This window comes from Streptomyces sp. NPDC031418 (assembly GCF_055581605.1).
Window position 1 is genome coordinate 55,218 of sequence record NZ_JBVIJC010000006.1, and the last position, 57,460, is coordinate 112,677.

Below are 57,460 nucleotides of genomic sequence, written 5' to 3' on the forward strand. Positions count from 1 at the left end.
TGGGGGTTCGAGTCCCCGTCAGCGGGCCCTCGGCCGCTGGGCGGGTGCGGCCGGCTCGTCGTCGTTGGGCCGCTCATCGGCGGGACTGGAGTAGCGGGCCGGTCCTGGGCGGGTGCGGGCTGGGGGGGCACTGGGCAGGCCGCTTGGGCGAACGTCGCACCGCACCGCCCTCGGCGCCCGCGCATCACAGGTGCGGCCCTGCCGCAGCGGCCTCGGGGTCGCACTGCACCGCCGGCACGGCTCGTGGGCGTCCGAGTTCCCGTACGTGGGCCGATTTCCGACGGTGTCGGCTCGTCACCTTCCGGGGTAGGGGCGGCCGGGATTCCGTCAGCGGGGCCCTGGGCCCTGGCGAGTGCCCTCGGCTCGCCACCTTCGGGGCCCGGGCCTCCGAGACCCCGTCAGCGGGGATGGCGCCCGGGGTGTGGCGGTGGGGGCGGCATCGTGGACAGGTCGGGGGCGGGTTCCGGCCAGACCAGGAGGACCGGGCAGGGTGCGTGGTCGACGGCGAAGCGGGCTGCCGGGCCCAGGCTGTGCGGGCCGAGCCGGGAGCGGTCCCCGTCCCGGGCCAGGACCAGCAGATCGGCGCCCTCGGCGGCGGCCACCACCTCCCGCTCCACCCGGCCCGAGTGTTCCTCGCGGACACAGGGCCGGCCCAGCCGCTCGGCCGCCGCTCGGAGCAGTTCGCCCGCCGAGGTGTCGCTCAGCGCCTCCAGCCGGGTGCCCGGGTCGCGTTCCGGATGTCCCCGGCCGAGCAGCCCGGCGAACGCGCCGTGCGCCACCCCGGGCACATCGGGCCCGCTGACATGCAGCAGCACCACCTCGGCGTCGTCCGGCGTGTGCCGCCGCACGGCGTCCACGCAGGCGGGCCAGGTGCCCTCGACCAGCCAGGCGATCACACGCATCGGATCGGCCTCCCAGATTCCGGACCGTCTCTCAGAAAACCTGCAACGAACCCCACAGTGCCACCACCGCCACGGCCAGCGAGGACGGCACGGCGAGCAGCCCCAGCCGGGTGAACTCCCCGAGATCCACATCGTGCTCGTGCTGCTGCACGATCCGCCGCCACAGCAGTGTGGCCAGCGAGCCCGCGTAGGTCAGGTTCGGGCCGATGTTGACCCCGAGCAGTACCGCCAGCACCGCCCCCGGCCCGGCCGGCGCGGCCAGCGGCAGCAGCACCAGCACCGCGGGCAGGTTGTTGATCACGTTCGCGAGGACGGCGGCCAGCGCGGCGATGCCCAGCAGCGCCGGCAGCCCGGTATCGCCCGGCAGCACCTTCCCGAGCACGTCCGCGAGCCCGTTGTCCACGACCGCGCGCACCACGATGCCCAGCGCCAGGACGAACGCCAGGAAGGACGGCGCCGCCGCCCGGACGACGGTCATCGGGGTCGCCTTCCGCCGTACCAGCGAGCGCCCGGCCAGCACCAGCGCGCCCGCCGCCGCGACCCACGCCGGTTCCACCCCGAACGCCGACGCCACCACGAAACCGGCCAGCGTGCAGCCGACGGTCACCAGCGCGAACAGCGGCAGGGACGGCGCCTCGCCGGTGTCCCGGCCCGCGGGGGCCGCCGCCCCGAGGTCACGGCCGAAGAACCCCCGGAACACCACGTACTCGGCGCCGATCGCCACCAGCCAGGGCAGCGCCATCAGCGCCGCGAACCGGGTGAAGCTCAGCCCGCTGGCCGCGAACGCGAGCAGGTTGGTCAGATTCGACACCGGCAGCAGCAGCGACGCCGTGTTCGACAGATGGGTGCAGGCGTAGACATGCGGCTTGGGCCGTACGCCGGTCCGCGCGGCCGTGGCGAAGACCACCGGGGTGAGCAGCACGACCGTCGCGTCCAGGCTGAGGACGGCGGTGATGACGGAGGCCAGCACGAAGACGGCCGTCAGCAGCCGCACCGGACGCCCGGCCGCCCACCGCGCCATCCACGCCCCGCAGGCCTGGAACAGCCCTTCGACATCGCAGAAATGGGCGAGCACCAGCACCGCCGCGAGAAAGCCGACGACCGGCCCGAGCCGTTCTGCCTCGGCCCGGGCGTGGTCCAGCGAGATCGCGCCGGTGGCGACCGCGATCCCGGCGGCGGGGACGGCCATGACCGCCTCCGGCCACCCGAAGGGCCGTACCACGGCCCAGACGAGTACGGCCACGAGCAGGATCGCGGACAGGGCCTCGGCGAGGGGGGTGTTCAGGGCGGGTCCTTCCACAAACGATCAGTCGGTGCCCGCCCATGAAAACAGATGAAGGTGAAAGAACTACGAACTGCGGCTGCCCGCCGCGCCCAGGAACTCCGCCCAGCCACCCACCGGGACCTGCCCCGGCGCCAGGGTGCGCAGCGTGCGCAGCACCGCCGGGTCCTGCGCCTCCAGCCACGCCACCAACTGCTTGAAGGACACGAACCGCACGTCGTCGTGGGCGGCCATCTTCCCGATCGCCTCCTCGACGGCGTCCATGTAGATGCCGCCGTTCCAGCGCTCGAAGTGGTTGCCGATGAAGAAGGGGGCGCGGTTGGTGTCGTAGGCGCGCTGGAATCCGGCGACATAGGCGTCGCGGGCCTGGGTGCGCCAGGCGTCGTACTGGCCGCGGTCGCCGTTCGGATTGCCGCCGGACTGGTTGAACATCATGTTGTAGTCCATCGACAGCACCTGGAAGGAGTGCCCGGGGAAGGGTATGGATTGCAGCGGGAAGTCCCAGATCCGGCCGCCCTGCACCTTCTGGGGCCAGATCTGGAGTCCGCCGGGGGAACTGGCGTCGTACTTCCAGCCGAGCGCCGCGGCCGTGGGCAGCAGACGTGCCTGGCCCTCCAGGCACGGAGTGCGGCCGCCGATCAGCTCCTTGCGGTAGTCGAAGGGGAGCGGTTCGAGGTCGGTGAAGCCGGTGTTGGTCTTCCACTTCGTCACGAAGTCCACCGCCTGGTCGATCTCGCTGCGCCACTCGGCCGGGGACCAGTTGCGCACGCCGTTCGCGCCGCAGAAGTGCCCGTTGAAGTGGGTGCCGATCTCGTGGCCCTCCAGCCAGGCGGCCCGCACCTGCTGGAGCGTGGCGTGGATGTGCCGGTCGGCGAGGTAGCCGATCGCGGAGGCGCCGACCGGGTGCTGCGGCGGGCGGTACAGGTCCTTCTTGGCCTCGGGCAGCGTGTAGATGCCGCTGAGGAAGAAGGTCATCGTGGCGCCGTGGTCGGCGGCCACCTTCCGGAACCTGGAGAAGAGCTTGTTGCTCAGCTCGCCCGCGCCGTCCCAGGAGAACACCACGAACTGCGGCGGCTTCTGGCCCGGCTTCAGCCGCTCGGGCTTCGGCTGGTGCGGCTGGGGTCCGGTGTCGGCGGTGGAGCCGTCGCCGATCGGTTTCGCCGGGCGGGCCTGTGCCGTGCCCTTGCCGCTGCCCGAGTCCGGTCCGTCGACCGACAGACCGGTGCCGGACGAGCAGGCGGCCAGGGCGCCCAGGGCGCCCGCCGCAGCGCCCGCCGTCAGCATCCGCCTGCGTGAGATCCCGCTCATGTTCTCCCCGAATTTCCTCGTCAAGGCCCCCGTGGGGCCTCTTCGTCGTGCGGTCGACGGGTTCGATGACGGGGTCCGGCGGAAAGATCGCGGCCGATCGGCCCTGTTGCCGTTCTGTGACAGTTGTGGCGCGCTCATGACGAACCCCGCTGCCACGGGGTGACAGCGGGGCCGGCGGAGCGGGGTCGGTCAGGGGCCGGTGCCGGGGCTGAGGACGGACAGGAAGACCGACGAGGCGTTCCCGGACACCGGCACCGCACCGCCCGTCCAGGTCACCCGCAGATGGTCCCGCTCGTCCGGCGGGGTGATCAGCAGCGCGGCCGGGGTGGCCGTCTTCGCGCCGCTCACCCCGGGGTTGGAGAAGGTCAGGCCCGCCCAGGCACTCTGCCCCGGCTTGAGCGTGACCGTGACCGGCGAGCCCGACTGGCGCTTGGGGTCCGGGCCCAGCTGCGTGCCGCTGGAGGCCACGAACGCGGCACCGGGATAGCCGCGCACGGTGCAGGTCCGGGTGGAGCCGTTGGTGAGCACCACGGGGAAGTTCTCCTGGCCGGCCCCCGGGTCGTTGCGGCCGACGGAGGCGCGCAGTTCGGAGGTGTGGCAACGGCTGCTCGTCGCGGCCGTGGCCGTACCGCCGACCGGGGCCGTGCTCGCCCGGGGAGCGGTCGTGGCCGGGGCGGGCTTCGTCGCCGGGTGCCCGGCGGGTGCGGAGACGGCCGCGGAGGCGGGTTCCTGTTCCTGTGGGGTGCCGGTCGCGGGCGCGGCCGTACCGGAGGCGGTGACCGCCTTGCTGGGCTGGACCTGGTGGTCGTTGCCGCAGGCGGTCAGCAGGCCCAGCGCGACGACCGTGCCGACGAGCAGGGCCCCGTGCCGCGCGGTCCGGGGTGTGTAGACCATGTCGCTCAACACTCCTGGAGGGTCGGGGCACGCGATGCACCGCGTGCCTGCGGCGCCGGGTGCGCCGTCACCACACTCCGATGCACGCGCCGCCGGAAAAGTTCGGGACACACCAGGTTCTTTTCCCCGCTTTGACCTTCGGCCGACGTCTCAGCCCACCCGCAGCGAGCGAAGTACGCCGTCGGTGGCGTTCGCGTCACCCCGCTGGCGTATCTGCACATACACCTGCGGCTGCGCGGAGCCGTCCGCCGGGGTCAGCGCGGACTCGGTGACCGAGCCGCCGTCCGGGCAGCCGCTCCAGGCCCGCACCAGTCCGTGCCACTGGGCGCTGGTGAAGTCGTGGCTGCCGGTGTAGCGGCAGCCGCCGTGGGCGAGCGCCTTCACCCGGGCGGTGACATCACCGTGCTCGCTGACGCCGACGAACGCGCCGTCCACGGCGGCCCGCAGATCCGTCCAGCGGGTCAGGTCGTCGGCGATCACCAGCGCCGGCTCGTGCCCTGGTGCCAGCCCGAGGACCCGCGGGTCCCAGCCGGCGTCGCGCAGCTGACGGCTCCAGCCGGCCGGGACCTGGACGACGATCCGTCCGGTGGAGTCCGTGACCCGCGCCGCCTCCGCCGTGCCACCGCGGCCGTTCAGCACCGTCACGGTGACCGCGGCCGCCGCCGCGGTGAGCACCGCGGCGAGGGCCAGCGTCACCGTGTTGAGCCGGCCGCGCACCCCGTCCAGCCGCCGCCCGCCGGCCGGCCGCCCGTCGCCCGCCGCCAGCCGGTCCAGCTCGTCCGCGAACGCCTGCGCGCCCGGCCAGCGCCGCGCCCGGTCCGGCTCCAGCGCCCGCAGCAGCGCCCGCTCCACGCCCTCGCCGAGGTCCGGCCGCAGCCGCCGGGGCGGTACGACCCTGCCCGGCGGACCCGGCACCGTCCCGGTCACCAGCTCATAGCCGACCGCGCCCAGGCTGTAGACGTCGGCCCGCTCGTCGATGCCCTCGCCGGGCTCCGCCTGCTCCGGCGGCCGGTAACCGGCCGAGCCCGCCGCCAGGGTCAGCACCGAGGCCTGCGCGAGACTCTTCGCCAGCCCCAAGTCGGCCAGCAGCACCCGCCGGGAGCCGTCCGGGGCGGTGTGCAGCAGCACGTTGGTCGGCTTGATGTCCCGGTGCACGATCCCGGCCTCGTGCAGCGCGGCCGCCGCCCGCGCGGCCTCCGCGGTCAGCACCAGCGCGTCGGGCACCGGCAGCGGGCCGGCCGTGAGCAGATCGGCGAGGGTGCCGCCGGCGGCGTACTCCATCACGAAGTACGGCCGTCCGTCGGGTAGTTCACCGATGTCGTAGACCTGCACCACCCGGCTGGAGCCGGCCCGGCGCAGCAGCCGGGCCTCGGACAGGAAGCGGTCCCGGATGTCGAGCCGGTGCGCCCAGTTCTCCGCGAGGACCTTCACCGCGACCGGGGCTTGCAGCTCCTCGTCGTGGGCGAGCCAGACCGTGGCGAAGGCGCCGCTGCCCAGCGGCCGTTCGAGGCGGTGGCGGCCGATCCGCTCCAGGGGGTGCATACGACTATCATGCCTGCCCTGAGATCGACTGAGAGGTGGACCCTTCCGTGCAGGACCAGGCGCCGATCGAGGACCTCGCCCGGCGTGCCGCCGCGGGCGACAGCACGGCCCTGGACCGGCTGCTGGGCGAGATCCGGCCCGAGGTCGTCCGCCGCTGCGGGCGCTTCCTGCCCTGCCGGGAGGACGCCGAGGAGGCCGCCCAGGACGTGCTGGTCCAGGTGGCCCGGCACATCGCCGCCTTCGAGGGCCGCAGCCGGTTCGGCACCTGGCTGTACACGGTGGTCGCCAACTGCTGCCGGCAGAAGTACCGCGAGCTGAAGCGGCGGGCCGCCGAGCAGCCCGCCGCCATCGAGCCGTCGTACGCCGTCGACCCGCGCACCACCAGCGTCATCGCCGGGTCCCGGGTGGACCTGCTGGAGGCGCTGGACCGGCTGGAGCGGGAGCATCCGCACCTGGTGGCGCCGCTGGTCTACCGGGACATCTGCCAGCTGGAGTACGCCGAGGTCGCCGAGCGCGTCGGCATCCCGCTCGGCACCCTGAAGTCCCGGCTGCACGAGGCCCGCAAGCAGGTACGGGCCTGGCTCGCGGCCGGCTGAGTCACTCCTCCTCGAACAGCGCCAGCTCCGCCCAGATCGTCTTGCCCTCCGCGGTGTGCCGGCTGCCCCACCGCTGCGTCAGCTGGGCGACCAGCAGCAGACCCCGGCCGCCCTCGTCGAAGGTCTTTGCCCGCCGCAGATGCGGCGCGGTGTGGCTGCTGTCGGACACCTCGCAGATCAGGGTGGCCACGTCATGGATCAGCCGCAGCCGGATCGGATGGGAGCCGTACCGGATCGCGTTGGTCACCAGCTCGCTGACCACCAGCTCCGTGGTGAACGAGGCCTCGGTCAGCTGCCAGCTGTCCAGCTGCTCCGCGACCTGTTTGCGGATCGGCGCGACCAGTGCCGGATCCGCGGGGATGTCCCAGGTCGCCACCCGTGAGGCCGGCAGCCCCTGGGTGCGGGCGAGCAGCAGCGCCACGTCGTCGGCGGCACTGCCCGACGGCAGCAGGGCGTGCAGGATCCGGTCGCAGATCTCGTCCAGCGAGTCCGCGTAGCGGGCCAGGGCCGCGGTCAGCAGCTCCCGGCTGGTGTCGCCGTCCCGCTCCCGGGACACCACCAGACCGTCCGTGTACAGGGCGAGCACCGTGCCCTCGGGCAGCTCCAGCTCGGCCGACTCGAACGGCAGACCGCCCAGGCCCAGCGGGGGACCGGCGGGCAGGTCCAGCGGCTCGGGGCGGCCGCCGGGCCGCAGCAGCAGGGGCGGCGGATGCCCGGCGCGGGCCAGCGTGCAGCGCCGGGACACCGGGTCGTACACCGCGTACAGGCAGGTGGCGCCGACCTCGCCGGGGCTGCCGTCGCCGCCGGCCTCGTCCGACAGCCGCAGCACCAGGTCGTCCAGGTGGGTGAGCAGCTCGTCCGGGGCCAGGTCGATGTCGGCGAGGGTGCGTACGGCGGTGCGCAGCCGGCCCATGGTGGCGGAGGCCTGGACGCCGTGCCCGACGACGTCTCCGACGACCATGGCGACCCGCATGCCGGACAGCGGGATCACGTCGAACCAGTCGCCGCCGACCCCGGCCCGGGCGGCCGGCAGATACCGGGAGGCGGCCTGCAAGGCGGCCGTGTGCGGCAGCGAGCGGGGCAGCAGACTGCGCTGGAGCGCGAGCGCGGTCTCCCGCTCGCGCGAGTAGCGCCGGGCGTTGTCGATGCAGACGGCGGCGCGAGTGGTGATCTCCTCGGCCAGCAGCATGTCGTCCGCGGTGAAGCCGTCCGGCCGCCGGTGGCGGGTGAAGACCGCCACGCCGAGGGTGAGCCCGCGGGCCTGGACGGGCACCGACATCGAGGAATGGATGCCGAAGGTGCGCACCCGCTCACCGCGCGCGCTGTTCCAGGTCAGCCACGAGGCCATCTCGCCCGCGGCCACCGAGGCGATGATCGTGTGGCCCGCGGTCAGCGAGTCGGCCTGCGGGGAGCCGGCCGGGTACTCCTCGGTCTGCCCGGGCTTCAGCACCGCCTCCGGCGCCCCCTCCAGGACCGATCTGTGGGCGGCGCGGCGCAGCACCACCGGCGCCGTCACACGGGCCGGCGGCTCACCGCCGTACTCCTCGGGGTCCAGCAGGTCGATGGTGACGAAGTCGGCGAGCGCCGGCACGCAGACCTCGGCCAGTTCCTGGGCCGTGCGCCCCACGTCCAGGGTGGTGCCGATGCGTACGCTCGCCTCGTTCACCAGCTGGAGCCGCTGCCGCGCCCGGTAGTTGTCGGTGACGTCGTGGGCGGCCAGGCACACCCCGCGCACCCGCCCCCCGCTGTCGCGCACCGGTGCCATCCGGGCGAGCCAGGCGTGCGCCCGGTCCTCGCCGCCGGTGCGCATGAAGGTCTGGAGATCGAGCGGCAGGCCCGTGGTCAGCACCTGGAGCAGGCCCGCCTCCAGCTCGGCGCTCTGCGGCCTGCCGCCGATCTCCGCGAGCCGCAGCCCGCGCACCCGCTCCTCGGGCAGGCCGATGACCTCGGCCATCGCGTCGTTCATCCGGCACAGTCGCAAGCGCTCGTCGTAGACCGCGATGGCGCACGGCGACTGGACCAGGCCGGCCTCGGCGAGCGGGTCGTCGGCGCCGGACGGGCGCCGGCCGGTCAGCGGGGTGACCACCAGCCAGTCGCCCGGGCGGCCGTCGCTCGGCGGCCGGCGGTGGGCGAGCAGCCAGACGGAGACGGTACGGCCGTCGCGGTGGCGCAGAGCGACCTCGCCGTGCCAGCGGGGGCCGCTGGGCGGGGCCGGGCGGCCGTCCCCGGCCAGCAGCCCGGCGGCGGGCCGGCCCAGGACGGCTTCCGGGGAGTGGCCGAGCAGGCGTCGCGCGCCTTCGTTCCACTCCACCAGCGTTCCGTCGTCATCGATGACAGCCCGGGCCGTCGCCGCGTCGTCGAACGGATAGACCCGGCTCATCGTCGCCGCTCCCAAGCGCACACTCACAGTGAACAGGTGGCACCACTTGAGTTCCAGCGTAGTGCTTCGCGCACGTCCGTGAACCGCAACCCCCGGCCGGCCGGCCCGTGGGTCGAACAAGGTCACGCGGGAAATCCGGCCGATCCCGGCCGCGGGGACCGACACAGGGCTCCGGACCCTTGACGATCGTGTGTGGGCGACCGTCAGAATCTGTTTGTTCTCGATCAGTTGTGAGTACTTCTGGGCCCTATGAGGGAGAGCCGCCCATGACGGTCACGCGCAGATCGGTTCTGGTCGCCGCCACGGCAGCACCGGCGGCCGGAGCACTCCTGAGCAGTCCGGCGGCCGCGGCCGCCCCCGAGGCGCATCCGGCCGCCGCGGCCGCGCGCCACACCGTGCCGCTGCGCGACGGCTGGCGCTTCGCGCTGGTCAGCCCGGACGGCATCACCGACCCGACCGGCGCCTACGCGCAGGCCGCCGATCCCGGATACGACGACTCCGGCTGGCGGGAGGTCGCCGTCCCGCACGACTGGAGCATCGAGCAGACCCCCACCACCGACCACGGCACCACCAGCGGCACCGGCTTCCTCCCGGGCGGCCTCGGCTGGTACCGGCTGGCCTTCACCCTGCCGCCCGGCTGCGCCGGCAAGCGGATCTCGGTGGAGTTCGACGGCGTCTACATGGACTCGTACGTCTACTGCAACGGCACCGAGCTGGGCCGCCACCCCTACGGCTACACCGGCTTCGCCTTCGACATCACCGACCTGGTGCACACCGACGGCAGCACCCCCGACGTCCTCGCGGTCAAGGTCCAGAACCGGCTGCCGAGCAGCCGCTGGTACTCCGGCAGCGGCATCTACCGCGAGGCCCGGCTGGTGATCACCGAACCGGTGCACGTCGGCCGGTGGGGCACCTGGGTCACCACCCCGGAGATCTCCGCCGAGCGGGCGCTGGTACGGGTGCGCACCGAGGTGCGCAACGAGTCCGGCACCGGCGCCGACGTCGAGGTCGTCTCCCGGATCACCGACCCCGACGGTCGCCCGGTCGCCCGCACCGCCACCACGGTCACCGTCTCCGGCCAGGCCGTCGAGTCCCATGAACTGACCGTCGAACAGCCCCGGCTCTGGGACTTCGCCACCCCCGGGCACCGCTACACCCTGCACACCGAACTGCGCGTCGCGGGCCGCACCACCGACACCTTCCGCACCCCGTTCGGCATCCGCAGCTACCGCTTCGACCCCGACGAAGGCTTCTCCCTCAACGGACACCACACCAAGATCAAGGGCGTCGACCTCCACCACGACCAGGGCGCCCTCGGCGCGGCGATCAGCCTCGACGCGGTGCGCCGGCAGATGACGATCATGAAATCGATGGGGGTCAACGCCCTCCGCACCTCGCACAACCCGCCCTCGCCGCAGATGATCCAGGTCTGCGAGGAACTGGGCATCGTGATGATGGTGGAGGCCTTCGACTGCTGGCGCACCGGCAAGACCCGGTACGACTACGGCCGGTTCTTCGACGAGTGGTGCGAGAAGGACGCCACCGAGATGGTCCTCGCCGCCCGCAACTCGCCCGCCGTCGTCCTGTGGTCCATCGGCAACGAGATCCCCGACTCCACCTCCACCGCCGGACTCGCCATGGCCGACCGGATCATCGGCGCCATCAAGGCCGCCGACGACACCCGCCCGGTGGTCATCGGCTCGAACAAGTACCACGGCGTGCCCACCCCCGGTTCCGCCGCCGACCGCATGCTCGCCAAGCTCGACGGCCTCGGCCTGAACTACAACACGGCCAAGTCGGTCGACGCCCTGCACGCCGCGTACCCCCACCTGTTCCTCTTCGAGTCCGAGTCCTCCTCGGAGACCTCGACCCGGGGCGCCTACCAGGAGCCGGAACACCTCAACACCGGCGAGAACCACACCCCGGGCCGGCGCGCCACCTCCTCCTACGACAACAACCTCGCCTCCTGGACGATGAGCGGCGAGTACGGCCACAAGAAGGACCGGGACCGCAGGTGGTTCGCGGGCCAGTTCCTGTGGTCCGGCATCGACTACATCGGCGAGCCGACCCCGTACGACGTCTTCCCGGTCAAGGCGTCCTTCTTCGGCGCGGTGGACACGGCAGGCTTCCCGAAGGACATGTACCACCTGTTCCGGAGCCAGTGGACGAGCGAGCCCATGGTCCATCTGCTGCCGATGACCTGGAACCACGAGGACGGCGACACCGTCGAGGTCTGGGCGTACGCCAACGTGCCGTCCGTCGAGCTGTTCCTCAACGGGCGGTCCCTGGGCGTCCGGGAGTTCGACGTCAAGAGGACCACCGACGGGCGTGCGTACCTGGAGACCACCGAGCCCACCGGCGACGACAAGACCTTCACCGACGGCCCCTACCCGGGCAGCTACACCAGCCCCAACGGCAGCGCGGGCAAGCTGCATCTCAGCTGGAAGGTGCCCTACCAGCCGGGGGAGCTGAAGGCGGTGGCCCGCAGGGACGGCGCCGTCGTCGCCACCGATGTGCTGCGCACGGCCGGCGCCCCGCACGCCGTACGGCTGACCGCCGACCGCCCCTCCGTCCCCGCCGACGGCCGTTCGCTGGTCTTCGTCACCGCCGACATCGTCGACGCGCACGGCGTGGTCGTGCCCGACGCCGAGCACCTGATCACCTTCGACGTGAGCGGCGGAGCACTGGCCGGCGTCGACAACGGCCGCGAGGAGAGCGCCGAGCGCTACCAGGCCAGCACCCGCACCGCCTTCCACGGCAAGGCCCTCGCCATCGTCCGGGCCGGCACCGCGCCGGGCCTGCTGAAGGTCACCGCCCGGGTGGAGGGCCTGCGCACCGGCACCGTCCGGGTGCCCGCCACCCCGGCCCGCGCGACCGCCCGTACCGCCGCGCCGGTCTTCCTGCCCGACCCCCCGAAGCCGCCGGACCACCCCTGCGCGGACGCCAGTTACTCGGGCCGGCCGGACACCCTGCCCGCCGCCATGCTGGACGGCGACCCGGCCACCGGCTGGTCCAACGCCTTCGCCAAGTCGGCCACCGCGCTGCTGCCCGCCTTCACCGGGGCCCGCGCGCGGGACTGGGTGTCGGTCGACTTCGGGCGCGCCCGCACGGTCGACCGGGTGGCCGTCTCCTTCACCGTCGACACCGGCCACACCCTGCCCGCCGAGGTCGCGGTCGCGGTGTGGGACGGCCAGGCCTATGCGCCGGTGACCGGTGCGAGGACGGACTGGGCCACGGCCTCGGACGAGCCGACCGTGATCACCTTCGACGCGGTGCGCGGCTCGCGCGTGCGGCTGACGCTGACCAGCGCCCACCCCGGAGAGGCCCGCGGAGCGGTGCGCATCAGCCGCCTGGACGTCTGAGGGCCCGTTTCCGAGGTACCGCGTAGGGAATGCTCTGACCTGGGCATATTTACGGTCGAGTACCCGCGCGGTACCGTGAGGGGCATGCCAGCTCTCAATGTGGAGTTCAGTGAGCGGGAACTTGAGGACCTGCGGCAGATCGCCAAGGAGCGGGGTACGTCGATGAAGGCCCTCGTGCGGGAGGCCGCCGCCGCCGACATCGCCCGGCACCGGGCCCTGCAAGAGGGCGCGGAGGCGTTCCGCAGCTTCTTCATCGCCCACGCCGAGGAGTTCGCGGAGGCCTTCCCCGACGACGAGCCCCCCGCCAAGGGCGAGGCCGCCTGAGTGATGCCGCCCTCAGTCATCCACATCGACGTACCGTGGCTGCTCCAGCGCCATGAGGAGGTCCTGCCCGACCAGCCGGCGGTGGACGACTTCTCCGCTCTGGTCGCCGCCGTCGCCCGGCACCGGGTGGACCCGCCCCGGCTCGGCGTCGACTCCGACCCCGCCTGGCGCGCCGCCGCCCTGCTGCACACGCTCGCCGTGCTCAAGCCGCTGCCCGCGGCCAACGCGCGCTTCGCCTGCGCGACCGCCGTGTCGTACATGTTCGTGAGCGGCGTCGGCATCGACCCGCCCTACGGCGCGCTCGTCGACCTCGCCCGGGACCTGATGTCCGGCAAGGCCGATGTGTACGGCGCGGCCGACCGGCTCCGTTCCTGGCAGATCTGAGCCCACGGAACCGGTCCGCCCGGCCGGCGGGGGAAGCCGCCTGGGCCGCCGGCCGGGCGGCGGACGGGGCCGCGGCATCCAGTGGACCACCGTGGGGTGCGTGCGGGGACCGTGCGCGAACGGCCGGTGGGTGCGCGGGTTTCACACGGGGCGTGCGGAATGGGAAAACGGGCGGGAGGGGACCGATTGCGTCCACCTTCTTCTGACTTTCCTTCAAAGCTGTCGATGTTGTTCGAGTGCCTTGTTGCCCGTGAGTAGGTTGTGCAAAGGTTGCACGGTCCGTGCGCGGGTCAAGTGCCGTAATGAGCAAGGCAGTTGAGGTAGTCGGAGTAGTCGGACCGGCCGGGTGCCGGTGTATTTCCCTCCCTCCCCGCGCGACACGGAGAAACGCGCCAGCGCACCCGCACGCCACAAAGGAATCCGTTCAGTGCACACCCCCCACCCCCCTCGCCCGCCCTATCCGCCACCCGGCGAAGTCCCCGGGGAATCCGACGAGTTCCTCGCCGGCCCGCTGCGCGCCGGCTCCGACGCGGAGGCCGCCCGGTGCACCGCCCTCCTGATGGCCCGGCACTGGCAGCCGGCCCAGGACTACGCGGTCGTCTGCCTGGCCGGCTCCGGCACCCTCGCCCACATGGTCACCGCCACCGCCTTCCACCAGGTGCTCGACCGGCTCGCCCTCGGCGAACCCGCCGAGGCGCTGCGCCCCCGGCTGCTCGTCGCCGTCCGGGACACGGTCGTGAACTGGTCCGGCGCCGACCGGATCACCGCCGTACTGCCCGGACTCGGAAAGCCCGCCGGAGGCCGTGGCATGCGCGCCGCGAAGACGCTGACCCCTGAGAACCGGGCGCTTTCCGGGCGCGCCTTCCACGGCCTTCCACGGCTGGAACAGACGCTGCTGTGGCACACCGAGGTCGAGGCCGAGGAGATCGCAGTGCCGGCCCTGCTGCTCGGTATCGGCCCCGAGAGTGCGGCGGCCGCGCAGGCACAGGCCCGCGACGCATTCCGCGACGGGCTGGTGCGCGCCCACCGGGAACTGGCGCCCGGCCAGGAGTGCCGGTACTACAACCGGCTGCTCGACATCCCGATCCGGCGCGGCGGCGCCCTGCTGCCCGACGTCCAGGACCACCTGGCCGGCTGCGCCTACTGTCGGCACGCCGCCGAGCAACTCGGCCACGCGGACGCCGCCCTGGGTCTGCTGCTCGCCGAGGCGGTCCTCGGCTGGGGCGCCCGCCGCTACCTGGACTCCCGCCCCGGCCGCGGTCCGGCCCCCGGCCGCCGCTCCACCGGCGCCCGCCGCGGAAAGCCGGGCCTGCTGGCCCGCGCCACCCTGCCCCCGGCCCGGCGCCGCACCCGCGCTCTCGGCGGCCGACTGCCGGGCGCGTCGCCCTTCACCCGGCGGGGCGCGGACGTCCGCGATCCCGGTGATCCACTCCCGGGATCCGGTGCCTTGGGCGGGGCGGACGGCCTCGATCCCGGCGGTACGCCTCCGGCTCCGCTGCCGAATTCCGCGCCGGGGCCCGGTGCTCCGGTCCGCAGTGGTGATGGGGGGTTTGGGGGGCTGTTCGAGGGGCCCGGGTCTGGTGTGCCTGGCGGGGTGGACGGCCGTGATCTCTTCGGGCCGTTTCCGGGCTCTGCTCCTGGGTCCGGCGGGCCGTCGGAGGCTTCCGGGGTCGGGGCCCTCGGGGGTGTGGGGGGTTTGTTGCCGGTTTCCGGGTCGCGGGTACCGGGTGGTGCTGGTCCGGGAGATCCGAGAGCCGCTTTCGGGGCCGGGGTGCCAGGCCGGGCGGGTGGCCGGCGGCGTCGGGGTTCGGGTTGGGGTTCGGCGAGCGGGGCCGGTGGCTCGCGGCGGGCGGGCGGCCTGGGGCTCGGTGGGGTCGTCAGGCCACGGGGTGGGCCGTGGGCCGCGCGGGAGCGGGCGGTCCTTCCGGCGGCCGGGGCGGCCTTGTCCGTGCGGACGCTGCTCACCGGAGTCGGTGTCGTCTCGGCCGGGCTGCTCGCGACCGTTCTGGCGGTCGGTGTGTGGCCGGACGGCGGCGACGGCACCGATCCCGTGGCCTCCACCAGCGCCGTCCCGGGCACCGGCATGCGGTCCCCGGTCACCTCCACGACCCTGCCCGTCACCGGGCGGCCCACCCGGCTGCGCAACGCCGCCGCGGGGCTGTGCCTGGACATCAAGGGCACGCCGAAGGCCGGTGCGGGTGCGGTGCTGGCGGGCTGCTCGGCGGTGGCCACCCAGCAGTGGACGTACGAGACCGACGGGCTGCTGCGCAGCGCGGCCGGCCCGGATGTGTGCCTGGACTCGCACGCCGACGCCGGTGTGGTCATCCTCGGCACCTGCGCCGGCCCGGACTCCCGGCGGGCCGACGACGTACGGTACGACCTCACCGCCCAGGGCGAGTTGGTGCCCCGCTGGGACCGGACCCTCGCGCTCGCCACCGCCGGCGGGCAGGTGGGCGCCGACCTCGTGGTGAAGGTCCGGGACCGGTCCGCCGGGCAGCGCTGGCAGGGGTGAGGGTCAGGCGGGGTCCGTGACGAGGTCCGCCGCCGAGACCGTCCCCGGGCGGGTGTGGCCGGACAGGGCGAGAGTCAGGTCCAGCTCCGCCAGCAGACACCGGATCACATGCTCCACACCCGCCTGCCCGTCCAGCCCCAGCCCGTAGACGTACGGCCGGCCCAGCAGCACCGCCCGCGCGCCGAGGGCGAGGGCCTTGAAGACGTCGTCGCCGGTGCGCACTCCGCTGTCGAACAGCACCGTCAGCCGGTCGCCGACCGCGTCCGCGACCCCGGGCAGCGCGTCGGCGGCCGCGACGGAGCCGGCCACCTGCCGGCCGCCGTGGTTGGAGACGACCACGCCGTCTATCCCGGCGTCCGCCGCGAGCCGGGCGTCGTCCGGGTGCAGCACCCCCTTGAGGACGATCGGGCCGTCCCAGTGCTCCCGCAGGAACGCCAGGTCCGGCCAGGTGTGGCCGGGGTCCCCGAACAGGCCGAGGAAGTGCCGTACCGCCGCGTCGGGGTCCTCGTGCACCGGCTTGGCGAGCCCCGCACGGAAGGCCGGGTCGGTGAAGTAGTTGGCGGTGCCGACCCCGTGCAGGAACGGCAGATACGCCTGGTCCAGATCGCGCGGCCGCCAGGACAGCAGCGGGGTGTCCAGCGTGACCACCAGCACCGAGAACCCGGCCGCCGCCGCCCGGGCGAGGAAGCTGCGGGTCACCTCGCGGTCCTTGCCCCAGTACAGCTGGAACCACCGCTCGGCGTCCCCCATCGCCTCCGCGACCTGCTCCATCGGTGTGCTGGACGCCGACGACAGGATGTACGGCACACCCTGCGTGGCGGCCGCCCGCGCGGCCGCGCACTCGGCGTCCGGGTGCATGATCGACAGCACTCCGACGGGGGCCAGCGCGAGCGGCGCCGGCAGGGGCCGCCCCAGCACCTCGACCGACAGGTCCCGCTCGCGCACATCGCGCAGCATGCGCGGCACGATCCGGCGCCGGGCCAGGGCCGCGCGGTTGGCGCGGGCCGTGCTGCCGTCACCCGCGCTGCCCGCCACATAGCCCACCGGGCCCGGCCCCAGCCGGTGTTCCGCCAGCTCCTCCAGCCGGGTCAGGTCGGTGGGGAGCCGGGGCACGGCGCCTGTCATCCCGTTCAGATAGATCTCGTACTGGAAGTCCGCCCAGTGCTTGGCCATCCGTGCCTCCCGCCGCTCGTCCCTGTGTACGCGTGCGGCGCAGACGATACCGGCGAGTAGCAGACGGCTCCGCTGCGGGTGATCACTTAGTGAACACGAGGAGTCATCAAGGGGGTTGGCGGCCTCGCCGCCGGAATGTTTCAGGACGATTAACTAAGCGGTGCTTTTCAGCCATTCGACCATGCCGGAGGAGCGGGAGCCGCTCAGTTCCGGGGTCACGGCGTTCGATTTCCGTGACTTCACGCCACTGATACAACACGAAAGGTTACTGAAACCTATGCGGTCGATGTGAGTTTCGACGCCGGACTCGGCAGAGTGGCGCTCGCCGCTCCGGAGCCCGACCGGGATGGAGCCGGCAACTGTTGTTCGAGCGGAAGGATGCACACAATGCGAACCACCGCGCGCTGGGCAGCGGCCCTCGGCCTCACGGCCGCCGCCGTCTGCGGACCCCTGACCGGGGCCGCCGTCGCTGCACCGGGCGCCGCCCCGTCGTCGCTCTACGCGCCCTCGGCCCTGGTACTCACCACCGGCCACGGCAGCGACGCGGTCACGGCCACACCCGAGCGCGCCGTCACGCTCTCCTGCGCCCCCGGGGCCACCGGAACCCACCCGGACCCGGCCGCCGCCTGCGCCGAGCTGCGCGACGCCGGGGGCGACCCGAGCGCCCTGAAGGCCCGCGGCGACATCTGGTGCACCAAGCTGTACGACCCCGTCGTCGTCACGGTGCAGGGCATCTGGCAGGGCAAGCGCGTCTCCTACGAGCACACCTTCGGCAACACGTGCATGCGGGACGTCGCCGGCGGCAGCCTCTTCGCCTTCTGAGCGGAGTGGCAGCGCACGCCTAGAGACCGGGATCGCACGGCTTCGCCGTATACACCGGATCAGGACCGCAACTGGGGAGTGCGGCCCCCTGGAACGGGGAACCTGCGATCTCGCACCGGAACCGACGGGAGGAGTGGGGCCTCCCGCCGGATTCCGGGCACAGAGCCGCTCCCCGGGCAGGCCCGTGGGGGGCCTCCCGGGGAGCGGCTGAAAAACAACAGGTTTCAACCGGTGCTCAGGCCGAGCGCCGGTGGCTCGTGTCACACCATGGGTAGCGGCGGCTGCGGCGGCAGGTGCACAGAGCGACACGGAAGCGGTCCGAGCGGACCGTGGTGCCGTCCTCCAGTTCCACCTCCACCGGCCCCTCGACCAGCAGCGGCCCGCGCCGCCGCACAGTGATCCGACGGGGTGCGTCAGCAGACTCGTTCGGCACGGATGACCACCAGCTCCTCCAGCTCGTCGGACGGGGCGAGCAGACCGCGCCGGCGCAGCCAGTCCTCCCGGGACCGCAGCACCGGACCGAGCGGGATCCAGCGCCGCCGGACCACCGCCGCCTTCAGCTGCTCCGCCCGCAGCAGTTCCAGAGTGCGCTCGGGGCCGCTGAGCGCCGAGTGCACGATCAGCAGGACGCCACCCGGGCGCAGCAGCACCGGTGCGTCCCGGCAGATCCGGTCCAGCAGCCGCCGCCCGTCCGGGCCCGCGTCCCAGGCCTGCGCCCGGCCGCGCGGCCGTTGCCCCGGCCCGGGCGCCGGCACGTACGGCGGATTCGTCAGGATCAGGTCGTAGGTACGGCCCTCGACCGGCCCGAACAGATTGCCGCGCCGGATCCGCACCGGCAGCCGGCTCAGCCGGGCGTTCAGCCGCGCCGTCCACACCGCCCGCCGGGACACATCCACCGCGGTCACCTCGGCACCGCGCCGGGCGGCTTCGATGGCCAGCACACCGCTGCCGGTCCCCACGTCGAGCACCCGGGCGCCGGGCGCCAGGTGCTCCGCGTGCAGGGCCTCGGCCAGCAGCTCCGTATCGTCTTGCGGGGCGTACACACCCGGCAGTACCACAGCTGTCACCCCGCCCGGGTACCCGTGTCCTCAGGAACCATGAGACACCTCCGCCGTCCCGAGCGGCACTCGGAGCGAGGACCGTCCCGCCCGCCACGCCGGCAACAGCCGCCGGGCCAGCCGGTCCTCCAGGTACTCGGTCGCGTCGATGCCGAAGACCACGTCCGGCGCCAACTCCGGTTCCTCCTCCAGCAGTCCGCCGATCACCTCGTGCCGTACGACCTGCTCGTGCACCGCGTCCGCCACCACGTGCTCGTCGTAGAAGAACTCCGCGGCCGGACCGGCACCGGTACGGCGCATCGCCTCGGCGAGCCGGCGGGAGCCCGGCGAGGAGGTGATCTCCACCTGGGCGAAGTGCCCCACGAGCGCCCCGCGCAGCGCGCGGTGCAGTCCGCACAGGGACATCAGATTGACCACGGCCAGCAGTTCGGCGCCCGCCGCGTCCAGATAGCGGCCGTAGGAGGGGTCCAGCCCCAGGTCCGTCATCAGCTCGGCGAACAGTCGGGCATGGACCCGCTCGGCCCGGCCGCCGCCGAACTCGTCGTACTCCACCGCCGCCATCGCCGCCTTCGCCCGGCCCCACAGCCGGGGCAGCACCCAGGCGTGCGGGTCGGCCTCCTTCAGGTGGTACAGGGAGCGCTGCGCCGCGTACTCGCGCAGCTGCCACAACTCGCCCTCACCGCACAGGAAATGAGTGACACCGGTGCCCTCGGCCGGCTCGACCAGCAGCGCGCCGAGTGCCTCCTCGGGGCTCGCGTGGACCGGCGTGTCGGCCCGCAGCGCGGACAGGAAGCGGCGCTCCAGCGCACCGCGGACGGCCAGCAGCGCCGGGTCCCACTCGAACGCGGACCCGACACCGGCGAAGCCGCGGTAGTGCAGCTCGTAGCAGAGGTACAGGGCGAGCTGGAGATCGTCGCCGTAGGGGTCCGCGGCCCCGGCGTCGGACGGGTGGGGGAGCGGGCCGGTACCGCGCAGATATGCGGTGACCGCTGCGGACAGCGGTCCCCGGGACGTCGGCAGCGGGGCTCCGCGAGGGTGGTCGTAGTCGTTCACGCGGCACGGGTACCCGCGGCGGGGCGATGCCTGCCCCGGGGCGCGCGGGAAACCGCGCGGCTCCGGGATCCGGGCCCGGCGCGGCGGCGCGCCCGGGCAGGCGGACGGCGCGCCGCGCCGGTACGGCGGCACGCCCGGCCGTTCACTCGCCCTCGGACTCCTCCTGCGCCCGGACGTTCGGGGTGATCGCGTCCGCGGCCTCGCCGCCGCCGCGCCCCTCCTCGTCGCGTTTCTCCGCCTCCTCCACCTCACGCAGCACCTGCTCCAGAGCCGTCTCGGGCCGCTCCTCGCGGTCCTCCCCGCCGGACATGGCGTCTCCTTCCGTAGTCGTCGGCTTGCGCCGCCTGGTGTTCTGCGAGTCACCCGCAGGGGCCGCCCCAAGCGTGCCCGGGTTCCGGGTTTCCGGCCGGGCCGGGACTTCCGCGTGCGCGGTGTTTCAGGATGTGGCGCCCTGGATACACCGCGAGGGTTCGGCCCCGAAGCCGATCCGGCTCACCGTCGCTGTGAGGTCGTCACCATGTCCCACGCCGCATCACCCGCAGGACCGCCGCACGGTGCCCGGCCCGGCGCGGTGTCCGTCCCGTGGGCGGGCCCCGCCCCCGGACCCGCCGGGGGCCGGGCCGGCGGCGGGGGCACGGCCCTGGTGACCGGCGCCTCGTCCGGGATCGGCGCGGCCGTGGCCCGCCGGCTGGCGGCGGAGGGCGGCTGGCGGCTGGTGCTGAACGGGCGTGACATCCCCCGACTGGAGCAGCTGGCCGACCAGGTCTCGGGGGTGGCCGCACCCCTGGACCTGCTCGGGGCCGACGCGAGCCGCCGGCTGACCGAGACCGCCCTGGACCTGCTCGGCCGTGTCGACCTGCTGGTGGCGGCCGCCGGCATCGGCTGGGCCGGGGACTTCACCGGCATGCCGCGCCCGCGCATCGAGGAACTCGTCGGCATCGACCTGCTCGCCACCGTGCACCTGGTGCGCGGCCTGCTGCCGCACATGGTCGCCGCCGGCACGGGCCGGGTCGTGCTGCTCGGCTCCGTCGCGGGCAGCGTCGCCGTACGCGGCGAGGCCGTCTACTCCGCCACCAAGGCCGCCCTGGCCGGCTTCGCCGACGCCCTGCGCTACGAACTGCGCGGCACCGGGGTCGGCGTCACCCTCGTCGTCCCCGGCGTCGTCGACACGCCCTTCTTCCAGCGCCGGGGCGCCCCGTACCGCAGGGCGTGGCCCAGGCCCGTGCCGCCCGAACGCGTGGCGGACGCCGTCTGGACCGCCGTCCGCCACGGCCGGGACGAGGTGTACGTGCCCCGCTGGCTGTGGCTCCCCGCCCGGCTCCGCGGCGCCGCGCCGGGGCCCTACCGGCGGCTCGCCGCCCGCTTCGGGTGAGCCGCCGTGATCGCCCTCCCGGTGGTGCTGGCGCTGCTCGCGGCCCTGTCCAACGCGTCCGCCTCGGTGCTCCAGCGCAGAGCCGCCGCCCGGACCGAGGGCGACGGACCGGAGCAGCACGCCGGCGCGGAGCAGCACGCCGGCGCGGCGCGGCGGGCCGCGCACGGGCTCGGCCGGATGCTGCGGCGCCCGGACTGGCTGGGCGGTCTCGGGCTGCTCATGCTGTCCTCGGTGCTCCAGGGCTGGGCCCTGGCGGTGGGCGGGCTGTCCCTGGTCCAGCCGCTGCTCGCCGCCGAGCTGCTGTTCACCCTGCTCGTCGGCAGCGCCGTCTTCCGGCGCCGCCCGGACCGGCGCACCTGGCTCGCCTTTGCCGCCCTCGCCGCCGGACTGGCCCTCTTCCTCGTGTCGGCCGCGCCGTCCCAGGGCCGCTCCGCCGCCCGGCCGGGCTCCTGGCTGCTGGGCGGCGGCGCCGCGGCCTGCGCCGTCGTCCTGCTGGTGCTGCTTGCCCGCCCGGCGCGGGGGCCGGCCCGGGCCGCGCTGCTCGGCCTCGCCGCCGCCGTGTCCTTCGCCACCACCGCCGCGCTGCTCAAACAGGCCGTCGGCCGGCTCGCGCAGGGGCCCGGCGCCCTGTTCACCTACTGGTCGACGTACGCGACCGCCGGCGCCGGTCTCATCGCCTTCCTGCTGTTGCAGGGCGCCTTCCGGGCCGGTTCGCTGGCGGCGTCCCAGCCCGCCCTCACCCTCGGCGACGCGCTGACCAGCGTGGCGCTCGGCTGGGCGCTGTTCGCCGAGTCGATCCAGCTGGGGGTGCGGATCGTCCCGGAGGTCGCCGGCGTCGCGCTGATCGGCGCCGGCAGCATCGGACTGGCGCACGCCGTCACCGTCGGCGAGGACTGGGACACCCCGCCCGACCGGCCGCCCCCGAGCCGCGCGGGGACGCGCCTGCCCCTGCACCCCGGATCCTGACCGGCCCTCAAGGAGCCCCCTCATGTCGCGTCCCTCCGGACGGGCCCGGCGTACCGCGGCCGTGCTGCTGCCGCTCGGTGTCGCGGGCGCTCACATCGGCCCGGCGGCCACCTGGCTCCCGGCCGTACGACGGCTGCTGTGCCCCGCGCTGGCCGGCGCCGGGGACCGGCACCATGTCGCCCTGACCTTCGACGACGGCCCCGACCCCGCCAGCACGCCGTACTTCCTCGACGCACTGGACCGGCTCGGGACGCGCGCCACCTTCTTCGTCCTCGGCGAGCAGGCCGTGCGCCACCCCGAGCTGCTCCGGGACACCGCACGGCGCGGCCACGAGATCGCGGTGCACGGCTGGAGCCACGACCGCCCCTGGCGCCCCGCCGTCGCCCGCGAGGCCGCGGACGTCGCCCGCGCCACCCGGGCGGTACGGGACATCACCGGCCGCCGCCCCGCGTGGTACCGCCCGCCGTACGGCATTCTCACCACCGGCCGACTGCTGGCCGCCCGCCGGGCGGGACTGCGGCCGGTGCTGTGGTCCGCGTGGGGCAAGGACTGGCGGGCCGACGCCACACCGGACTCCGTCCGCGCCCTGGCGGCGGCCCAGCTGCGCGGCGGCGGCACGCTCCTGCTGCACGACTCCGACCGGCACTCCGCCCCCGGCTGCTGGCGGGCGACCCTGCACGCCCTGCCCGCCCTCGTCACCGACTGCCGGCGGGCGGGCCTGACGGTGGGCCCGCTGGCCGAGCACACGACCGCGTGACCCGGAGCCCGCCGGCCCCCGGCGGCGTCCTATATCCCGTCCCCGTCCGCCAGGGCCGCCACCGTCGCCATCGGATCGCTGCGGAAGAGGGCCGGCGGGGCGACCGGGGGGCGGGGTGGGGCCGTGAGGGTGGGCAGGGTGTCCAGGAGGGTGCGGGCGTCCGGGGCGAAGCGGCACAGGCCGAGGGCGGACATCTGGCGGACGCCCTCCAGGCCGTGGCCGGGCAGCGGGCGGTAGGCGATCACCGGCAGACCGGTGGCCAGGGCCTGGACGGCGGTCTGGCCGGCGGCGTTGTCCACCAGGGCGGTCGAGGCCGCCAGCAGACCGGGCATGTCGTCGACCCAGCCGAGGGCGAGCAGGCCGGGCACCCGGCACAGCCGGGCGAGGAGCCGTTCGTTGCGGCCGCACAGCACCACCGGCAGATACCCGGCCCCGGCGAGCAGCCGCGCGGTCCCGGCCGGACGGGACGCCGCTCCCCAGGCCCCTGCAGACAGCAGCACCGGCGGCCGGCCCGGCGCCCGCCGGGCGAAGCGCTCCCGCCACCGGGCCGCTCCGGGGGCCGGCGTCAGGAAGCCCGGCGCGACGACCGGACCCGTCGTCACCACCGGGGTCCCGAGGGACCGGCGCACCCGGGCCGCCGCCATGTCCGTGAGGCACAGATAGCGGTCGTTGCCCGGGTGCAGCCACTGCCGGTGCACGGCGAAGTCGAGCAGGAAGACGGCGCTCGGCACCCGCAGCCCGCCCCGCGCCCGCAGATGGCCGGTCAGCTGGGCGGCCAGATGGAAGACGGGCACCACCACGTCGACACCCAGCCGGTCCACCAGCTCCGTCAGCCGCGCCCCCGCCAGCCGGGCCAGCGGGACCCCGCCGGGGCGCGGGCCGGGGCCGCCGTCGCGCAGGAACGCCTGGTAGACGCCGGCGTACGCCCACGGGGCATGCCGTACCGACGCCTGATAGCCGCGGCGCAGGGCGGTTCCCAGGCCGCACGGCAGCAGCCGCAGCACATCGACCACGAACGCCTCGTGGCCGTACGCCGTGGCGCGGCGGGCCAGCTCCGCCGCCACGGTGTCATGGCCGGCGCCCATGCTCGCGCTGACGATCAGGGTCCGGCGCCGGCGGTCCGCGGACGTACGCACGGGATCCGGTTCTCCGGCGGAGGCCGGGCGAAACGGCCGAGCCCCGGTCCGTGTCGTACTCGGCCATGTGGCCCTCTCGTCGGTGGCGGGCCGACCGGTCCGTGCCAGAGTGAGTCCCAGGGGTGTGCGGCGGGAGCACGGGAGGAGCCGTGAGGCGCTGGCGGCGCGGCCTGCACCGCGCTTGGGAGTGGCTGAGGGCCGAGGCCCTGCTGCGCCACGGCCGCGAACTGGAGCTGATGCACCGGGCCATGGGCTTCGCCACCCTCGCCCTGGTCACGCTGGCCCCGCTGCTGATCGTGGTCGCCGCGGCCGATCCGCTGGTCCAGGGCGGTTTCGCCTCCTGGCTGACCGACGGCATGGGCCTGTCGGGCCGCTCCGCGCAGGCCCTCACCGCCGTCATCAGCCCGCCGCGTAACGTCATCGGCACCACCAGCGTCTGGGGCGGCGTCCTGCTCGCCGTCTTCGGGGTGTCCTTCGGGGGCAGTGTGCAGAACGGCTACGAGCGGATCTGGGGCGTCCTGCCCGGCCCCTGGCACCGGGTCTGGCGGCAGGCGACCTGGCTGGTGGTGCTGACGGCGTACCTCTACCAGGAGGTGGCGACCAAGAACGCGCTGCACGGAGCGCAGCGGATCGTGCTGTCCACGGCGAGCGGCCTGCTGTTCTTCTGGTGGGGGCAGCGCTTCCTGCTGGGCGGCCAGATCCGCTGGCGCTCGCTGCTGCCCGGCGCCGTGGCCACGATCATCGGCCTGGCCGGGCTGCGCGCCTTCTCCTATCTCGTCTTCACCCCGCTCATCGTCACCAACGCCCTGAGCTACGGCGCGGTCGGCACCGTCCTCGTGGTCGAGTCCTGGCTGATCGGCGTCGGCTTCGTCCTCTACGGCGGTGCCCTGTTCGGCCGCTGGTTCACCGAGCACCACTGGATGCCCGTCCACGAGGAGCAGCACGGGGAGGGGGACGAGGAGCAGGGGCAGGGGCAGGACCAGGGGCAGTGAGGAAGGCAACAAGGGTGGTTTTCGGCCATTCGACCGGGTTATGGTCCCCGGACTCACACGCAGGCGACCGAAAGATCACCCTTGACGACGATCCAGCACAGCCGGGCGGGACGGCGGCAGGCCATGGGCCGCATCCGGCCACGGCGCTCCCCGGCCGCGCCCCTGCTGCTCCTGGCCTGGGCGGGCGCGGCGGCCGTGCTCTGGCTGTGGTGGCGCACCACCCCGGCCGTCGCCCCGACCACCGCCGACCGGCTGGTCAACGCGGGCCGGATCACCGGACTGCTCGCCGGGTACACGATCGCCCTGGTGATCGGCCAGATGGCGCGCGTCCCGGCCCTCGAGCGCCGGGTCGGCTCCGACCGGGTGGCGCGCTGGCACGCGAGAAGCGGCCGCTACGCGCTGACCCTGACCGTCGCCCATGTCGTACTGACGCTCTACGGCTACGCCCTCCAGGCGCACACCGGCGTCCTGGCGCAGACGGCCGACGTGGTCACCGGCTACCCGGACATGATCCAGGCGGCCGTCGGCACCCTTCTGCTGCTTCTCGTCGGCCTGGTCTCCGCCGGTGCGCTGCGCCGTCGTATGCGCTACGAGCTCTGGTACCACCTGCACCTGCTCACCTACGCCGCGGTCTACCTCGCCTTCTGGCACCAGCTCGCCACCGGCGACGAGTTCGCCGGCCACGCCGGCGCCCGCGCGGCCTGGTACGCCCTCTACGGAGCGGTCGGCGTCCTGCTGCTGTGGTACCGCGTCCTCACCCCCGTGCGGCTCAACCTGCGGCACCGCATGCGCGTCGAGTCGGTCGTGCCGGAGGCGCCGGGCGTGGTCTCGGTGCTCATCCGGGGCCGTCGGCTGCACCGGCTCGGGGCCGAGGCGGGCCAGTTCTTCCGCTGGCGGTTCCTCGCCCGGGGGCTGCGCGGGAGCGCCAACCCGTACTCGCTGTCCGCCCCGCCCCGCCCCGACCTGCTGCGGATCACCGTCAAGGCGGCCGGCGGGCACAGCGCGGCGCTGGCCGGGCTGCGGCCGGGCACCCGGGTCTGGGCGGAAGGCCCGTACGGGGCGCTGACCGCCGCTCGCCGCAGCCGCGGCAAGGTGCTGCTGCTCGCGGGCGGCGCGGGCATCACCCCGCTGCGCGCCCTGTTCGAGACGCTGCCCGCGGCACCCGGGGACCTGACGCTGCTCTACCGGGCCCGCACCTCCGAGGAGCTGGCCCTGAGCGCCGAACTGGAGGCGATCGCGGACGAGCGCGGGGCGCGGCTGCGGTACGTGGTGAACGGGCCGGACGGCCGCCGCACCCCGATCACCGCGCGGCTGCTGCGCCATGTCGTGCCCGATGTCGACCGGCACGACGTGTACCTGTGCGGACCGCCCGGGCTGGCCGAGGAGGCGTACGCCGCCCTCCGCGAGGCCGGTGTGCCGCACCGCCGTATCCACCACGAGTCCTTCGAGTTCTGAGGCGGCACCGTGACATCCGATCTCCTGGCCGCGCTGGAGCCGGCGTGAGAAAAAGGCACCCTCTCCGGCACGCCCTGCTGGCCACCGTCGGTACCGTCTCCGGCGTCGTGCTGCTGCTGGCGCTCAAACCGACGACCGACCCGTCCCTGGCGCAGGCCGGCCTGCCCGCCTCCGGCGGCACCGCGGTGGCCTCGGCCTCCCCCTCCGGGCCGCCGGTCACGCCCTCCCCGTCGGTACCGGCGTCGGCGTCGGCGTCGGTCAAGCCGTCGAAGACGCCCGGCAGGAAGCACACCGCGTCCGCCGCCGCGCGCAGCAGACCGCCCTCGGCCGCCCCGGCCCGGACGAGCAGCGCCCCCGCCGCCCCGAAGCCCACCCCGGCCGCCCCCACCCGCCGCTCCGTCACCGGCGCCACGGTCCAGACCCGGTACGGACCGGTGCAGGTGCGGATCACCCTCACCGGCAGCCGGATCACCGGTGCGACCGCCCTCCGGTCCCCCAACGACGCGGCACGCAGCCAGCAGATCTCCGCCACCGCCGTCCCGCGGCTGAACCAGGAGACGCTCACGGCGCAGAGCGCCCACATCGACAGCGTCTCCGGCGCCACCTACACCAGCGCCGGATACAAGCAGTCCCTCCAGAGCGCCCTGGACCAGGCCGGGATCTGAGCCGTCGCTCAGGCCAGCTGGCGACGGACCAGCTCGTGCAGCCGGCCCGTGGTGTCGGCGAGGAGTTCGGCCGGGGTGCCCTGCTGGACCACCTTGCCGTCCTCCATCACGATCACCCGGTCGGCGTCCAGCACCGTCGACAGCCGGTGGGCGATGACGACCCGGGTGGCGTTCAGCTTGCGGGTGCTGTCGATGACGATGCGCTGGGTGTCGTTGTCCAGGGCGCTGGTCGCCTCGTCGAAGAAGAGGATCCGCGGCCGCCGGATCAGCGCCTGAGCGATCATCAGGCGCTGCCGCTGGCCGCCGGAGATCGCGCCGCTCCCGGCCACGATGGTGTGCAGGCCCATCGGCATCCGCTTGATGTCCTCCGCGAGCCCCGCCAGCTCGGCCGCCGCCATCGCCTCCTCCGGCGTGTACGGCTCGGTGCCGCAGATGACGTCCAGGATCGAGCCGGTGAAGGGCTGCGCGTGCTGGAGGACCACCCCGCACTGGCGGCGCACCGCCGACTGGTCGAGCGCCGCCAGGTCCTGGCCGTCGTACAGGACGCTGCCGGAGACCGGCTTGTCGAAGCCGATCAGCAGGCGCAGCAGCGTCGACTTGCCGCAGCCGCTCGGCCCCACGATCGCCACGAACTCGCCCGGCCGGACGGCGAAGGACACGTCGTCCAGCACGAGCGGGCCGTCGTCGGCGTACCGGAAGGACAGCCGCCGGGCCTCCAGGGCGCCGGACAGCGGGCCCGGGCGGGTGCTCGCCGTGCGCACCTCCGGGGACGCGTCCAGCACCGGGCGGATCTCCTCGAACAGCGGCAGCGCCGCCACCGCGGAGACGAAGGCGCCGGTCAGCTGGGTGACCGAGGTCAGCACCATCGTCACCGAGGTGTTGAAGGTGAGGAAGTCCGCCGCGGACATGGCGCCCTTGGCCGGGCCCGCCAGCAGCATGAACATCACCAGGGTGACGACGGGGAGGTAGACCGCGCCGAGCACCGTGGTGAGGTTCTTGATCCGGCCGGCCTTCTGCTGGAGCTCCCGGCTGCGCGCGAACTCCCGGGCCCAGGCCGCGTACGCGTAGTTCTCGGCCGCCGCGACCCGCAGCTTGGGCAGCCCCCGCAGGGTCTGGAACGCCTGGTTGTTCAGCTTGTTGCCGAGCACCACGAGCCGCCGCTGCCAGCGCACCTGCCACAGGCCGAGCCCCAGGAACACGGCCGCGATCACCGTGAGCATGCCGAGCGCGGCCAGCGCCATCGGCACGTCGTACCAGAGCAGCAGGCCCAGGTTCATCGCGCCGACCGTCACCGACTGGGCGACCACCGGGCCGACGCCCGCCAGCAGCCGGCGCATCGCGCTGACGCCCATGGCGGCGCTGGCCAGCTCACCGGTGGAGCGCTGGGTGAAGAAGCGGGTGGGCAGCCTGAGCAGCCGGTCCCACACGGCCGGTTGCAGCGCCGCCTCGATACGGCCCTCCAGCCGGAGGATGGACAGGTTCTCCAGCAGCGTGAAGGCGGCCGCCACCACGCTGCTCACCATCACCGCCAGGCACACCTGGACGATCAGGCCGGTCTGCGCCCGCGGCACGTACTCGCCGAGCACCTTGCCCGTCGCGATCGGCACCAGCGCGCCGATGGCCACCGTCACCAGCCCGGCCAGCAGCAGGTTCAGCAGATCGCCGCGGGTGCCACGCAGAGCGAACCGGAGCAGGCCGAACGGACCGAGCCGGCGGTCCGGCAGCGGCCGGTAGAACATCACCGCGCGCGGCTCGAACTCCTCCGCGTTCGCCTTCTCGACCGGCGTCTCCCGGCCGGTGCCCGGATGGACGGCCACATAGCCGCCGCGCCGCCACAGCAGCGCGACCGGCGCCCCGGACAGCGCCCGGTGGCCGACCAGCGGGCCCACGTTCTCCCGCCACCAGCGCCCGTCCAGCCGTACCGCCCGGGTCCGCACCCGGGAGGCGAGCGCCACCCGCTCCACCGGGTCGAGCCGCTCGCTCTCGCCGCCGCTCTGCGCGGGCTCGGCGAGCGTGATCCCGGCCGCCTCGGCGACCAGCCGGCACGCCGCATAGGTGGCGTCCGCGTCGGCGGTCGTGGTCCGGGGGGCCGCCGAGCGCTTGCCGATGGAGGCCAGCAGGGTCTGGTCGGCCTGGGCGCGGACCGCCTCACCGGCCTTGATCCCGGCGGCCGTGCGGTGCTCGTGGGTGCGCTCCAGCTGCTCGATCCACCGGTCCAGGGCGGTCAGCAGCCGGTACTGCTGGTCGACCAGGGACTGCCACAGCGCCGGGTCCATCAGCAGGTCGGCGGCGGCATCCGCGCCGTACAGGGAGCCGTACTGGACGCTGCCGGGCGGCACCTGCATCCAGAACACCTCGTCGTCGGCGGGCATCTGCCCCCGCTCCTCGGCCATCGGGGCCTGGAAGAGCACCGACAGACCGCGGCCGACGCCGAGTGCGAGGGCGTACTCCAGCGGGCTGGTGGTGGGCGGCACGTACTGCGGGTTGCCGTACTCGTCGTACGACCAGGTGTGCGTGTCGGCCGGCTGGTACAGCTCCCGCAGGCCGATCCGGTGCACCACGCAGTCCCGGACCGGCCGGGCCACCAGGGTGTGCTCCGGGCCGGCGACCGGGCCGAGCAGCAGCGTGCCCGCCTCCAGCCGGCCGAGGTGGTGCCAGTGCCCCTGCTGGGCGGCGTCCACCGCGTACAGGTCCAGGGCGCCGGCCGCGACCAGCCACAGCACCTGCGGACCCTCCAGGTCCAGCCGGTTGTAGCCCGCGCAGTCGAGCCGCGCGCCCATGGACCCCAGCGCGCCGAGCACCAGGTCGCCTTCGCCGACGGTCGTCATCTCACCGCTCCCTGACCAGTGCCGCGTAGGTGCCGCCGAGCGCCACCAGCTCCTCGTGCCGCCCGCGCTCGACCACCGCGCCGTGCTGGAGCACCACGATCTCGTCGCTGTCGCGGACCGTGCTCAGCCGGTGCGCGATCACCACGCAGGCGCAGCCGCGGCGGCGCAGGTTGTCCATCACCACCTGCTCGGTCTCCGCGTCCAGCGCGCTGGTCACCTCGTCCAGCACCAGGATGCTGGGCCGGCGCACCAGCGCCCGGGCGATCTCCAGGCGCTGGCGCTGACCGCCGGAGAAGTTGCGGCCGTCCTGCTCGACCCTGCTGCGGATGCCGCCGGGACGGCGCATCACCACGTCGTACAGGGCCGCGTCCTTCAGCGCCTCCACCACGGCGTCGTCGGGCACGGACGGGTCCCACAGGGCCACGTTGTCGCGGACCGAGCCCTCGAAGAGGAAGACGTCCTGGTCCACGAAGGAGACGGAGGCGGCGAGCGCGCCGCGCGGGATGTCCTCCAGCCGGCGGCCGTCGATGCGGATCACCCCGTCCCACGGCGCGTACAGGCCGGAGATCAGGCGGGAGACCGTCGACTTGCCGCTGCCCGAGCCGCCCACCAGGGCCACCTGCTGCCCGGGGCCGACGGTCAGGTCGAAGCCGCTGAGCAGCGGCTTGTCCAGGGGGCTGTAGCCGAAGGTGACGTTCTCCAGCTCGACGTGCCCGTGCAGCCGGCGGGTGGAGTCGGCGCCGCCGGGGCGGGCGTAGAGCGGGTCGGCCTGGAAGTTCTCCACGTCCTTCAGCCGGGCCACGTCCGCGGCGAAGTCCTGGATGCGGCCCGCGACCCCGTTGAGCCGGGTGAGGGGCGCGGTGAACCGGGTGACCAGCGCCTGGAAGGCGACCAGCAGACCGACCGAGATATGCCCCTCGACCGCGCGCAGGCCGCCGATCCACAGGATCAGCGCGCTGTTGAACGTGGCCAGGGTCGGCGCCACCACCCCCAGCCAGGCGCTCGGCACGCCGAGCCGCTGCTGCTCCTCCAGCGTGGCGGCGTGCTGCCCGGCCCACTTGCGGAAGTAGCCGTCCTCACCGCCGGTCGCCTTCATCGTCTCGATCAGCTGCAACCCGGTGTACGCGGTGTTGGTGAGCCGCGCGGTGTCCGCGCGCAGCTTCGCCGTACGGGTCGCGCGCAGCCGTACGACCAGCCGCATGGCCACCACGTTGAGCAGGGCCACGCCGATGCCGACGAACGTCAGCTGCGGGTCGTAGGTGTAGAGCAGGACCGCGTACAGCACGACGACGATCGCGTCCACGCCGGCCGCGGCGAGGTCGCGGGCCAGGGTCTCCGCGACCTGGTCGTTGGACTGGAGGCGCTGCACCAGGTCGGCGGGGGAGCGCTGGGCGAAGAAGGTCACCGGCAGCCGCAGCAGATGGCGCAGGAAGCGGGCGCTGGAGAGGGTGGAGGAGATGATCCGGCCGTGCAGCAGGTTGGCCTGCTGGAGCCAGGTCAGCACCAGGGTGAGCAGCACACAGGCGGCCATCGACGTGAACAGCACACCGAGCAGCGAGGTCTGCCCGCCGATCAGGAACATGTCGATGTAGGTGCGGCTCAGCGCGGGTACGGCGGCACCGACCGCCACCAGCAGCAGGCTGGCCAGCACGGCGGCGGGCAGGGTGCCCGCGGTGCCGCGCAGCCGGGCCGGCAGCGCGCCGAGCACACCGGGCTTGCGCCCGCCCCGGGTGAAGCCGTCGCCGGGCTCCAGCACCAGCACCACACCGGTGAAGCTGCCGTCGAACTCCTCCATGGGCACGAACCGGCGGCCCTTGGCGGGGTCGTTGATGTACACCCCGCGGCGGCCCAGCCGGCGGCCCATGCCGTCGTAGACGACGTAGTGGTTGAACTCCCAGAAGAGGATGGCCGGCGCCCTGACCTCGGCGAGGGCGGCCAGGTCCATCTGCATGCCCTTGGCGGTCAGGCCGTAACTGCGGGCGGCCTTCGTCAGGTTGGAGGCGCGCGAGCCGTCGCGGGAGACACCGCAGGCGATGCGCAGCTCCTCCAGCGGCACATGCCGGCCGTAGTGGCCGAGGACCATCGCGAGGGAGGCGGCGCCGCACTCGACGGCCTCCATCTGGAGCACGCTGGGCGTACGGACCGTGCCCGCACGCGCCTTGGGGACCGGCCGCTTGGCGGGGGCGGCGCGTCTGCGGCCGCGGGTGTCCTGCGCGGTGGGGCTCACGGGAGCAGCCAATCGACGGGGTGCTGGTCGGCCAGCCGGATCGAGGCGGAGGCGAGGGTCATGGAGTCGAGCCGGTACGGCGGGCCGTCGCTGGTCGACCAGCGGTAGCCGCTCCTGGTGCCGGCCGACCGGTCCAGCTCGACCAGGACGGCCACCGGGCGGCCCGTGCGGGTGAACTGCGCGCCGAGCTGGCTGTCCCCGAGGAAGGAGGAGATCGACTGGGCGGACTGCGCGGTGCGGTCCACCGACTTCACATGGCCGCGCAGCACGCCGTACGTCTGGGCGGGCACCGAGGAGACGGTGAGGTCGACGGGGGCGTGCGCGGGGATGGCGGCGGCGTTCTCGGCGGGCACGTACACGGTCGCGTACAGCGGATCGGAGGTGTGCGCGACCTTCTCCACCGCCGCGACGTTCGTACCGGTCTGGATGATCTGCCCGATGGTGGCGGCGAGCGCGGTGACCCGGCCCGCGGCGACCGTGCGGACGAGGGAGTCGCCCTGAGCGGTACGGACCTTGAGGACCGGCGCGTTCGCCGGGAGCCGTTCGCCCTGGCGGGCCTCGACGGCCGTGACCTGGCCGGCCACCGGACTCTGCAACAGGTAACTGCCCTGCGCGTGGGTGAGGACGGCCTGCGCACTCACCGTGGAGGCGACGGAACCGGTCACCGCCCACACCGAGGCGGCCGCCATGACGGCGACGGTGACACCGAGCGCGAGCCAGCCCTGCGGGCGGGCGAGCCGCACCGGAAGGTCCAGCTCCTCGGGCGACTGGAGCTTGGCGAGGGCCTGTTGGCGGAACTGCACGGGGAACTTCCCTCACCTGTGGGGGAGTTGCTGGTGTTTCAGGGCATCGATGAGTCCCGGAACCGGGAACCGGCTCCGGGACTCATCGGCGACGCGGTGCGATCAGAGACCGGCAACCAGGCCGTTGATCGGGGCGGTGTTCAGACCGGTCACGCCCTCGACGGTGCCGACGACCGTGTTGACCAGGCCGTTCACGCCCGGGGCGATCTCGTTCACGGTACCCAGGGTGCTGTTGAGGGTGTTGGAGGACAGACCGCCGGAGACGTTGTCCAGCTCGGCGTCCGAGATCTCGACGGTCTCGACCTGGGGGGTGGAGTTCATGATGGAACTTCCCTTCATATGGGTATTTCACAAGGGGGAGAGCGGCCCCCTCTGGGGACAGACGGACGGCCGCGAAACCGGGGGCGCCGGGCACCCGTGGAGCGGGCACCGGGGCGAGCCCTGCGGTGCGATGGATCAAAGCACGCAGGCGGCGCCCGCTTCCAATCAACCAGGGCGCCCACCAGGCAGTTTGTCGCGGAGACGCACGGATCCGTGCAGGTCCGCCCACACCTTGTCGGCGACTCCTTCACATGCCGCACGGCATCGTCGCACCGGCGGCCTTGCCCGCCGCGCGGCGAATCCGGCACTCCGCGCCAATGGTGTGACCGGGGGTAAGGGGATGTGCAGATCCGGCGCGGCCGGTGACCTGGTTGAGCATTCGATGTGCAGATTCCCTGAAGCAGGGATTCCGCTCTGTGTCCACAGCTGACCGTTACCGATCGGTTGCCGAGCGTGTCAGTCCAGGATCGCGGAACGTGGCCGATTCACCCTGCCGGTCCGGCCGCCGGGAAGCGGAACTGAACGCACCGCCCGTCGACTGCGTACGTACGGCCATCCAGGCGCCGTCAACGAACGAACTGTCAGGCACGAACTGCCCATGGAGCGAGAGCCCATGAACGGCAGACCCCCGTCCCCAGGAGGTCGAGAAGTTTGAGTCACAAGCGAATGCCCAAGCGCAAGGCCGCGATAGCGGTGGGCGGTGTCGCGGCGCTCGGAGCGGCGGCCCTCCTGCTCCCCAACGCCAACGCCTCCCAGGACCGGGGCGGGTCGGCCGGCGCCACCGGCACCGCCCGGACCCTGAAGGCGACTCAGGCCTCGGGCCTCGCCGCCCGGTTGCAGAAGACCCTCGGCGACGCGGTCGCCGGCACCTACTACGACAGCGCCAAGCAGCAGCTGGTCGTCAACGTCGTGCACGGCGACGCCCAGGCCGCCGCCCGAGCCGAGCAGGCCGGCGCCGCCGTCCGCACGGTGGACCACAGCACCCGGCAGCTCAAGGCGGCCGCGCGGACCCTGAAGACCAAGGCGACCATCCCCGGCACCTCGTGGGCCATCGACCCGCGCACCAACAAGGTCCTGGTCACCGCCGACTCCACGGTCACCGGCGCCCGGTGGAACCGGCTCCAGTCCACCGTGCAGGGCCTCGGCTCCGGCATGGCGACCCTGAAGCGGTCCGGCGGCACCTTCAAGACCTTCGTCTCCGGCGGCGACGCCATCTTCGCCCAGACGCAAGCGGGCGGCGTCCGCTGCTCCCTCGGCTTCAACGTCACTGCCTCCGACGGCAGCCCCGCCTTTCTGACGGCCGGTCACTGCGGCGTCGCCGCCAAGCAGTGGTCCGACTCCCAGAGCGGCCAGCCCATCGCCACCGTCGACCAGGCGGTCTTCCCCGGCAACGACTTCTCGCTCGTCAAGTACGACGACCCGAATACCCAGACGTCGAGCGAGGTCAACACCGGCAACGGCCAGACCGTGCAGATCACTCAGGCGGCCGATGCCACCGTCGGCGAGACCGTGTTCCGCATGGGCTCCACGACCGGGCTGCACGACGGCCAGGTCACCGGCCTCGACGCCACCGTCAACTTCCAGAGCGAGACCGACCCGAACGGCGTCGACACCGTCAACGGCCTGATCCAGACCAACGTCTGCGCCGAGCCCGGGGACAGCGGCGGCTCCCTGTTCACCCAGGACGGCGGCGCGGTCGGCCTCACCTCCGGCGGCAGCGGCGACTGCACCAACGGCGGCGAGACCTTCTTCCAGCCGGTCACCGCCGCCCTCCAGGCCACCGGCGCGACCCTCGGGGACGGCGGCAACGCGGGCAACGCGGGCAACAACGGCAACGCGGGCAACAACGGAAATGGCAACGGCGCGGGCGACCAGTCGGGTGCGGGCGACCAGTCCGGCGCCGCGGCCGGCGACCAGAGCGGCGCCGGCGCCGACCCGTCGGCCTCGGCCGGCGACCAGTCCGGCAGCGGCTCGGCGAGCGACGGGTCCGGCGCCGGCTCCGCGGACGGCAACGGGACCTCGTCCCTGACCGGCACCCGCTGAGCCCGGTCCCCCGAACGCCCTGTCGGCCCCGCGCGGTTCCGGCCGGCAGGGCCCGGCCCGGCCCTCCGGCGGGAGGGCCGGGCCACCGGCTCGGCCTCCGCCTCCCGCCGACCGCCCCGCGACTCAGCCGTCGGCGTGGGCCCGCAGCAACAGCACCGCCACGTCGTCCACCCGTTCCCGGGCCGCCGCGCTGTGCCGGATCACCGCGTCCGCGAGGCTCTCCAACGGCTGGTCGCCGGCCTCCGCGAGCAGCCCGCCCAGCTCCACCAGGGCGTCCTCGATGTCGGCCCCCGGGGACTCCACCAGCCCGTCCGTGTAGAGGAGGAGCACCGAACCGGGCGCGAGGGACACCTCGGTCGTCGGATAGACGGCTTCCGCGTCGATGCCCAGCAGGGGACCGCCGGCCAGGTCCAGCACCCGCACCCGCCCGTCGGGCCGTCGCAGCAGCGGCGGCGGATGCCCCGCCCGCGCCATCACGGCCCGCCCCCGGGCCGGGTCCAGCCGCAGATACAGACAGCTGGCGAACAGCTCCGCGCCGAGGTCGATCAGCAGCCGGTTGGTGCTGCTCATCACCTCGTGCGGCGCCTGCCCGACCGTGGTGTACGCGCGGACCCCGGTACGGATCTGCCCCATCAGCGCCGCCGCCCGCACATTGTGGCCCTGCACGTCCCCGATCGCCGCCGCCGAGAACGGCCCGGTCGGCACCAGGTCGTAGAAGTCCCCGCCGATGTCCATGCCGTGCATGGCCGGCAGATAGCGGGCGGCGGCCTCGATGCCCGGCGGCGGCACCAGCGTGTGCGGCAGCAGCGCCTGTTGCAGCCCGTGGGCGAGCCGGTGCTTGGCGTCGTACAGCTGGGCCCGCTCCAGGGCCTGGGCGATCAGCCCGCCGAGCGAGGTCAGCACCGCCCGCTCGTCGGCGGGGAAGACATGCGGTTCGGCGTAGGCCAGCACACAGGTGCCCACCGGCCGCCCGGACGCGATCAGCGGCAGATAGGCCCAGGCCGCGAAGCCGTCCGGGGTCTCGCCCCGGTTCGGGTACAGCCGCTCCAGCTGCTCCCGCGAGTCGAAGAACCCGGGTACGCCGCTGTTCAGCGCCTGGGTGCCCGGGGTCCGCTCGGACAGCGGCAGCCCGTTGAACCGCTCCACGATGTGCGGGTCGCCGTACCCCCGGTGTCCCAGCACATGCAGCCGGCCGCCCTCGGTGCCGAGCACCACCAGCGCCTGACTGCCGACCGCCGGGGCCACCTCGTCCCAGACCAGCTGGATCACGTCCTGCACCCCCACCGCCTCGGTCAGCGCGCCCGCCAGACTCAGCACCTGCGAGATCGTCACCAGACGGGACGGCCCCGACCCCGTCGGCGGGGCGGCGCGCGCCATCTCGGCCACCGCCCGGGCCCGGCTGATCCGCACGCTCAGCCCGGTCGTGTTCGGATACAGCCGGAACGACAGCCACTCGCCCGGCGGACGCAGCGCCACGAACGAGGTGACCTGCTGACTGATCAGCGCCGCCCGGTAGCGGTCCTCGTACATCGGGTCGTTCAGCCAGGGCACCGACACCCACGGCAGCGTGCCGAGCAGGTGGTCCGGCGGTTTCCCCAGCAGCTCGGCGGCGGCCTGGTTGACGAAGCCGATCCGGCCGTGCAGATCCAGCGACACCAGCCCGTACGGCAGCCGGGCCACCATCCGCGCCGCCTCCACCGAGCCCAGCGTGTTCCCCATGCCCGGCACGGGCGCCGCGAGCACATCGGCCTCGTGGGTGATCGGCCGGTTCTCCGCGGCGGCCCGCTCCAGCCGCAGCGCCAGCCGCTCGCAGGCCGCCGTCAGATGCCTGCGCTCGCCCTCGGACAGCTCCGGCGGATGCGCGCCGGGCCAGGTCACGAACAGCGCGCCGTACACCTTCCGCGCGGTCGCCACGGGCGCGGCGGCCAGCGCGAACGGGTACGGCAGCACCACCGCGATCCGCGGAAAGCGGCGGGCCATCTCCTCCTCGCCGCTCACCCAGACCAGCCGCCGCTCGCGTACCGCCTCCGCGACCGGGATCGGCGCGCTCAGCCCCACCCGCTCCCAGGGTGCCGTGAAGGCCCTGGGCATGCCCGCCTTCACCGCCATCTCCAGCACCGGCTCGTCCGGCCGGAGCAGATAGACGGCGCCGGAGTGCGCGTGCACCTCCTCCAGCAGGGAGACCAGCGCGAGCGACAGCACCGGCCGGCCGGTCGGCAGCTGGCCGGCCGCGGGCGCCTGTCTCGGCCCCGGCCCGTCGGACACGCCGACCACCTCCTCGTACGGCGCGCGGCGCCCCGCGCTCCAGGCTCCCTCGCGGGCGCGCCCGGCGCACGGCGAGCGCTCCGTCCGTGCCCCGCCACGCCACCCGGCCTGCGCTCACAAGGCCTCGGGGGGCGATCCATATACCCCGTCCACCCCGGCCCATGCGCGGGCAGGCGAAGCGCGGGGCGGCGGACGCACACGCATGTGCGCCCCCGCGCACCCTTGGTTTCGATCGAGGTCCACGGGCCGCCGCCGCGAAAGCGCCGACCGGGTCCCATGGGGGAACGGCACAGGGGCTGCGCGGCGGTCGTATAAGCGCTGTAATGGCGGCGTGGTCAGTGAGGGCGCCGCGGTACACGGAACCAGAGCCGAGCGCGCCGAAATCGCCCTGGAGACACTCGCCGCGGACCCCGGGGCACCCGACCGCCTGCGCCGTGTCCTGGAACAGGCGCTGGTGTTCGCCGGGGCGGCGTTCGCCGGGGTGTACGCGCCGGGCGGCGATCCCGCGGTGCTGTGGCTGGCCGAGTCGGCGGGGCTGCCCCGCACCCTGTACGGGCTCAAGGACGGCTATCCGGTCACCGGCGGCTCCCCGGCCGCCCAGGCGCACCGCACCGGGCGCCCGCTGTGGCTCGGCCCGGCGGAGCTGGCCGACTGCCCCGAGGCGCGCCGCACCCCCGCCCGGGACTTCTCGGTGGCCGCCCTGCCGCTCGGCGGCCGCGACGGCGGCTGCCTGCTGGCGGTGAGCGAGCAGCCCGGCGGCTTCGGCACCGACGACCGGGCCTGTCTGCGCCGGATCGCCCACGCGGTCGCCGTACCCGCCGCGGCGGCCGTCACCGACAACGGCGAGCTGACCGCCGACGCCTTCAGCCTGTCCATGGACACCGGGCGGATCGACGTCGGCGACGCCCTGCTGCGGCTGTTCGGCATCGGGCGGGACGCCTTCGACGGCCGGGTGGAGACACTGCTCGCCCTCACCGTGCCGGAGGACCTGCCCGCCCTGATGTCCGTCGTCGAGGCCGACCATATGACCATCGGCGACCGGGAACTGGAGTTCCGCGTCCGCCAGGCCTCCGGGTCCCCCAGGTGGCTGAGGCTGCGCGGCCGGCTGCTGCCCGCCGGGGAGGGCCGCCCCGCCCGGCTCGTCGGCACCGTCGCCGACGCCTCCACCCTGCGGTCCGACGTCACCGACGTGGCCCGGGTGCAGCGGCTGGCCGCCGCCCTGGCCACCGCCGGCACCGTCAAGGACGTCGGCAAGGCCGTCGTCGCCGCCCTGCGCCGACCGCTCCAGGCCGACCGGATCGCGCTCGCCGAACTGGAGAACGACCGGCTCGTCGTCACCGTCCTCGACCCGCCCGAACCCGAGTCCTGGCCCGAGGTGTGGCGCAGCGAGTGGCGCACCGAGTGGCCCGACGCGCCCGTGCGCGCCATGCCCACCCTCGCCGCCGCCCTGCGCCAGGGCCGCGCCCGCATCTGGCCCGCCGGCAGCCCGCTCGAACCCGCGCTCGCCGAGGTGGGCCCCGGCGGCCTCGCCGTGCTGCCGCTGCCCGCCGGCGGCCGGATGGCCGGCGCCTGCCTGATCGGCTGGGACGACCCGCACGAGTTCGGCGCCGACGAACGGGCCCTGCTCACCGCCTGCGCCAGTCTGACCGGACAGGCCCTGCTGCGCGCCCACGCCTTCGACGCCGAGCACGAGCTCGTCGGCATGCTCCAGCGCACCCTGCTGCCGCGCCGGCTGCCCCGGCTGCCCGGCGCGGTCGCCGTGGCCCGCTACCTGCCCACCACCGCGGGGCTGGAGGTCGGCGGCGACTGGTACGACGTGATCCCGCTCGCCGACAACCACGTGGCCCTGGTCATCGGCGACGTCCAGGGCCACAACGCGGGCGCCGCCACCCTGATGGGCCAGATGCGCACCGCGCTGCGCGCCTACGCCACCGAGGGCCACGCCCCCGACGTGGTCGTCGCCCACGCCAACCGGCTGCTGCTGGAGATGGAGACCGACCTCTTCGCCACCTGCGCCTACGTCGACGTCGACATGGAGCAGGGCACCGCGTGGATCGTGCGGGCCGGCCACCTGCCGCCGCTGCTGCGCCATCCGGACGGCGGCACCGAGACCGTGGGGTCCGAGGGCGGGCCGCCACTCGGGGTGCTGGACCGGGCCGAGTTCCCGATGACCCCGCTGCGGCTCACCCCCGGCACGCTGCTCGCGCTGACCACCGACGGGCTGGTGGAGTCCCCCGAGACCGACCTCGACACCGGCATGGACCGGCTCGCCCACGACCTCGCCGCCGCCGACCCCGCCCACCTCGGCCAGGTCGCCGACACCCTGCTCGCGGGCGCGCACCGCGGCGACGACGTCGCCCTGCTGCTGATGCGGTACGACGGCCTGGCCGTCTGCCCGCTGCGGGAGAGCTGGACGGTGTGGCGGGTGCCGGAGGCCGCCCGGCACGCCCGCCGCTTCACCCGGCGCACCCTGCGCACCTGGAACGTCTCGCCGGACACGATGGACGCGGCCCTGCTGATCGTCTCCGAACTCGTCACCAACGCGCTGGTGCACACCGACGGCCCGGTCCGGCTCGACCTCAGCCTGGTCAACCACCGGCTGCGGCTCGCCGTCGCCGACACCTCACCGCGCAGCCCGGTCAAGCCCACCGACATCGGCTGGGAAGCCACCGGCGGCCGGGGCATCCTGCTGGTCGAAGCGGTTTCGGCGGCCTGGGGAACGGTCCCGGTCAGCGGCGGCAAACAGGTCTGGGCAGAACTCACCCCCGACCCGTGAGACGCCCACCGGCCGGCGGCTCGTCCGGGATGGCCGGCGTGTGCTTCTGCCCCCGGCCGCACAGGGGCTTGGCGTTCGTCCCGGACGGGCTCGTCCTGGACGGTCAGCACGGGCCCGCGGCCGCCACACGGGTGCTTCCCGGGCCGTTGGACAGGCGCAATCCGGTCCGCGTGCCTAGGGTCGAGTGGTGTGGCACACACCTTCGAGGAACTGGTGCAGAAGCAGCGCGCGGCCGAGGCGGCACACGCCACCGTCGAGGAGCTGCGCAGCACCTATGGCCCACCCGCCGAGCGGGGGATGACCGGTGCCCAGTCGGGCACCTACGAGACCGCCCTGCGGGCCTGGCGGGACCTGGCCCGGGACGTGCAGAGCGCGGTGAGTGAGTACGCCAAGCAGACGGGCCGGCCGCGCGCCGAGATCGAGGCGGAGGTGGAGCGGGCGGCGGCGGCCCCGGAGGAGCGGTGAGGGGCGCCGCCCGCCGCGCCGCCCGCCGCACCACCCGCCGCGCCGAACGGTTCGCCGACGCCGTCGACGCCAGACTGCCGCTCACCGAGGGCGGCTCGCTGCTGCGCAAGGCGTTTCCCGAGCACTGGTCCTTCCTGCTCGGCGAGATCGCCCTGTACAGCCTGCTGGTGCTCATCGTCACCGGGGTCTGGCTGACGCTGTTCTTCAAGCCGGAGATGCGCGAGGTCGTCTACGCGGGCCCGTACACGCCGCTGCGCGGGGTCCGGATGTCGGAGGCCTTCGACTCCACCCTCCGGATCAGCTTCGACGTCCGCGGCGGACTGCTGATGCGGCAGACCCACCACTGGGCCGCGCTGGTCTTCGTCGCCGCCATCGGCACCCATATGCTGCGGATCTTCTTCACCGGCGCCTTCCGCAGGCCCCGCGAGGCGAACTGGGTCATCGGGCTCACCCTGTTCGTCGTCTCGCTCGCCGAGGGGTTCGCCGGCTACTCGCTCCCCGACGACCTGCTCTCCGGGACCGGGCTGCGCATCGCCCAGGGGATCATGGCCTCGCTCCCGGTGGTCGGCACCTACGTCGCGTTCTTCGTCTTCGGCGGCCAGTACCCGGGCCACGACATCATCACCCGGCTCTACCCCGTGCACATCCTGCTGCTGCCCGGCGTACTGATCGGCCTGGTCACCGTGCACCTGATCCTGGTGTTCTACCTGAAACACACCCACTGGCGCGGCCCCGGGCACACCAACCGCAACTCCGTCGGCAAGCCCCTGGTCCCGCAGTTCGCGGCGTCCTCCACCGGCCTGGCCCTCACCGTCTCCGGCGTCCTGGTGCTGCTCGCCGGCCTGGCGCAGATCAACCCCGTCTGGGTCTACGGCCCCTACCGCCCCGACCAGGCCTCCACCGACTCCCAGCCCGACTGGTACGTCGGCTTCCTGGAGGGCGCGCTGCGCCTCGTACCGCCGTGGGAGACCACGGTCGCCGGGCACACCTTCATGTGGAACGTGCTGCTCCCGGCCGTGGTGCTGCCCGGCCTGCTCTTCGCGGTCCTGTACGCCTATCCCTTCGTGGAGCAGCGCCTGACGGGGGAGCGGCAGCGCGAACAGCACCTGTGCGACCGGCCCCGCGAACGCCCCGTACGCACCGGGCTCGGCGTGGCCGGCACGGTGTTCTACGTCGTCCTGCTGCTGGCCGGCGGAAACGACGTGATCGCCCAGACCTTCCACATCTCCGTGAACGCCCTCACCTGGGTGCTGCGCATCGCCCTGGTCGTGGCGCCCCTGCTGGCCTTCACGGTGACCCGCTGGCTGTGCCGGGCCCTCACCGAGGCCGAGCGCGAGCGGCTCGAGGAGGGCGTGCCCACCGGGGAGGTCACGCAGAGCGTCTCCGGCGGCTACGACAGCGACCACGAGCCCGTCGGGTCGTTCCGGCCCGGCGCCCCGCGCAGGCCGCTCACCGGTGCGCGTACTGGAACACCATCCCGTACACCCCGCGAGCCAGAACGCCCAGCCCGATGAGGAACAGCCACAGCCCGTAGACCACACCGGTCGCCGTCACCGCGAATCCCAGCGCGGTGACCACCGGCCACACACTCTCGTCCGGGAAGAACGCCACCGGCCCAGCGGCGTCCGCGACCTCCGCCTCCGTCCGGTCCTGCGCGCGGGCGCCCCGCCGCCGGAACTGGATCAGGCAGAAGAACGACACCAGCCCCGCCATCCCACACGCGACGACCAGCGCCACGGTGCCGGTCTCGTCGCCCGACCACACCCCGTACAGCGCGGCCGACCCGCCGAAGAACAGCGCGACCCCGCCGAACAGCATCGACTCGGCCTTCATCGTGCCAGCTCCTCCCCGGCCGGACTGTCGACCTCCGGATGGTGCAGGTCGAAGGCGGGCGACTCGGAGCGGATCCGGGGCAGCGCCGTGAAGTTGTGCCGGGGCGGCGGACAGGAGGTGGCCCACTCCAGGCCCCGGCCCCAGCCCCAGGGGTCGTCGGCGCCGACCCGCTCGCCCCTGGCCGCGGTGCGCCAGACGTTGTACAGGAACGGCAGGGTGGACACGCCCAGCAGGAACGCGCCCGCCGACGACAGGGTGTTGAGCAGCGTGAACCCGTCCGACGGGAGATAGTCGGCGTAACGGCGCGACATCCCCGCCTCGCCCAGCCAGTGCTGCACCAGGAAGGTGAGCTGGAACGCCGGGAACAGCAGCCAGAAGTGGACCTTGCCGAGCCGCTCGTCCAGCATCTTCCCGGTGAACTTCGGCCACCAGAAGTAGAACCCCGCGAACATCGCGAACACCACGGTGCCGAACAGCACATAGTGCAGGTGCGCCACGATGAAGTAGGTGTCGGTGAGATGGAAGTCCAGCGGCGGGGAGGCGATCAGCACCCCGCTCAACCCGCCGAGCAGGAAGGACATCAGGAAGCCCATCGCCCACAGCATCGGTGTCTCGAACGACACCGACCCGTTCACCATCGTCCCGATCCAGGCGAAGAACTTGATGCCGGTGGGCACCGCGATCAGGAACGACATCACGGAGAAGAACGGCAGCAGCACCGCGCCCGTGGCGAACATGTGGTGCGCCCACACCACCGCCGACAGCATCGTGATCGCGATGGTCGCGCCGATCATCGGCAGATAGCCGAACAGCGGCTTGCGGGAGAACACCGGGACGATCTCCGAGATGATCCCGAAGAACGGCAGCGCCACGATGTAGACCTCCGGATGCCCGAAGAACCAGAACAGGTGCTGCCACAGCAGCGCGCCCCCGTTCGCCGCGTCGAACACATGCGCCCCGAACTTCCGGTCCGCCTCCAGCGCCAGCAGCGCGGCCGTCAGCACCGGGAACGCGGGCAGGATCAGGATCGAGGTGAACAGCACGTTCCAGGTGAAGATCGGCATCCGGAACATGGTCAGCCCCGGGGCGCGCAGGGCCACGATCGTGGTGATGAAGTTGACCGCGGTCAGGGTCGTCGACACACCGGTGACCACCAGGCCCATCGCCCACAGGTCGCCGCCCGCGCCGGGCGAGAAGTAGGCGCTGTTCAGCGGCGCGTAGGCGAACCAGCCGAACGCGGCGGCCCCGCCCGGCACCAGAAAACCGGACACCACCATCAGCGCCCCGAACAGGTACATCCAGTACGACAGCGCGTTCAGCCGGGGCAGCGCCAGGTCCGGCGCACCGATCTGGAGCGGCATGACGGCGTTGGCGAACCCGGCGAACATCGGGGTCGCGAACAGCAGCATCATGATCGTGCCGTGGATCGTGAAGAACTGGTCGTAGCCGTGCAGGCTCAGGAACTGGAGCCCCGGCCGCGCCAGTTCGGCGCGCATCCCGAGTGCCAGCAGCCCGGCGAACAGGAAGAAGCAGAACGACGTCACCATGTACAGCCGGCCGATCACCTTGTGGTCCGTGGTGGCGAGCCAGCGCAGCAGGGTCCGGCCGGGCCGCGGGGCGGGGGCCAGGTAGCGGACGACGATCTCATGGGTTTCCGGCACATCGGGCGTTTCGGTCATCCCTGGTGACGCTACTCGCGGCCGGCCCTGGCCCCGGCAGCGCCACGCCCTGCACACCCCCGGTCGTACGCGCGGCCCGGGTGGGTACCCGGGGCGCATGGACATCGCCATGTACGCCAGCCACGTCAGGTCCGAAGCAGCCGCCGGTGCGCAGGTCTTCGGATACGTCCTCATCCTGGTCGCCGGGGTCGCCTGTGCCGCCGGACTCCTCTGGGCCTTCCGTCTCGGCTTCAAGGTGCGCGAGCGCGAACCGGCGCCGCCACGGCCCGAGGAGCAGCCCGTGCTGCCGCCGACCGGGCCGGTCCGCGAGGTCAGCGAGATGCGCGAGCCGCACGAGGTGCCGCGGGCGGCGGACGAGAGTGAGCGTCTGACGCCCCACCAGCTCGGCAACATCCGCAGCCGCCGCGCCGACGACCAGCGCAGGGCGCGCTGGTCGCCCGGGTCCAGCGGGTCCTTCGGTGGCGGGGGCGGCGGCCGCACCTGACCGCTGACCGGCACCGCACCTGACGCTGACCGGCACCGCACCTGACGCTGACCGGCACCGCACCTGACCGCTGACTGCTGACCGGCAAGGTTTCGAAAACCCCCGGCGCGGGGACCCGGCCGAACACATCGCACACGCGCCCCCCAGGGCCCGGCGGCAACACGAGAGCCTTCCGCCGGGCGAGGGGACGCAGAAGGAAGATGACCGACGTGACCGCGCACACCAGTGAGAAAGCCGCCCCCCGCGCCGAGACCGGCCGGACGAAGACCGGACGCCGACGGGACGGGGCGGTGCGCACCTGCCTGCCCGCCGTCGTGACCGGCGCCGGCACCGGACGGCAGGGCCCGGCAGCCGAGGACAACATCGTGCGCGGCGAGGACTGAACCCCTGCGCCCGCCCGTCCTCGCCCACGGTGACCAGCCGGCGGCGGTCGGTTCGGCTTTGCCCGCGGAATTGCCGGGTACTCGCCGGTCCCCGGACCCCACAGCCCGGCAGCACATCGGTGAGAACGGTGAGAACAGGGAGCGCAGATGACCGCTGCGGACACATCCGGCCTGGAGGCCGCCCTCCGGGCCGAGGTGGACGGCGAGATCCGGTTCGACGCGGGCAGCCGCGGCGCCTACGCCACGGACGGTTCCAACTACCGGCAGCCCCCGCTGGGCGTCGTCGTCCCCCGCACGGTGGAGGCGGGCGCCCGGGCGCTGGCGGTGTGCGCACGCTTCGACGCCCCCGTGCTGTCCCGGGGCGGCGGCACCAGCCTGGCCGGACAGACGACCAACACCGCCGTGGTGATCGACTGGAGCAAGTACTGCACCGGACTGATCTCCGTCGACCCCGACCGGCGCACCTGTGTCGTGGAGCCCGGGATCGTCCTGGACGAACTCAACCGGCGACTCGCCCGGCACAAGCTCCAGTTCGGGCCCAAACCGTCCACCCACAGCCACTGCGCGCTGGGCGGCATGATCGGCAACAACTCCTGCGGCGCCTCCGCCCAGGCGTACGGCAAGACCGTCGACAACGTCCGGCGGCTGGAGATCCTCACCTACGACGGGCAGCGCGCCTGGGTCGGCCCCACCCCGCCCGACGAACGGGCCCGGATCATCGCCGGCGGCGGCCGGCTCGGCGAGATCTACGCCGGGCTCGACCGCATCGCCGGCGCCTACCTCGCCGACATCCGCCGCGGCTACCCCAAGATCCCGCGCCGGGTCTCCGGCTACAACCTCGACTCGCTGCTGCCCGAGAACGGCTTCGACGTGGCCAAGGCGCTCGTCGGCAGCGAGGGCACCCTGGTCACCGTGTTGCGCGCGGAACTCGACCTGGTGCCCGTGCCGCCGTACCAGTCGCTGCTGGTGCTCGGCTACGACGACATCTGCGCCGCCGCCGACGACGTACCCCAGCTGCTGGAACACTGCTCGCCCAGCCAGCTGGAGGCGCTGGACGGGCGGATGGCCCAGCTGATGCGGGAGGAGGGCGCCTATCTCGACTCCCTCGCCGTGCTGCCCGAGGGCGACAGCTGGCTGATGGTGCAGTACAGCGGCGACAGCCAGGAGGACGTGGACGAGCAGGCGCACGCCCTGCTGCGGGCCGTCGGCCGGGACGAGAAGGACAGCACCGTCGCCTTCTCCGACGACCCCGAGCGCGAGCAGCGGATGCTGAGGGCCCGCGAGGCCGGACTCGGCGTCACCGCCCGCCCGCCCGACGACCGGGAGACCTGGGAGGGCTGGGAGGACTCCGCCGTACCGCCCGAGCGGCTCGGCGACTACCTGCGCGACCTCAAGGGCCTGTTCGCCGAGTTCGACTACGACCACCCGTCCCTGTACGGCCACTTCGGGCAGGGCTGCGTGCACACCCGCATCCCCTTCGGGCTGCGCACCGCCGACGGCGTCGCCCGGTTCCGCCGCTTCCTGGAACGCGCCGCCGACCTGGTCGTCTCCTACGACGGCTCGCTCTCCGGCGAGCACGGCGACGGCCAGTCCCGCGGCGAGCTGCTGACCCGCATGTTCGGCGAACGGCTCGTCACCGCGTTCGGCGAGCTGAAGGCGCTCTTCGACCCCGGGAACCGGATGAACCCCGGCAAGATCGTGCACCCCAACCCCGTCGACGGACAGCTGCGCCTCGGCCCCACCTGGCGGCCCGCCACCCCCGAGACCCACTTCGGCTTCCCCGAGGACGACCACTCCTTCGGCCGGGCCGTGCTGCGCTGCGTCGGCATCGGCAACTGCCGTGGCCACTCCGGCGGCGTGATGTGCCCCTCCTACCGGGCCACCAGGGAGGAGGAGCACTCCACGCGCGGGCGGGCCCGGCTGCTGTTCGAGATGCTCGGCGGCCACGCCGACTCCGTGATCGAGGACGGCTGGCGCTCCACCGCCGTACGCGACGCGCTCGACCTCTGCCTGGCCTGCAAGGGCTGCAAGTCGGACTGCCCGACCGGGGTCGACATGGCGACCCTGAAGGCCGAGTTCCTCTCCCAGCACTACGCCGGCCGGGTCCGGCCCATGGCGCACTACGCGATGGGCTGGCTCCCGGTGTGGGCCCGGCTGTCCCGGGCCGCCCCGGCCCTGGTCAACTCCGCGCTGCACGCGCCCGGCCTCGCCGCCGTGGGCAAACGGCTGGCCGGCGTGGACGGCGCCCGCTCGGCACCCGTCTTCGCCGAGCGGTCCTTCGTGCAGTGGTGGCGGGAGCGCGGCGGCGAGGACCCCGACCCGGCCGACCCGCGCACGGTCCTGCTGTGGCCCGACACCTTCAGCACCTACTTCCACCCGGCCGTCGCCCGGTCCGCCGTCCGCGTGCTGGAGGACGCCGGGTTCCGGGTCGCCGTGCCCACCGAGCCCGTGTGCTGCGGGCTGACCTGGATCTCCACCGGGCAACTGCCCGCCGCCAAGCGGGTGCTGCGCCGCACCCTCGGCGTCCTGGCCCCCTACCTGGAGGCCGGCACCCCGGTCATCGGCCTGGAACCGTCCTGTACGGCGGTGTTCCGCGCCGACGCCCCCGAACTCCTCCCGGCCGACCAGGACGTCCAGCGGCTGGCCGGACAGGTCCGCACCTTCGCCGAACAGCTCGTCCACCACGCCCCCGAAGGCTGGCGGCCGCCGCAGCTCGCCCGGCAGGCCACCGTGCAGACCCACTGCCACCAGCACGCCGTCACCAAGTTCGACGCCGACCGCGAACTCATGCGCCGCGCCCACCTCGACGCCGACGTCCTCGACGAGGGCTGCTGCGGCCTGGCCGGCAACTTCGGCTTCGAACGCGGCCACCACGAGGTGTCCATGGCCGTCGCGGAACTGGGCGTCCTGCCGTCCGTGCGGGCGGCCGCCCCGGACAGCCTGGTCCTCGCCGACGGCTTCAGCTGCCGCACCCAGATCGAGCAGGGCGGCACCGGCCGGCGCGCCCTGCACCTCGCCGAGGTGCTGGCCCTCGGACTCGACGGCAACCTGCCCAGCGACCACCCCGACCGCCTCGCCGACCGCCCGCCCGAGCCGTCCCGTACGGCCCGCTGGGCGACCACCGCCGCGACGACCGCCTCCGCCGCCGCCCTGACAGCGGGCACCGTCCGCGCGCTCCGGCGGCGGGGCAGGCGCGGCTGACACCGGCCGGCGGGAGGCGGAAGCGGGAGGCAGGAAGCAGTGAGCAGCAACCGGAAGGAGCAGCCGATCATGCCCACCACCGTCGTCATCACCGGCGCCAGCGCCGGGGTCGGCCGGGCCACCGCCCGGCTGTACGCCCGCCGCGGGGCGAACGTCGTGCTGGTCGCGCGCGGCGAGGGCGGGCTGCGGGCGGCGGCCGACGAGGTCGCGGCCCTCGGCGGCCGGCCCCTGGTGCACCCCGCCGACGTGGCCGACCCCGAGCAGACCGAGGCCGTCGCCCGGGCCGCCGAGCAGGAGTTCGGGCCCATCGACGTCTGGGTCAACTGCGCGTTCTGCACCGTGTTCGCGCCGTTCGAGGAGATCAGTGCCGAGGAGTTCCGGCGGGTCACCGAGGTCACCTACCTCGGCTTCGTCAACGGCACCCGCTCCGCCCTCGCCCGTATGCTGCCCCGCGACCGGGGCACGATCGTGCAGGTCGGCTCCGCGCTCGGCGAGCGGTCCATCCCGCTCCAGTCGGCCTACTGCGGCGCCAAGCACGCCATCAACGGCTTCACCTCCGCCCTGCGCACCGAACTCCTGCACCGCGGCAGCAAGGTGCACGTCACCGTCGTCCAGCTGCCCGCCGTCAACACCCCCCAGTTCGACTGGGTGCGCTCCCGGCTGTCCCGGCACCCCATGCCGGTGCCGCCGATCTACCAGCCGGAGGTCGCCGCGCGCGGTGTGCTGTACGCCGCCGACCATCCGCGCCGCAAGCAGTACTACGTCGGCGCGAGCACGGTCGCCACCATCTGGGCCAACCGGTTCGCCCCGGCCCTGCTCGACCGCTATCTGGCCCGCACCGGCTTCGACTCCCAGCAGACCGGCCGCATCCCGCCCTCCGGCCTGGACAATCTCTTCGCCCCGGTCGACCGCGACCCCGCCGACGACCAGGGCGCCCACGGCGCCTTCGACGACAGCGCCCACGCCCGGTCCTGGCAGCAGACCCTGAGCCGGCACCCCGCCGCCACGGCCCTCGGCGCGGGCGCCGCCGCCCTCGGCACCCTCGCCACGGTCCGCCGCCTGACCTCCCGGTCCACCTAGGCTGACGTGGTGCGTCTGCTCCTGATGTCCGACACCCACCTGCCGAAACGCGCCAAGCGGCTCCCCGAGCAGCTGCTCGCCGAGCTCGAGCGGGCGGACGTCGTGTTCCACGCCGGGGACTGGGTCGACACCGCCACGCTCGACCTGCTGGAGAGCCGCAGCCGCCGGCTGGTCGGCGTGTACGGCAACAACGACGGCCCCGAGCTGCGCGCCCGGCTGCCCGAGGTGGCCCGCGCCGAACTGGGCGGGCTGCGCTTCGGCGTGGTGCACGAGACCGGCCCCGCCCAGGGCCGGGAGGCCCGCTGCGCCGCCCGCTTCCCCGACCTGGACGTCCTCGTCTTCGGCCACAGCCACATCCCCTGGGACACCACCGCCCCCGGCGGGCTGCGGCTGCTCAACCCCGGCTCCCCGACCGACCGCCGCCGCCAGCCGCACTGCACCTATCTGACGGCCACCGTCGCCGACGGCACCCTCGCGGACGTCACCCTGCACCGGCTGCCCCCGCGCCGACCGGCCCCCATGCGATGATCACCGGGTGACGATCAGCTCCGGCATACCCGATGTCGTACCCGCCGGCCGGCTCGCCGCCGGCGCCCAGCCCGTGCTGGCGTTGCCCGACGGCCGCTGCCTGCGCCCCTGGAACCTCGACGACGCCGACGCGGACGCCCTGCTCACCGCCGGGCAGGACCCGGACATCAGCCGGTGGAACCTCTTCACCGTGAGCAGCCGAGCCGAGGCCCGGGCGCGCATCGAGCGGATCCACGCGCGCCGGCAGGCCGAGACCGGGGCGGTCTGGGCCATCGCCCCGTCCGGCGGCGCGGCCGTCGGACTCGCCGGGCTGAACGACGTCGACCTGGCCGGCGGCACCGCCGAGGTCTTCTACTGGGTGCTGCCCGAGGCACGCGGCGGCGGCCTCGCCGTCGCGGCCGCCCGGCGGCTCAGCCACTGGGCCCTCACCGACCTGGGCCTGCACCGGCTCACCCTGTGCCACTCCACGGCCAACACCGCCTCCTGCCGGGTGGCCGAGAAGGCCGGGTTCGGCTACGAGGGCACCCAGCGCAGCGCCCTGCTGCACGCCGACGGCTGGCACGACCAGCACCTGCACGGGCGCGTGGCCGGAGATCCCTGGTAACGCACAGGGGCATGGCCGGTCCCGGGTGGTACCCGTGGGGCATGGCTCACACAGCGGCAACCCTGCTGAGGCGCGCGGTGCGTCCCCCGACCCGCGCCGGTTCCCCCTCCACGGTCCTTCTCGTCATGTGCGCCGGTTACTTCCTGGTGCTGCTCGACGTGACGATCGTCAACGTCGCCCTGCCCGCCATCGGCTCCGGGCTCGGCACCGGCGTCGGCGGACTCCAGTGGGTGGTCGACGGCTACGCGCTGACCCTGGCCTCGCTGATGCTGACCAGCGGCACGGCCGGGGACCGGTACGGCCACCGGCGGGTCGTGCTGGCCGGCTTCGCCGTGTTCGGTGCCGGATCGCTGGGCTGCGGCCTCGCCCCGGGGGTGCCCGTCCTGGTCGCCGCCCGGGTGGTGCAGGGCCTCGGCGCCGCCCTGCTGCTGCCCGGCTCCCTGGCGATCATCGGCCGCGCCTTCCCCGACTCCGCCGAACGGGCCCGCGCGATCGGTGTCTGGGCGGGCATCGGCAGCCTCGCCCTGCCCGCCGGCCCGCTGCTCGGCGGCGCCCTCACCGACGGCCTGGGCTGGCGGGCGATCTTCCTGGTCAACGTGCCGATCGTGCTGCTCGCCCTGGTCTGGTCCCTCGCCGTCGTCCGGGAGAGCCGGGACGAAGCGGCCCCGCCGCTCGACCTGCCCGCCCTGGTGCTCGGCGGCCTGGGCCTGCTGTCCACCACCTACGCCTTCATCGAGGGCGGCCGGCCGGGGGCCACGGCACCGCGGGTGCTCGCGGCCGTGGTGGTCGCCCTGGCCGCGCTGACGGCCCTCGTCGTGGCCGAGCGGCGCCGCGGCGACACCGCGATGATCCCCCCGGCCCTGGTGCGCCGCCCGGCGTTCGGCGCGGCCAACATCACCGCGGGGATCATGAACCTGTGCGCGCTGGGCACGCTGTTCGTGCTGACCCTGTTCCTTCAGTCGGTGCAGCACCGGTCGGCGTTCCAGGCCGGTCTCGCGGTGCTCCCCCTGTTCCTGCCGCTCGCCGTGTTCGCGCTGCTCGGCGGGCGGATCACCAGCAGGATCGGGGCGCGGCTGCCGGCCGTGGCCGGGCTGCTCGTGGCCGCGGCCGGGCTCGCCCTGCTGACCCGGGCCACGGCCGGCACCGGCTATCCGCTGCTGCTGGCCGCGTTCCTGCTGTGGGGGATCGGCTGCGGGCTGCTGACGCCCGCGGTGGTCGCCGCCGCGATCGCCGCCGTACCCGGCGAACGGTCGGGGCTGGCGTCGGCCGTCAACAACACCGCCCGGCAGACCGGGGGCGCGATCGGGATCGCGGTGGCCGGGGCGATGGCGGGCGCGCCGACGGCCGAGGGGCGGTTCCTGTGGGGGTTCCACGCGGTGGCGCTGGGGTCCGCGTGCCTGTACGCGGTCGCCGCGGTGCCGGCCGCTCGGCTGCTGCCCGGGTCGGTCCGGCACTGAGCCCGGGGCCGGCCGTGCCACGCGCCTCGCGCTCAGGGCGGGGCGGGGTGGTGGATGGCCCCCGCGGTCCCGGTCAGCGGCGCCCCGCTGCCGCCCCAGCGCAGGGCGACGATCTCCGCCGCGACCGACACGGCCACCTCCTCCGGCGTCCGGGCGCCGAGGTCCAGCCCGAGCGGCGAGCGCAGCCGGGACAGCTCGTCCTCGCCGAGTCCCGCCGCGACCAGCCGCTCCCAGCGCTCCGCGTGGGTACGGCGGCTGCCCATCGCCCCGACATAGGCGGCCGGCCGGCGCAGCGCCTCCAGAAGCAGCGGCACATCGAACTTGGGGTCGTGGGTGAGCACACAGATCACCGTGTGCTCGTCGGTGACCGTGGCCCGCAGATAGCGGTGCGGCCAGTCCACGACGACCTCCGTGCCCGGCGGGAAGCGCTTCGGTGTGGCGAAGACCGCACGGGCGTCGCACACGGTGACCCGGTAGCCGAGGAAGTCGCCGATGCGCGCCACCGCGGCCGCGTAGTCGATGGCGCCGAAGACCAGCATGCGCGGCGGCGGCGCGAAGGACTGGAGGAAGAGCGTGACCTCGTCCTCGCGGCGCTCCCCGCGCGGCCCGTAGTGCCGCAGCACCGAGGCGCCGAGGGCCAGCTCGCCGCGCGCGTCGGCGGTGACGGCGACATCGAGGCCGCGCGTGCCGAGCGTGCCGTACACGCTGTCCGGCCACACCGCGAGGGTGGATCCGCGCGGGGCGGGACCGTCGACCACGGTGGCCAGGGTGACCGGCTCGCCGGTGCGCACCGACGCGGCGACCGCGCCGAACGCCCGGTCCGTGGCCGGGGTCACCGGCCGTACCAGCACGGTAATCTCGCCGCCGCAGGTCAGCCCGACCGCGAAGGCGTCCTCGTCGCTGTAGCCGAAGGTCGCCAGGCGGGCCGCGCCGCTCGCCACGACCTCCTGGGCCAGCTCGAACACCGCCCCTTCCACACAGCCGCCGGACACGCTGCCCACGACCTCGTCACCGGGGCCCACCGCCATGGCGGCGCCGGGCCCGCGCGGCGCGCTGCGGCTGACCGCGACGACGGTGGCGAGCCCGAACGGGAGCCGGGCCGCGTACCAGCGTTCCAGCGTCGGCAGGATGTCACGCACGCTCGGCTCCTTCCCGCGGGGCCAGGTCTCCATCGTCCCGCGCACCACCGCCGGCCGCTCGGACGGGCGGGTGCGGGCGGGGGACCGGTCAACTTACTGGAGAGTCAGAAAGTATTGACTGCCTCCGGGCGGGCACCGGACTGTAGTGGACATGCCGAATATTCGGGTGCGTGTACTGGCTGTACTGGTCATCCTCTGTGGATTCCTGACGGTGACGGGCAGCGGGTCCGCCACCGCCGCCCCCGCCGACTCCCTCTGGTTCGACGGCACTCGACTGACCGTGAGCGACGGCCGTTTCACCGACGGCCAGGGCCGCGAGGTCGTCCTGCGCGGCTACAACGTCTCCGGCGAGACCAAACTGGAGGAGAACGGCGGTCTGCCCTTCGCCTCGGCCGCCGACGCCAGGAAGTCCGCGACCGCGCTGCGTGCCCTCGGCGGCGGCAACGCGGTCCGCTTCCTGCTCTCCTGGGCGCACGCCGAGCCCGCCCGCGGCCAGGTCGACACCGCCTATCTGGCCGCCGTCACCGAGCAGATCCGCGCCTTCCTGGACGCGGGTATCCGCGTCTACCCCGACTTCCACCAGGACCTGTACGCCCGCCACCTGTTCGGCCCGGGCAGCTGGTACACCGGCGACGGTGCCCCCGGGTGGGCGGTCGACGCGGGGAACTACCCGAAGGAATCCTGCGGGATCTGTCTCTTCTGGGGCCAGAACATCACGCAGAACGCCGCCGTGCAGCAGGCGCAGCACGACTTCTGGCACAACGCGTACGGCCTCCAGGACGCCTTCCTCGCCACCGCCCAGACCACCATGGCTTACCTGCGCGGGCATCTGACCGACGACGAGTTCGCCGGCGTCGTCGGGTTCGACCCCTACAACGAGCCCTACGCGGGCACCTACGACTCCGGGCAGGCCTCGCGCAGCTGGGAACGCGATCTGCTCTGGCCGTTCTACGTGCGGTTCCGCGCCCGGATGGACGCCGCCGGCTGGCAGGACAAGCCCGCGTTCGTCGAGCCGAACCTGTTCTGGAACGCCAACATCTCCACCCAGAAGCAGGAGGGCGGCCTGCTGGACGCGGGCACGCTCGGCCCGCGCTATGTTCTCAACACCCACTTCTACGACCAGAAGGCCATCTCCGGCGTCCTGATGTGGGGCAAGGCCGCCGACGGCCAGTACGCCGCCGACTTCACCGCGATCCGTGACCGCGCCACGGCCGCCGGCACCGCCGCCCTGGTCAGCGAGTTCGGGCACCCGCTGTCCGGCACGGTCTCCGACAAGGCGCCCACCGTCCTCAAGGCCATGTACCAGGCGCTCGACTCCCGCCTTCCCGGAGCGAACTGGTGGTCGGACCCGGCGCACTCCGGGCCGGTGCTCTCCGGCACCCAGTGGCAGTGGGACCTCTACAGCGGCCGGCACCACGAGCCGATGAACGGCAACCCCGACAAGGTGCTCACCTCCGGCGACGCCTGGAACGACGAGGACCTCTCCGCCGTACGACTGGACGACTCCGGGAACGCCACCCTGCGCCAGGACGCCCGGCTCCTCGACCGCCTCTACCCGAGCGCCACCGCCGGCACCGCCCTGGCCTTCACCTACGAGGACCGTTCCCGCGACGGCTCCACCACCCTCACCTGGAACCCGGTGCCGTCCACCCTGCCGAACGTGGCGAGGCTCGTGGGCTCCGGCCGGTACGGGCTGCTGGTGTGGCGCTCCGGCGGCGGCACCGCCCCCACCGAACTGCACCTCCCGGCGTCCTTCCCGACCGCCTCCACCACCGTCGTCTCCGACCTGGGCGCGGTGTACGCACCGCCCGCGTACACCGCCGGCACCCCGGTCGGCGTGGCCCCGGAACCGGGCGGCACCGGCAGCCGCCGGCTGCTGCTCACCGACCGGGACTCCGGCACGCTGCACTACGCGCTGGTGACCGACGGGGCGACCGCGCCCTCGGCGGAGCTGCTGACCGCGGCCCGCTCCGAACTGGGCGCGTGGGCGGCGGCGCACTTCTGACCCGGGGCACGGTCGCCGTGGCCGGTGGACGGGCCGTACGGCCTCCGGGCGAGTGGGGCGTCCCGGAGGCCGTACGGTGCTCAGCGGGTCCTAGGGGGTCCTCAACTCCCCTGCGGACCGGTCCAGTCGGCCGGCACATGGCCGAGCCGGACGCGCTGCGGGTGGTCGCCGACCGGCACGGAGAGGACCTTCTGGCCGGTGGCGAAGTCGATGGCCGTGATCCGGTCGGCACCGGCCTCGGAGATGACGCAGTCCCGGCCGTCGCCGCTCACGGTCGCCCAGTACGGTGTGGACGCCGTGATCAGCGGGCCGACGTCGAAGGAGGCCCGGTCCACCACGGTGGCGTAGTTGTCCATCGTCCCGGCGACACACAGCTTGGTGCCCTCCGGGTTCATGGAGATGCCGTGGTGGCGCGAGTCCAGCAGCCAGGTGGTGCGGTCCGTGCTGGTCGCCGGGTTCTCCGGCAGCGTCTTCACCCGGGTGATCTTGTCGGTGGCGACGTCGTACTCGAGGAAGCCGTTGAAGAACGACACCTGGAAGTAGAGCTTCGACCAGTCGGGGCTGAAGGCGGCCGGCCGTACCGCGTCGGAGAAGTCCTTCAGCCCGGCCGCGTCCAGGCGCTGCCGCATGTCGATGGTTCTGACCTGCTTGTACGTCGTCGCGTCCACCACGGTGATATGGCGGTCGCCCTTGGTCCAGTCCCAGCCGGGGGCGTCCAGCGAGGTGGTGACCTCGCCGATGGACATGTTCCAGATGTACCTGCCGCCGTCGGTGAAGAAGTTCTCGTGCGGCTTGTCGCCGGTGCCGAACTCCCCGAGTTCCTTCCCCGTACGGATGTCCAGCACCTGCACCTTGTTCGCGGTGGAGGCGGAGACCGCGACCCGGGTGCCGTCGGGGGAGACGGCCATGTGGTCGGCGCGGTAACCGGCCACCGGGAAGCGCCAGTTGACGGTGTCGGTGGCCAGGTCGATGGAGACCACGTCGGCGAAGCTGGGCCGGGAGACGACCACCGACCTGCCGTCCGGCGTGGAGTACATGTCGTCCACGTACTGGTCGTGGCCCTCGCCGACCTGGTCGCGGATGGAGGTGTAGTAGATCCACTTGATCGGGTCGGCCTTGATCTCCGCCAGCCGCTGGTCCTTGTCCGGTACGACATCGATCCGGCCGATCTTCGCGAAGCCGCCGGAGGAGGCGACGACATCGGCGGTGCCGTCCCAGTTGTTGCCGACGAACAGGACCTCGCGCAGGCCGCCGGACGGGTCCGACGCGGCGGCGGAGGCGGCGGTCGCCGGAGCGGCGACGGTCAGGACGAGGGCGGCGGCCATGGAGCACAGGTGCCTGGTTCTGGGGGCAGGCATGACTGCTCTCTCTTTCCTCGGGAGGGGAGCTGAACGCACGTGCTTTCACAGCGAACTTACTGAAAAGTAAGGAAGGAGGGGGCCTCTCGACAAGACGTGTGCACGACCGCTGCTCCCGGGGTGCGGCGGGCGTTCGGCGCGCGGGAGCGGCCCGGAGCTGGTCTGCTGGTTCTGGGGCCCACTTTTCCGCTTCTCCGGGAGACACGAGATGAGCGTCTATCGAGTCGCGCAGGTGGCGACGGCGGGCGGTCCGTTCGAGCTGGTGGAACGGGACATGCCCCGGCCGGGGCCGGGAGAGGTGCGGATCCGCGTGGAGGCGTGCGGGATCTGCCACAGCGACGCGTTCTTCGTGAACGCCGGGCTACCGGGCGTCACCTTTCCGGTGGTGCCCGGGCACGAGATCGCCGGGCGGATCGAGGAGCTGGGCGAGGGCGCCGAGGGCCGAGGGTGGCAGGCCGGCGACCGGGTGGCGGTCGGCTGGTTCGGCGGCGCGTGCGGCCACTGCCGGTCCTGCCGGCGCGGCGACTTCGTGATGTGCGCGAACCTGAAGGTGCCCGGCTGGGCCTACGACGGTGGCTTCGCCGAGCAGGTGGTCGCGCCCCTCGACGCGCTGACCCGGATCCCCGACGCGCTGTCCGCGGTCGACGCGGGCCCTATGGCCTGCGCGGGTGTCACCGTGTACAACGGGCTGCGGCTCAGCCCCGCCCGGCCCGGCGACCTGGTCGCCGTACTGGGTCTGGGCGGCCTCGGCCATCTCGCGGTGCAGTACGCGGCCGCGATGGGCTTCGAGACCGTCGCCATCGCCCGGGGCCCCGAGAAGGGCGACTTCGCCAAGCAGCTCGGCGCCCACCACTATGTCGACAGCACCTCCGGGACCCCGGTCGCCGAGGCGCTTCAGTCGCTCGGCGGCGCCGAGGTCGTGCTCGCCACCGCCGGCAGCTCCGAGGCCATCTCCGCCACCGTGGACGGGCTCGCCCCGCGCGGGCAGCTGGTGGTCATCGGCGCGGACACGGAACCGCTGGGCGTGAGCCCGGTCCAGCTGATCA

The 57,460-nt window shown here is 73.8% G+C and carries 46 protein-coding genes (1 of these 46 running past the window's edge); 25 read left to right on the forward strand and 21 right to left on the reverse strand.

All coding sequences use genetic code 11. The features are described 5' to 3' along the window. Window positions 1–398: 398 nt before the first annotated feature. The 5 genes from ACZ5CZ_RS09545 to ACZ5CZ_RS09565 form a co-directional block, all read right to left on the reverse strand. Window positions 399–902, reverse strand: a complete 504-nt coding sequence (locus tag ACZ5CZ_RS09545; RefSeq protein WP_385847071.1) for a universal stress protein — start codon at window positions 900–902, stop codon at window positions 399–401. A gap of 31 nt (window positions 903–933) precedes the next feature. Further along, window positions 934–2,202, reverse strand: coding sequence for an arsenic transporter (locus tag ACZ5CZ_RS09550; protein WP_468940844.1), 1,269 nt, complete (start codon window positions 2,200–2,202; stop codon window positions 934–936). Window positions 2,203–2,250: 48 nt separating this feature from the next. Beyond that, window positions 2,251–3,492: a polysaccharide deacetylase family protein gene (locus ACZ5CZ_RS09555; RefSeq protein WP_468940846.1), complete on the reverse strand. Its 1,242-nt coding sequence runs from the start codon at window positions 3,490–3,492 to the stop codon at window positions 2,251–2,253. Between the two features lie 189 nt (window positions 3,493–3,681). After that, entirely contained in the window at window positions 3,682–4,386 is a 705-nt protein-coding gene (locus ACZ5CZ_RS09560) for a DUF4232 domain-containing protein (protein ID WP_468940849.1), read from the reverse strand. A 150-nt stretch (window positions 4,387–4,536) separates the two neighbouring features. Beyond that, a complete protein-coding gene (locus ACZ5CZ_RS09565) occupies window positions 4,537–5,928 on the reverse strand; it encodes a serine/threonine-protein kinase (RefSeq protein ID WP_468940852.1) in 1,392 nt (463 codons plus the stop codon). Window positions 5,929–5,975: 47 nt separating this feature from the next. Here ACZ5CZ_RS09565 and ACZ5CZ_RS09570 point away from each other — a divergent pair, with 47 nt between their 5' ends. Beyond that, a complete protein-coding gene (locus ACZ5CZ_RS09570) occupies window positions 5,976–6,524 on the forward strand; it encodes an RNA polymerase sigma factor (protein WP_450783714.1) in 549 nt (182 codons plus the stop codon). A gap of 1 nt (window position 6,525) precedes the next feature. Here the strand turns inward: ACZ5CZ_RS09570 and ACZ5CZ_RS09575 are convergent, their stop codons facing one another. Continuing rightward, window positions 6,526–8,904 (reverse strand): SpoIIE family protein phosphatase, encoded by a 2,379-nt coding sequence (locus tag ACZ5CZ_RS09575; RefSeq protein ID WP_468940855.1) that lies wholly within the window; start codon window positions 8,902–8,904, stop codon window positions 6,526–6,528. Window positions 8,905–9,170: 266 nt separating this feature from the next. Here ACZ5CZ_RS09575 and ACZ5CZ_RS09580 point away from each other — a divergent pair, with 266 nt between their 5' ends. The 4 genes from ACZ5CZ_RS09580 to ACZ5CZ_RS09595 all read left to right on the forward strand — a co-directional run bounded on the left by ACZ5CZ_RS09580 (window position 9,171) and on the right by ACZ5CZ_RS09595 (window position 15,486). Continuing rightward, window positions 9,171–12,266, forward strand: a complete 3,096-nt coding sequence (locus tag ACZ5CZ_RS09580; protein ID WP_468940857.1) for a glycoside hydrolase family 2 TIM barrel-domain containing protein — start codon at window positions 9,171–9,173, stop codon at window positions 12,264–12,266. Between the two features lie 84 nt (window positions 12,267–12,350). Continuing rightward, the gene (locus tag ACZ5CZ_RS09585; RefSeq protein ID WP_385847080.1) at window positions 12,351–12,590 is read left to right on the forward strand and encodes a hypothetical protein; all 240 of its coding nucleotides are present in this window, start codon (window positions 12,351–12,353) and stop codon (window positions 12,588–12,590) included. Window positions 12,591–12,593: 3 nt separating this feature from the next. After that, window positions 12,594–12,974, forward strand: coding sequence for a toxin Doc (locus ACZ5CZ_RS09590; protein ID WP_385847081.1), 381 nt, complete (start codon window positions 12,594–12,596; stop codon window positions 12,972–12,974). A 427-nt stretch (window positions 12,975–13,401) separates the two neighbouring features. Further along, window positions 13,402–15,486 carry an RICIN domain-containing protein gene (locus tag ACZ5CZ_RS09595; protein WP_468940861.1) on the forward strand — a complete coding sequence of 695 codons (2,085 nt, stop codon included), beginning with the start codon at window positions 13,402–13,404 and terminating at the stop codon, window positions 15,484–15,486. 3 nt (window positions 15,487–15,489) lie between these two features. Here the strand turns inward: ACZ5CZ_RS09595 and ACZ5CZ_RS09600 are convergent, their stop codons facing one another. Continuing rightward, a complete protein-coding gene (locus tag ACZ5CZ_RS09600) occupies window positions 15,490–16,659 on the reverse strand; it encodes a lactate 2-monooxygenase (protein WP_468940864.1) in 1,170 nt (389 codons plus the stop codon). A gap of 387 nt (window positions 16,660–17,046) precedes the next feature. On the opposite strand from ACZ5CZ_RS09600, the gene ACZ5CZ_RS09605 reads away from it, so the two are divergent. Next, window positions 17,047–17,481 (forward strand): subtilase-type protease inhibitor, encoded by a 435-nt coding sequence (locus ACZ5CZ_RS09605; RefSeq protein WP_385847084.1) that lies wholly within the window; start codon window positions 17,047–17,049, stop codon window positions 17,479–17,481. A gap of 235 nt (window positions 17,482–17,716) precedes the next feature. Here ACZ5CZ_RS09605 and ACZ5CZ_RS09610 read toward each other — a convergent pair whose 3' ends face one another. The 4 genes from ACZ5CZ_RS09610 to ACZ5CZ_RS09625 all read right to left on the reverse strand — a co-directional run bounded on the left by ACZ5CZ_RS09610 (window position 17,717) and on the right by ACZ5CZ_RS09625 (window position 19,902). Further along, window positions 17,717–17,914 (reverse strand): CDGSH iron-sulfur domain-containing protein, encoded by a 198-nt coding sequence (locus ACZ5CZ_RS09610; protein ID WP_385847086.1) that lies wholly within the window; start codon window positions 17,912–17,914, stop codon window positions 17,717–17,719. Further along, complete coding sequence (locus tag ACZ5CZ_RS09615) at window positions 17,895–18,548, reverse strand: HemK2/MTQ2 family protein methyltransferase (protein ID WP_468940867.1); 654 nt, start codon at window positions 18,546–18,548, stop codon at window positions 17,895–17,897. The genes ACZ5CZ_RS09610 and ACZ5CZ_RS09615 overlap by 20 nt, the downstream gene beginning before the upstream one ends. A gap of 21 nt (window positions 18,549–18,569) precedes the next feature. Next, window positions 18,570–19,592, reverse strand: coding sequence for an iron-containing redox enzyme family protein (locus tag ACZ5CZ_RS09620; protein ID WP_468940870.1), 1,023 nt, complete (start codon window positions 19,590–19,592; stop codon window positions 18,570–18,572). Window positions 19,593–19,734: 142 nt separating this feature from the next. Further along, the gene (locus tag ACZ5CZ_RS09625; protein ID WP_385847089.1) at window positions 19,735–19,902 is read right to left on the reverse strand and encodes a hypothetical protein; all 168 of its coding nucleotides are present in this window, start codon (window positions 19,900–19,902) and stop codon (window positions 19,735–19,737) included. A 207-nt stretch (window positions 19,903–20,109) separates the two neighbouring features. On the opposite strand from ACZ5CZ_RS09625, the gene ACZ5CZ_RS09630 reads away from it, so the two are divergent. The 3 genes from ACZ5CZ_RS09630 to ACZ5CZ_RS09640 are packed head-to-tail and all read left to right on the forward strand — an operon-like array spanning window position 20,110 to window position 22,687. Continuing rightward, window positions 20,110–20,964, forward strand: a complete 855-nt coding sequence (locus ACZ5CZ_RS09630; protein ID WP_468940874.1) for an SDR family NAD(P)-dependent oxidoreductase — start codon at window positions 20,110–20,112, stop codon at window positions 20,962–20,964. Window positions 20,965–20,970: 6 nt separating this feature from the next. Next, window positions 20,971–21,930, forward strand: a complete 960-nt coding sequence (locus ACZ5CZ_RS09635) for a DMT family transporter (RefSeq protein ID WP_468940877.1) — start codon at window positions 20,971–20,973, stop codon at window positions 21,928–21,930. A gap of 22 nt (window positions 21,931–21,952) precedes the next feature. After that, complete coding sequence (locus ACZ5CZ_RS09640) at window positions 21,953–22,687, forward strand: polysaccharide deacetylase family protein (protein ID WP_468940880.1); 735 nt, start codon at window positions 21,953–21,955, stop codon at window positions 22,685–22,687. Window positions 22,688–22,716: 29 nt separating this feature from the next. Here the strand turns inward: ACZ5CZ_RS09640 and ACZ5CZ_RS09645 are convergent, their stop codons facing one another. Beyond that, a complete protein-coding gene (locus ACZ5CZ_RS09645) occupies window positions 22,717–23,772 on the reverse strand; it encodes an MGDG synthase family glycosyltransferase (protein ID WP_468941409.1) in 1,056 nt (351 codons plus the stop codon). A 200-nt stretch (window positions 23,773–23,972) separates the two neighbouring features. On the opposite strand from ACZ5CZ_RS09645, the gene ACZ5CZ_RS09650 reads away from it, so the two are divergent. From ACZ5CZ_RS09650 to ACZ5CZ_RS09660, 3 genes are all read left to right on the forward strand, one after another. Continuing rightward, window positions 23,973–24,815 (forward strand): ribonuclease BN, encoded by an 843-nt coding sequence (locus ACZ5CZ_RS09650; protein ID WP_385847095.1) that lies wholly within the window; start codon window positions 23,973–23,975, stop codon window positions 24,813–24,815. 123 nt (window positions 24,816–24,938) lie between these two features. Further along, on the forward strand, window positions 24,939–26,270 hold the full coding sequence (locus tag ACZ5CZ_RS09655) for a ferredoxin reductase family protein (protein ID WP_468941412.1): 1,332 nt from the start codon (window positions 24,939–24,941) through the stop codon (window positions 26,268–26,270). A 44-nt stretch (window positions 26,271–26,314) separates the two neighbouring features. Further along, window positions 26,315–26,935: an FMN-binding protein gene (locus ACZ5CZ_RS09660; RefSeq protein ID WP_385847097.1), complete on the forward strand. Its 621-nt coding sequence runs from the start codon at window positions 26,315–26,317 to the stop codon at window positions 26,933–26,935. 8 nt (window positions 26,936–26,943) lie between these two features. Here the strand turns inward: ACZ5CZ_RS09660 and ACZ5CZ_RS09665 are convergent, their stop codons facing one another. From ACZ5CZ_RS09665 to ACZ5CZ_RS09680, 4 genes are all read right to left on the reverse strand, one after another. Continuing rightward, the gene (locus ACZ5CZ_RS09665) at window positions 26,944–29,763 is read right to left on the reverse strand and encodes an NHLP bacteriocin export ABC transporter permease/ATPase subunit (RefSeq protein WP_468940883.1); all 2,820 of its coding nucleotides are present in this window, start codon (window positions 29,761–29,763) and stop codon (window positions 26,944–26,946) included. A gap of 1 nt (window position 29,764) precedes the next feature. After that, window positions 29,765–31,990 carry an NHLP family bacteriocin export ABC transporter peptidase/permease/ATPase subunit gene (locus ACZ5CZ_RS09670; RefSeq protein ID WP_468940886.1) on the reverse strand — a complete coding sequence of 742 codons (2,226 nt, stop codon included), beginning with the start codon at window positions 31,988–31,990 and terminating at the stop codon, window positions 29,765–29,767. Beyond that, window positions 31,987–32,793, reverse strand: coding sequence for an HlyD family efflux transporter periplasmic adaptor subunit (locus tag ACZ5CZ_RS09675; protein ID WP_385847101.1), 807 nt, complete (start codon window positions 32,791–32,793; stop codon window positions 31,987–31,989). Before ACZ5CZ_RS09675 ends, ACZ5CZ_RS09670 begins: the two co-directional genes overlap by 4 nt. A gap of 102 nt (window positions 32,794–32,895) precedes the next feature. Beyond that, on the reverse strand, window positions 32,896–33,114 hold the full coding sequence (locus ACZ5CZ_RS09680) for a type A2 lantipeptide (protein ID WP_361695101.1): 219 nt from the start codon (window positions 33,112–33,114) through the stop codon (window positions 32,896–32,898). Between the two features lie 666 nt (window positions 33,115–33,780). On the opposite strand from ACZ5CZ_RS09680, the gene ACZ5CZ_RS09685 reads away from it, so the two are divergent. Beyond that, on the forward strand, window positions 33,781–35,157 hold the full coding sequence (locus tag ACZ5CZ_RS09685) for a S1 family peptidase (RefSeq protein WP_468941414.1): 1,377 nt from the start codon (window positions 33,781–33,783) through the stop codon (window positions 35,155–35,157). Between the two features lie 123 nt (window positions 35,158–35,280). Here the strand turns inward: ACZ5CZ_RS09685 and ACZ5CZ_RS09690 are convergent, their stop codons facing one another. After that, entirely contained in the window at window positions 35,281–37,422 is a 2,142-nt protein-coding gene (locus ACZ5CZ_RS09690; RefSeq protein WP_468940890.1) for a PP2C family protein-serine/threonine phosphatase, read from the reverse strand. A gap of 331 nt (window positions 37,423–37,753) precedes the next feature. Between ACZ5CZ_RS09690 and ACZ5CZ_RS09695 the strand changes: the two genes are divergently transcribed. The 3 genes from ACZ5CZ_RS09695 (at window position 37,754) to qcrB (ending at window position 42,177) form a co-directional block, all read left to right on the forward strand. Beyond that, window positions 37,754–40,198, forward strand: coding sequence for a SpoIIE family protein phosphatase (locus tag ACZ5CZ_RS09695; protein ID WP_385842483.1), 2,445 nt, complete (start codon window positions 37,754–37,756; stop codon window positions 40,196–40,198). A gap of 189 nt (window positions 40,199–40,387) precedes the next feature. Next, on the forward strand, window positions 40,388–40,663 hold the full coding sequence (locus ACZ5CZ_RS09700) for a hypothetical protein (RefSeq protein WP_385842484.1): 276 nt from the start codon (window positions 40,388–40,390) through the stop codon (window positions 40,661–40,663). Then, a complete protein-coding gene (gene qcrB, locus ACZ5CZ_RS09705) occupies window positions 40,660–42,177 on the forward strand; it encodes a cytochrome bc1 complex cytochrome b subunit (protein ID WP_385842485.1) in 1,518 nt (505 codons plus the stop codon). Before ACZ5CZ_RS09700 ends, qcrB begins: the two co-directional genes overlap by 4 nt. Here qcrB and ctaF read toward each other — a convergent pair. Then, window positions 42,113–42,496 (reverse strand): aa3-type cytochrome oxidase subunit IV, encoded by a 384-nt coding sequence (gene ctaF, locus ACZ5CZ_RS09710; protein WP_467541503.1) that lies wholly within the window; start codon window positions 42,494–42,496, stop codon window positions 42,113–42,115. The genes qcrB and ctaF overlap by 65 nt on opposite strands. Then, complete coding sequence (ctaD, locus tag ACZ5CZ_RS09715) at window positions 42,493–44,175, reverse strand: aa3-type cytochrome oxidase subunit I (protein ID WP_468940896.1); 1,683 nt, start codon at window positions 44,173–44,175, stop codon at window positions 42,493–42,495. The genes ctaF and ctaD overlap by 4 nt, the downstream gene beginning before the upstream one ends. 97 nt (window positions 44,176–44,272) lie before the next feature. On the opposite strand from ctaD, the gene ACZ5CZ_RS09720 reads away from it, so the two are divergent. The 7 genes from ACZ5CZ_RS09720 (at window position 44,273) to ACZ5CZ_RS09750 (ending at window position 51,912) form a co-directional block, all read left to right on the forward strand. Next, window positions 44,273–44,659 carry a DUF6479 family protein gene (locus ACZ5CZ_RS09720; RefSeq protein WP_468940899.1) on the forward strand — a complete coding sequence of 129 codons (387 nt, stop codon included), beginning with the start codon at window positions 44,273–44,275 and terminating at the stop codon, window positions 44,657–44,659. A 200-nt stretch (window positions 44,660–44,859) separates the two neighbouring features. Continuing rightward, window positions 44,860–45,042, forward strand: a complete 183-nt coding sequence (locus ACZ5CZ_RS09725) for a hypothetical protein (RefSeq protein WP_385842489.1) — start codon at window positions 44,860–44,862, stop codon at window positions 45,040–45,042. Between the two features lie 147 nt (window positions 45,043–45,189). Beyond that, on the forward strand, window positions 45,190–48,243 hold the full coding sequence (locus tag ACZ5CZ_RS09730; protein WP_468940903.1) for an FAD-binding and (Fe-S)-binding domain-containing protein: 3,054 nt from the start codon (window positions 45,190–45,192) through the stop codon (window positions 48,241–48,243). A 69-nt stretch (window positions 48,244–48,312) separates the two neighbouring features. Beyond that, window positions 48,313–49,323 (forward strand): SDR family oxidoreductase, encoded by a 1,011-nt coding sequence (locus tag ACZ5CZ_RS09735; RefSeq protein WP_468940906.1) that lies wholly within the window; start codon window positions 48,313–48,315, stop codon window positions 49,321–49,323. 9 nt (window positions 49,324–49,332) lie between these two features. Beyond that, the gene (locus ACZ5CZ_RS09740) at window positions 49,333–49,851 is read left to right on the forward strand and encodes a metallophosphoesterase family protein (RefSeq protein ID WP_468940908.1); all 519 of its coding nucleotides are present in this window, start codon (window positions 49,333–49,335) and stop codon (window positions 49,849–49,851) included. A gap of 13 nt (window positions 49,852–49,864) precedes the next feature. Continuing rightward, window positions 49,865–50,455: a GNAT family N-acetyltransferase gene (locus tag ACZ5CZ_RS09745; protein WP_468941417.1), complete on the forward strand. Its 591-nt coding sequence runs from the start codon at window positions 49,865–49,867 to the stop codon at window positions 50,453–50,455. 41 nt (window positions 50,456–50,496) lie between these two features. Continuing rightward, the gene (locus tag ACZ5CZ_RS09750) at window positions 50,497–51,912 is read left to right on the forward strand and encodes an MFS transporter (protein WP_468940911.1); all 1,416 of its coding nucleotides are present in this window, start codon (window positions 50,497–50,499) and stop codon (window positions 51,910–51,912) included. A 32-nt stretch (window positions 51,913–51,944) separates the two neighbouring features. Here ACZ5CZ_RS09750 and ACZ5CZ_RS09755 read toward each other — a convergent pair whose 3' ends face one another. After that, window positions 51,945–53,051, reverse strand: a complete 1,107-nt coding sequence (locus ACZ5CZ_RS09755; protein WP_468940913.1) for an XdhC family protein — start codon at window positions 53,049–53,051, stop codon at window positions 51,945–51,947. Between the two features lie 151 nt (window positions 53,052–53,202). Here ACZ5CZ_RS09755 and ACZ5CZ_RS09760 point away from each other — a divergent pair, with 151 nt between their 5' ends. Next, window positions 53,203–55,056 (forward strand): cellulase family glycosylhydrolase, encoded by a 1,854-nt coding sequence (locus ACZ5CZ_RS09760; protein WP_468940916.1) that lies wholly within the window; start codon window positions 53,203–53,205, stop codon window positions 55,054–55,056. 101 nt (window positions 55,057–55,157) lie between these two features. Here the strand turns inward: ACZ5CZ_RS09760 and ACZ5CZ_RS09765 are convergent, their stop codons facing one another. Beyond that, window positions 55,158–56,414, reverse strand: a complete 1,257-nt coding sequence (locus tag ACZ5CZ_RS09765) for a YncE family protein (RefSeq protein ID WP_385842498.1) — start codon at window positions 56,412–56,414, stop codon at window positions 55,158–55,160. A 208-nt stretch (window positions 56,415–56,622) separates the two neighbouring features. Between ACZ5CZ_RS09765 and ACZ5CZ_RS09770 the strand changes: the two genes are divergently transcribed. Continuing rightward, window positions 56,623–57,460, forward strand: partial view of an alcohol dehydrogenase gene (locus tag ACZ5CZ_RS09770; RefSeq protein ID WP_468940919.1) — the 5' portion only. 188 nt of this gene lie beyond the right edge of the window; 838 of the gene's 1,026 nt are visible here — the first part of the coding sequence; its start codon is at window positions 56,623–56,625; its stop codon lies beyond the right edge, outside the window.

What these genes read in the sequence shown, in the direction of transcription:
- ACZ5CZ_RS09545 (WP_385847071.1), bottom strand. Translation starts at nt 902, where the DNA reads ATGCGTGTGATCGCCTGGCTGGTCGAGGGCACCTGGCCCGCCTGCGTG.
- ACZ5CZ_RS09555 (WP_468940846.1), bottom strand. Translation starts at nt 3,492, where the DNA reads ATGAGCGGGATCTCACGCAGGCGGATGCTGACGGCGGGCGCTGCGGCG.
- ACZ5CZ_RS09560 (WP_468940849.1), bottom strand. Translation starts at nt 4,386, where the DNA reads ATGGTCTACACACCCCGGACCGCGCGGCACGGGGCCCTGCTCGTCGGC.
- ACZ5CZ_RS09565 (WP_468940852.1), bottom strand. Translation starts at nt 5,928, where the DNA reads ATGCACCCCCTGGAGCGGATCGGCCGCCACCGCCTCGAACGGCCGCTG.
- ACZ5CZ_RS09575 (WP_468940855.1), bottom strand. Translation starts at nt 8,904, where the DNA reads ATGAGCCGGGTCTATCCGTTCGACGACGCGGCGACGGCCCGGGCTGTC.
- ACZ5CZ_RS09580 (WP_468940857.1), top strand. Translation starts at nt 9,171, where the DNA reads ATGACGGTCACGCGCAGATCGGTTCTGGTCGCCGCCACGGCAGCACCG.
- ACZ5CZ_RS09585 (WP_385847080.1), top strand. Translation starts at nt 12,351, where the DNA reads ATGCCAGCTCTCAATGTGGAGTTCAGTGAGCGGGAACTTGAGGACCTG.
- ACZ5CZ_RS09590 (WP_385847081.1), top strand. Translation starts at nt 12,594, where the DNA reads ATGCCGCCCTCAGTCATCCACATCGACGTACCGTGGCTGCTCCAGCGC.
- ACZ5CZ_RS09600 (WP_468940864.1), bottom strand. Translation starts at nt 16,659, where the DNA reads ATGGCCAAGCACTGGGCGGACTTCCAGTACGAGATCTATCTGAACGGG.
- ACZ5CZ_RS09605 (WP_385847084.1), top strand. Translation starts at nt 17,047, where the DNA reads ATGCGAACCACCGCGCGCTGGGCAGCGGCCCTCGGCCTCACGGCCGCC.
- ACZ5CZ_RS09625 (WP_385847089.1), bottom strand. Translation starts at nt 19,902, where the DNA reads ATGTCCGGCGGGGAGGACCGCGAGGAGCGGCCCGAGACGGCTCTGGAG.
- ACZ5CZ_RS09630 (WP_468940874.1), top strand. Translation starts at nt 20,110, where the DNA reads ATGTCCCACGCCGCATCACCCGCAGGACCGCCGCACGGTGCCCGGCCC.
- ACZ5CZ_RS09640 (WP_468940880.1), top strand. Translation starts at nt 21,953, where the DNA reads ATGTCGCGTCCCTCCGGACGGGCCCGGCGTACCGCGGCCGTGCTGCTG.
- ACZ5CZ_RS09645 (WP_468941409.1), bottom strand. Translation starts at nt 23,772, where the DNA reads ATGGGCGCCGGCCATGACACCGTGGCGGCGGAGCTGGCCCGCCGCGCC.
- ACZ5CZ_RS09655 (WP_468941412.1), top strand. Translation starts at nt 24,939, where the DNA reads ATGGGCCGCATCCGGCCACGGCGCTCCCCGGCCGCGCCCCTGCTGCTC.
- ACZ5CZ_RS09665 (WP_468940883.1), bottom strand. Translation starts at nt 29,763, where the DNA reads ATGACGACCGTCGGCGAAGGCGACCTGGTGCTCGGCGCGCTGGGGTCC.
- ACZ5CZ_RS09680 (WP_361695101.1), bottom strand. Translation starts at nt 33,114, where the DNA reads ATGAACTCCACCCCCCAGGTCGAGACCGTCGAGATCTCGGACGCCGAG.
- ACZ5CZ_RS09685 (WP_468941414.1), top strand. Translation starts at nt 33,781, where the DNA reads ATGCCCAAGCGCAAGGCCGCGATAGCGGTGGGCGGTGTCGCGGCGCTC.
- ctaF (WP_467541503.1), bottom strand. Translation starts at nt 42,496, where the DNA reads ATGAAGGCCGAGTCGATGCTGTTCGGCGGGGTCGCGCTGTTCTTCGGC.
- ctaD (WP_468940896.1), bottom strand. Translation starts at nt 44,175, where the DNA reads ATGACCGAAACGCCCGATGTGCCGGAAACCCATGAGATCGTCGTCCGC.
- ACZ5CZ_RS09720 (WP_468940899.1), top strand. Translation starts at nt 44,273, where the DNA reads ATGGACATCGCCATGTACGCCAGCCACGTCAGGTCCGAAGCAGCCGCC.
- ACZ5CZ_RS09725 (WP_385842489.1), top strand. Translation starts at nt 44,860, where the DNA reads ATGACCGACGTGACCGCGCACACCAGTGAGAAAGCCGCCCCCCGCGCC.
- ACZ5CZ_RS09730 (WP_468940903.1), top strand. Translation starts at nt 45,190, where the DNA reads ATGACCGCTGCGGACACATCCGGCCTGGAGGCCGCCCTCCGGGCCGAG.
- ACZ5CZ_RS09735 (WP_468940906.1), top strand. Translation starts at nt 48,313, where the DNA reads ATGCCCACCACCGTCGTCATCACCGGCGCCAGCGCCGGGGTCGGCCGG.
- ACZ5CZ_RS09750 (WP_468940911.1), top strand. Translation starts at nt 50,497, where the DNA reads ATGGCTCACACAGCGGCAACCCTGCTGAGGCGCGCGGTGCGTCCCCCG.
- ACZ5CZ_RS09760 (WP_468940916.1), top strand. Translation starts at nt 53,203, where the DNA reads ATGCCGAATATTCGGGTGCGTGTACTGGCTGTACTGGTCATCCTCTGT.
- ACZ5CZ_RS09765 (WP_385842498.1), bottom strand. Translation starts at nt 56,414, where the DNA reads ATGCCTGCCCCCAGAACCAGGCACCTGTGCTCCATGGCCGCCGCCCTC.